General features: G+C 42.8%; 52 protein-coding genes and 1 pseudogene (1 of these 53 cut by a window edge). 39 read left to right on the top strand and 14 right to left on the bottom strand.

Features of this window, described 5'->3' with window-relative positions; genetic code table 11:
* Positions 1-188 (bottom strand): annotated as a pseudogene (locus HMPREF0106_RS25625) (hypothetical protein); the annotation flags it as partial.
* Between the two features lie 576 nt (positions 189-764).
* Between HMPREF0106_RS25625 and HMPREF0106_RS21195 the strand changes: the two are divergent.
* The 11 genes from HMPREF0106_RS21195 to tsf all read left to right on the top strand — a co-directional run bounded on the left by HMPREF0106_RS21195 (position 765) and on the right by tsf (position 17,591).
* The gene (locus HMPREF0106_RS21195; RefSeq protein WP_009038976.1) at positions 765-3,368 is read left to right on the top strand and encodes a DUF4962 domain-containing protein; all 2,604 of its coding nucleotides are present in this window, start codon (positions 765-767) and stop codon (positions 3,366-3,368) included.
* A 26-nt stretch (positions 3,369-3,394) separates the two neighbouring features.
* Positions 3,395-4,132: a DUF3575 domain-containing protein gene (locus HMPREF0106_RS21190; protein WP_009038977.1), complete on the top strand. Its 738-nt coding sequence runs from the start codon at positions 3,395-3,397 to the stop codon at positions 4,130-4,132.
* 37 nt (positions 4,133-4,169) lie between these two features.
* Positions 4,170-5,183 carry a DUF6562 domain-containing protein gene (locus HMPREF0106_RS21185; protein WP_008641870.1) on the top strand — a complete coding sequence of 338 codons (1,014 nt, stop codon included), beginning with the start codon at positions 4,170-4,172 and terminating at the stop codon, positions 5,181-5,183.
* A gap of 48 nt (positions 5,184-5,231) precedes the next feature.
* Positions 5,232-6,785, top strand: a complete 1,554-nt coding sequence (locus HMPREF0106_RS21180) for a hypothetical protein (protein ID WP_009038978.1) — start codon at positions 5,232-5,234, stop codon at positions 6,783-6,785.
* A gap of 129 nt (positions 6,786-6,914) precedes the next feature.
* On the top strand, positions 6,915-9,461 hold the full coding sequence (locus tag HMPREF0106_RS21175; RefSeq protein WP_009038979.1) for a DUF4962 domain-containing protein: 2,547 nt from the start codon (positions 6,915-6,917) through the stop codon (positions 9,459-9,461).
* 40 nt (positions 9,462-9,501) lie between these two features.
* The gene (locus tag HMPREF0106_RS21170; protein ID WP_032850998.1) at positions 9,502-12,744 is read left to right on the top strand and encodes a SusC/RagA family TonB-linked outer membrane protein; all 3,243 of its coding nucleotides are present in this window, start codon (positions 9,502-9,504) and stop codon (positions 12,742-12,744) included.
* Between the two features lie 21 nt (positions 12,745-12,765).
* The gene (locus tag HMPREF0106_RS21165; protein ID WP_009038981.1) at positions 12,766-14,460 is read left to right on the top strand and encodes a RagB/SusD family nutrient uptake outer membrane protein; all 1,695 of its coding nucleotides are present in this window, start codon (positions 12,766-12,768) and stop codon (positions 14,458-14,460) included.
* A 203-nt stretch (positions 14,461-14,663) separates the two neighbouring features.
* Complete coding sequence (gene rplM / locus HMPREF0106_RS21160) at positions 14,664-15,125, top strand: 50S ribosomal protein L13 (RefSeq protein ID WP_004297202.1); 462 nt, start codon at positions 14,664-14,666, stop codon at positions 15,123-15,125.
* A 6-nt stretch (positions 15,126-15,131) separates the two neighbouring features.
* On the top strand, positions 15,132-15,518 hold the full coding sequence (gene rpsI / locus HMPREF0106_RS21155; RefSeq protein ID WP_004297203.1) for a 30S ribosomal protein S9: 387 nt from the start codon (positions 15,132-15,134) through the stop codon (positions 15,516-15,518).
* Between the two features lie 121 nt (positions 15,519-15,639).
* Positions 15,640-16,476, top strand: coding sequence for a 30S ribosomal protein S2 (gene rpsB, locus HMPREF0106_RS21150; protein ID WP_004297204.1), 837 nt, complete (start codon positions 15,640-15,642; stop codon positions 16,474-16,476).
* A gap of 122 nt (positions 16,477-16,598) precedes the next feature.
* The gene (gene tsf, locus HMPREF0106_RS21145) at positions 16,599-17,591 is read left to right on the top strand and encodes a translation elongation factor Ts (protein WP_004297205.1); all 993 of its coding nucleotides are present in this window, start codon (positions 16,599-16,601) and stop codon (positions 17,589-17,591) included.
* Positions 17,592-17,795: 204 nt separating this feature from the next.
* On the opposite strand, the gene HMPREF0106_RS21140 is transcribed toward tsf, so the two are convergent.
* Entirely contained in the window at positions 17,796-18,305 is a 510-nt protein-coding gene (locus HMPREF0106_RS21140; protein ID WP_009038982.1) for a TlpA family protein disulfide reductase, read from the bottom strand.
* Between the two features lie 36 nt (positions 18,306-18,341).
* Positions 18,342-18,692, bottom strand: a complete 351-nt coding sequence (locus HMPREF0106_RS21135; RefSeq protein WP_008020449.1) for a translation initiation factor — start codon at positions 18,690-18,692, stop codon at positions 18,342-18,344.
* A gap of 165 nt (positions 18,693-18,857) precedes the next feature.
* Between HMPREF0106_RS21135 and HMPREF0106_RS21130 the strand changes: the two genes are divergently transcribed.
* Genes HMPREF0106_RS21130 through HMPREF0106_RS21115 form a run of 4 tightly spaced genes read left to right on the top strand, consistent with a single transcriptional unit; the run spans position 18,858 to position 21,669 of the window.
* The gene (locus tag HMPREF0106_RS21130) at positions 18,858-19,508 is read left to right on the top strand and encodes a redox-sensing transcriptional repressor Rex (RefSeq protein ID WP_004297208.1); all 651 of its coding nucleotides are present in this window, start codon (positions 18,858-18,860) and stop codon (positions 19,506-19,508) included.
* Positions 19,508-20,122, top strand: coding sequence for a fumarylacetoacetate hydrolase family protein (locus HMPREF0106_RS21125; RefSeq protein ID WP_009038984.1), 615 nt, complete (start codon positions 19,508-19,510; stop codon positions 20,120-20,122). Before HMPREF0106_RS21130 ends, HMPREF0106_RS21125 begins: the two co-directional genes overlap by 1 nt.
* Before the next feature lie 38 nt (positions 20,123-20,160).
* On the top strand, positions 20,161-20,643 hold the full coding sequence (gene ispF / locus HMPREF0106_RS21120; protein ID WP_004308656.1) for a 2-C-methyl-D-erythritol 2,4-cyclodiphosphate synthase: 483 nt from the start codon (positions 20,161-20,163) through the stop codon (positions 20,641-20,643).
* An 18-nt stretch (positions 20,644-20,661) separates the two neighbouring features.
* Entirely contained in the window at positions 20,662-21,669 is a 1,008-nt protein-coding gene (locus HMPREF0106_RS21115) for a metallophosphoesterase family protein (RefSeq protein ID WP_009038985.1), read from the top strand.
* On the opposite strand, the gene HMPREF0106_RS21110 is transcribed toward HMPREF0106_RS21115, so the two are convergent.
* Positions 21,659-22,522 (bottom strand): hypothetical protein, encoded by an 864-nt coding sequence (locus tag HMPREF0106_RS21110; RefSeq protein WP_004314722.1) that lies wholly within the window; start codon positions 22,520-22,522, stop codon positions 21,659-21,661. The two genes, HMPREF0106_RS21115 and HMPREF0106_RS21110, sit on opposite strands and share 11 nt — an antisense overlap.
* A gap of 110 nt (positions 22,523-22,632) precedes the next feature.
* Here HMPREF0106_RS21110 and mnmA point away from each other — a divergent pair, with 110 nt between their 5' ends.
* The 8 genes from mnmA to HMPREF0106_RS21070 all read left to right on the top strand — a co-directional run bounded on the left by mnmA (position 22,633) and on the right by HMPREF0106_RS21070 (position 30,419).
* On the top strand, positions 22,633-23,718 hold the full coding sequence (gene mnmA, locus HMPREF0106_RS21105; protein ID WP_009038986.1) for a tRNA 2-thiouridine(34) synthase MnmA: 1,086 nt from the start codon (positions 22,633-22,635) through the stop codon (positions 23,716-23,718).
* 24 nt (positions 23,719-23,742) lie between these two features.
* Positions 23,743-25,098, top strand: a complete 1,356-nt coding sequence (locus HMPREF0106_RS21100) for a S8 family peptidase (protein ID WP_009038987.1) — start codon at positions 23,743-23,745, stop codon at positions 25,096-25,098.
* A 12-nt stretch (positions 25,099-25,110) separates the two neighbouring features.
* Positions 25,111-26,343 (top strand): exodeoxyribonuclease VII large subunit, encoded by a 1,233-nt coding sequence (gene xseA / locus HMPREF0106_RS21095; RefSeq protein WP_032850999.1) that lies wholly within the window; start codon positions 25,111-25,113, stop codon positions 26,341-26,343.
* Between the two features lie 60 nt (positions 26,344-26,403).
* On the top strand, positions 26,404-26,613 hold the full coding sequence (xseB, locus tag HMPREF0106_RS21090) for an exodeoxyribonuclease VII small subunit (RefSeq protein WP_004314727.1): 210 nt from the start codon (positions 26,404-26,406) through the stop codon (positions 26,611-26,613).
* Between the two features lie 39 nt (positions 26,614-26,652).
* Positions 26,653-27,684, top strand: coding sequence for a branched-chain amino acid aminotransferase (locus tag HMPREF0106_RS21085; RefSeq protein ID WP_255344217.1), 1,032 nt, complete (start codon positions 26,653-26,655; stop codon positions 27,682-27,684).
* Positions 27,685-27,729: 45 nt separating this feature from the next.
* Positions 27,730-28,353, top strand: coding sequence for a DUF975 family protein (locus HMPREF0106_RS21080; protein WP_009038989.1), 624 nt, complete (start codon positions 27,730-27,732; stop codon positions 28,351-28,353).
* 112 nt (positions 28,354-28,465) lie between these two features.
* Positions 28,466-29,224: a tRNA (guanosine(46)-N7)-methyltransferase TrmB gene (gene trmB / locus HMPREF0106_RS21075; protein WP_004309382.1), complete on the top strand. Its 759-nt coding sequence runs from the start codon at positions 28,466-28,468 to the stop codon at positions 29,222-29,224.
* 94 nt (positions 29,225-29,318) lie between these two features.
* The gene (locus tag HMPREF0106_RS21070) at positions 29,319-30,419 is read left to right on the top strand and encodes an Mrp/NBP35 family ATP-binding protein (RefSeq protein ID WP_004309381.1); all 1,101 of its coding nucleotides are present in this window, start codon (positions 29,319-29,321) and stop codon (positions 30,417-30,419) included.
* 331 nt (positions 30,420-30,750) lie between these two features.
* Here the strand turns inward: HMPREF0106_RS21070 and HMPREF0106_RS21065 are convergent, their stop codons facing one another.
* The 3 genes from HMPREF0106_RS21065 to HMPREF0106_RS21055 all read right to left on the bottom strand — a co-directional run bounded on the left by HMPREF0106_RS21065 (position 30,751) and on the right by HMPREF0106_RS21055 (position 35,058).
* Positions 30,751-32,664, bottom strand: coding sequence for a TlpA family protein disulfide reductase (locus HMPREF0106_RS21065; protein ID WP_004307827.1), 1,914 nt, complete (start codon positions 32,662-32,664; stop codon positions 30,751-30,753).
* A gap of 192 nt (positions 32,665-32,856) precedes the next feature.
* The gene (locus tag HMPREF0106_RS21060) at positions 32,857-34,674 is read right to left on the bottom strand and encodes a M56 family metallopeptidase (RefSeq protein ID WP_009038990.1); all 1,818 of its coding nucleotides are present in this window, start codon (positions 34,672-34,674) and stop codon (positions 32,857-32,859) included.
* 18 nt (positions 34,675-34,692) lie between these two features.
* Positions 34,693-35,058: a BlaI/MecI/CopY family transcriptional regulator gene (locus HMPREF0106_RS21055; RefSeq protein WP_004305524.1), complete on the bottom strand. Its 366-nt coding sequence runs from the start codon at positions 35,056-35,058 to the stop codon at positions 34,693-34,695.
* Positions 35,059-35,456: 398 nt separating this feature from the next.
* Between HMPREF0106_RS21055 and HMPREF0106_RS21050 the strand changes: the two genes are divergently transcribed.
* Positions 35,457-36,026: a porin family protein gene (locus HMPREF0106_RS21050; RefSeq protein WP_004314733.1), complete on the top strand. Its 570-nt coding sequence runs from the start codon at positions 35,457-35,459 to the stop codon at positions 36,024-36,026.
* A gap of 146 nt (positions 36,027-36,172) precedes the next feature.
* On the opposite strand, the gene HMPREF0106_RS21045 is transcribed toward HMPREF0106_RS21050, so the two are convergent.
* The 5 genes from HMPREF0106_RS21045 to mdh all read right to left on the bottom strand — a co-directional run bounded on the left by HMPREF0106_RS21045 (position 36,173) and on the right by mdh (position 42,390).
* Entirely contained in the window at positions 36,173-37,432 is a 1,260-nt protein-coding gene (locus HMPREF0106_RS21045) for an ABC transporter permease (RefSeq protein ID WP_004297229.1), read from the bottom strand.
* Positions 37,433-38,614, bottom strand: coding sequence for an ABC transporter permease (locus tag HMPREF0106_RS21040; RefSeq protein WP_004307832.1), 1,182 nt, complete (start codon positions 38,612-38,614; stop codon positions 37,433-37,435).
* Positions 38,615-38,616: 2 nt separating this feature from the next.
* Complete coding sequence (locus HMPREF0106_RS21035) at positions 38,617-39,609, bottom strand: HlyD family secretion protein (RefSeq protein ID WP_008020477.1); 993 nt, start codon at positions 39,607-39,609, stop codon at positions 38,617-38,619.
* Positions 39,610-39,715: 106 nt separating this feature from the next.
* Positions 39,716-41,179 (bottom strand): TolC family protein, encoded by a 1,464-nt coding sequence (locus HMPREF0106_RS21030; RefSeq protein ID WP_008020478.1) that lies wholly within the window; start codon positions 41,177-41,179, stop codon positions 39,716-39,718.
* Positions 41,180-41,448: 269 nt separating this feature from the next.
* On the bottom strand, positions 41,449-42,390 hold the full coding sequence (gene mdh / locus HMPREF0106_RS21025) for a malate dehydrogenase (protein WP_004297234.1): 942 nt from the start codon (positions 42,388-42,390) through the stop codon (positions 41,449-41,451).
* A gap of 885 nt (positions 42,391-43,275) precedes the next feature.
* On the opposite strand from mdh, the gene HMPREF0106_RS21020 reads away from it, so the two are divergent.
* Complete coding sequence (locus HMPREF0106_RS21020; protein WP_008020481.1) at positions 43,276-44,148, top strand: hypothetical protein; 873 nt, start codon at positions 43,276-43,278, stop codon at positions 44,146-44,148.
* An 8-nt stretch (positions 44,149-44,156) separates the two neighbouring features.
* Here the strand turns inward: HMPREF0106_RS21020 and HMPREF0106_RS21015 are convergent, their stop codons facing one another.
* Entirely contained in the window at positions 44,157-45,065 is a 909-nt protein-coding gene (locus HMPREF0106_RS21015) for an NAD kinase (RefSeq protein ID WP_009038992.1), read from the bottom strand.
* A 112-nt stretch (positions 45,066-45,177) separates the two neighbouring features.
* Here HMPREF0106_RS21015 and HMPREF0106_RS21010 point away from each other — a divergent pair, with 112 nt between their 5' ends.
* From HMPREF0106_RS21010 to folE, 14 genes are all read left to right on the top strand, one after another.
* A complete protein-coding gene (locus HMPREF0106_RS21010) occupies positions 45,178-45,894 on the top strand; it encodes a pyridoxine 5'-phosphate synthase (RefSeq protein WP_004307837.1) in 717 nt (238 codons plus the stop codon).
* On the top strand, positions 45,891-46,610 hold the full coding sequence (locus HMPREF0106_RS21005; RefSeq protein ID WP_008020483.1) for a MotA/TolQ/ExbB proton channel family protein: 720 nt from the start codon (positions 45,891-45,893) through the stop codon (positions 46,608-46,610). Before HMPREF0106_RS21010 ends, HMPREF0106_RS21005 begins: the two co-directional genes overlap by 4 nt.
* A gap of 46 nt (positions 46,611-46,656) precedes the next feature.
* Positions 46,657-47,073 (top strand): ExbD/TolR family protein, encoded by a 417-nt coding sequence (locus HMPREF0106_RS21000; protein ID WP_004305499.1) that lies wholly within the window; start codon positions 46,657-46,659, stop codon positions 47,071-47,073.
* Between the two features lie 6 nt (positions 47,074-47,079).
* Positions 47,080-47,952, top strand: a complete 873-nt coding sequence (locus tag HMPREF0106_RS20995) for a cell envelope integrity protein TolA (protein WP_008020484.1) — start codon at positions 47,080-47,082, stop codon at positions 47,950-47,952.
* Positions 47,953-47,979: 27 nt separating this feature from the next.
* On the top strand, positions 47,980-48,531 hold the full coding sequence (locus HMPREF0106_RS20990) for a DJ-1 family glyoxalase III (protein WP_008020485.1): 552 nt from the start codon (positions 47,980-47,982) through the stop codon (positions 48,529-48,531).
* Between the two features lie 7 nt (positions 48,532-48,538).
* Positions 48,539-49,198, top strand: coding sequence for a 2-C-methyl-D-erythritol 4-phosphate cytidylyltransferase (locus tag HMPREF0106_RS20985; RefSeq protein ID WP_008776715.1), 660 nt, complete (start codon positions 48,539-48,541; stop codon positions 49,196-49,198).
* Positions 49,199-51,295, top strand: a complete 2,097-nt coding sequence (gene recG, locus HMPREF0106_RS20980; protein ID WP_009038993.1) for an ATP-dependent DNA helicase RecG — start codon at positions 49,199-49,201, stop codon at positions 51,293-51,295.
* A 223-nt stretch (positions 51,296-51,518) separates the two neighbouring features.
* Entirely contained in the window at positions 51,519-51,983 is a 465-nt protein-coding gene (ndk, locus tag HMPREF0106_RS20975) for a nucleoside-diphosphate kinase (protein ID WP_004307843.1), read from the top strand.
* A gap of 19 nt (positions 51,984-52,002) precedes the next feature.
* On the top strand, positions 52,003-52,872 hold the full coding sequence (locus HMPREF0106_RS20970; protein WP_004307844.1) for a peptidoglycan DD-metalloendopeptidase family protein: 870 nt from the start codon (positions 52,003-52,005) through the stop codon (positions 52,870-52,872).
* A gap of 122 nt (positions 52,873-52,994) precedes the next feature.
* On the top strand, positions 52,995-53,537 hold the full coding sequence (locus HMPREF0106_RS20965; protein WP_004307845.1) for a DUF1599 domain-containing protein: 543 nt from the start codon (positions 52,995-52,997) through the stop codon (positions 53,535-53,537).
* Positions 53,527-54,885, top strand: coding sequence for a BT_3928 family protein (locus tag HMPREF0106_RS20960; protein WP_004307846.1), 1,359 nt, complete (start codon positions 53,527-53,529; stop codon positions 54,883-54,885). The genes HMPREF0106_RS20965 and HMPREF0106_RS20960 overlap by 11 nt, the downstream gene beginning before the upstream one ends.
* A gap of 106 nt (positions 54,886-54,991) precedes the next feature.
* Positions 54,992-55,750, top strand: a complete 759-nt coding sequence (gene tpiA, locus HMPREF0106_RS20955; protein ID WP_004307847.1) for a triose-phosphate isomerase — start codon at positions 54,992-54,994, stop codon at positions 55,748-55,750.
* 110 nt (positions 55,751-55,860) lie between these two features.
* The gene (locus tag HMPREF0106_RS20950; RefSeq protein WP_004307848.1) at positions 55,861-56,310 is read left to right on the top strand and encodes an SPOR domain-containing protein; all 450 of its coding nucleotides are present in this window, start codon (positions 55,861-55,863) and stop codon (positions 56,308-56,310) included.
* Positions 56,311-56,317: 7 nt separating this feature from the next.
* Positions 56,318-56,908 carry a GTP cyclohydrolase I FolE gene (gene folE, locus HMPREF0106_RS20945; protein WP_004324710.1) on the top strand — a complete coding sequence of 197 codons (591 nt, stop codon included), beginning with the start codon at positions 56,318-56,320 and terminating at the stop codon, positions 56,906-56,908.
* Between the two features lie 110 nt (positions 56,909-57,018).
* On the opposite strand, the gene dnaG is transcribed toward folE, so the two are convergent.
* Positions 57,019-57,671, bottom strand: partial view of a DNA primase gene (dnaG, locus tag HMPREF0106_RS20940; RefSeq protein WP_032851002.1) — the 3' end only. 1,426 nt of this gene lie beyond the right edge of the window; the window shows 653 of its 2,079 coding nt (coding positions 1,427-2,079); its start codon lies off the right edge, out of view; it ends in the stop codon at positions 57,019-57,021.

Consider the following 57,671-nt stretch of genomic DNA (forward strand, 5'->3'; position numbering starts at 1 on the left):
GGAGTCAGCTGCATACCGGAAGGGGAAGTGGGGTTAGTTAATTGACACTTGTAATGACGATACCAGCCAAGGAATTTATAATAATCAACGCCAAAACGATGGCAATACTCCAAAAGAGAGACTTGGCAACCACTGTCGGATGACTGATAAGCAGAAAGAATCTCTAAAAAACAATCAGTAGAGTCCATAAGAATAAAATTTTAAGTTCTGTGCAAAGGTAAAACTGACTGATAGGATAAACAAGAGCCATACAATGAGTGCTTACTGCCCTCCTGGAGAATTGGCTTATGCAAGGCTTATACTGTGTTGCAGATACTTTGATCTGCAACCTATCTGCAACAGTATCTGCAACGATACAACTGTTTGTCAACTAGTGTATTACACGCGTTTGGTTGCAGGTGGCAGATGTTTTTATATTTTTTCAACTTTATGGTAGGAGGATTACGCATCAAAATTAGGGTCACCACCGTAAGTCATAAACCAAATTCACCTTTGTGTCCTCCGCGTCCTCTGTGGTGAAAACCTAAACAAGAACTAATAACCTTCATTTTTCTATCAATTCCAGTCATTCCGTTTTGGGGGCTATTTTACCCTTTTACCCTCTTTGTAGCCTCCTGTAACGCTTGTTTTGGACGAATTTTAAGTTGAAATGAACGAAAACAAAGTCCTGTTAGACAGTATCAGAGAAGGAAGAAATGAATTGAAAGTTCCGTTTCGGACGGTTTATCTACATTTGCCTACAGAAAAACCAATCATTTGATATCATGAAAAAAGTATTATTGATTTCATTCGTAATCTTGTCTGTGGCTGCACAGATGACACATGCGCAAAAACAAGCAGTCATCAAGTTGACGGAAACAACGTTGATGCATGAAATGCGTGCCACTCCTTATCCTCTTGATAAAGCGGTGGTAAATGACCGTGCGGTTTCTTTCCAATGGCCGCTCCGTTCGGACATGAACTCGCAGGACAGTCCGTTGGATGGATTCGAACACAAAGTAAAGAAGGTAGATAAAACGAAGATTACCTATCGGTTACGTTATTCGCAGGATGCCGGATTGAAGTCCGGAGTTGTTCAGGTGGAAACTCGTTGGCCGTTCTATAATCCGGAACAACCGCTTGCGCCGGGGGTATGGTACTGGCAGTTCGGTTATGTAGAAAACGGACAAGTGACTTGGGGAAGCACACAGCAAGTCACCGTAGAAGATCGTCCGTGCAAATTCTGTCCGCCTTCATTGAAAACTGTGTTGGCAAAACTACCTGCCGACCATCCGCGTGTGTGGATCATGAAGAACGAATGGAAGGACTTTATAAATCACAGCAAACAAAAGGCAGAAAGACAATGGTATCTTGAGCGTGCAGATCAGGTACTTCAGACTCCAATGAAATCAGTGAAAGATATTAATGTCTCGCAGGTGAAGAATCTGAAGAACGAGATGCAGATAAATTCATACCTCACTCGTGAAAGCCGTCGCATCATCGATGCGGAAGAAGGCAATACCGAAGCATTGATACGGGCCTGGTTGCTGACGCAGGATACTAAATATGCTGACGAAGCCATCAAACGGGTATTTATCATGGCCGACTGGGATAAAGATAAGAATGTGAAAGGAGATTTTAATGCTTCTAGCTTATTGTCTCTCTGCTCTATGGCTTATGATTCTTTCTACGACCGGTTGAATACATCACAAAAGAAAGCATTACTGGAAGCCATCAAAAATAAAGGTGGTGAAATGTATGAGAACTTTAATAACCGGATGGAGAACCACATCGCCGACAATCATGTGTGGCAGATGACACTTCGCATCCTTACAATGGCGGCATTCAGTGTATATGGCGATCTGCCCGAAGCCGATACATGGGTGGATTACTGTTATAACGTATGGTTGGCACGTTTCCCCGGATTGAACAAAGACGGTGGCTGGCACAATGGCGATTCTTACTTTACGGTCAACACCCGTACATTAGTAGAAGTGCCTTACTATTATAGCAAACTGACCGGTTACGACTTCTTTTCCGATCCTTGGTATCAGGGAAATATCATGTATACCATCTTCCAGCAACCTCCTTTTTCCAAATCCGGAGGAAACGGAAGTTCGCATCAGAATGTGGGACGTCCCAACAGCATCCGTATAGGCTATTTGGATGCGCTGGCACGCCTTACCGGAAACACGTATGCCGCTGATTTCGTACGCCGCACATTGAAAGTGGAACCGGATTATATGAAGAAAGCCTTATTGAGTAAGCCCGGTGATCTTGCCTGGTTCCGCCTGCAATGTGATAAACTTCTGCCGGAAGGTGAAGGATTGACAGCACTCCCTGCAGGATACGTCTTCCCCGCAACAGGACTTGCCTCTTTCCAGACGAACTGGGACAGAGTAGGTGGAAATGCGATGTGGAGTTTCCGGTCAAGCCCTTATGGTTCTACCTCTCATGCACTTGCCAATCAGAATGCTTTCAATACGTTCTATGGTGGAAAACCATTATTTTACAGTAGCGGACACCACATTGAGTTTACCGACGTACATAGTATGTTGTGCCATCGTGCCACGCGTGCTCACAATACGATTCTGGTGAACGGTATGGGACAACGTATCGGTACGGAAGGATATGGATGGATTCCCCGTTATTATGCCAGCGAGAAGATCGGGTATGTGCTGGGTGATGCTTCCAATGCTTACGGAAAAGTGATTTCACCGCTTTGGCTGACACGCGGCGAACAGTCGGAGGTGCATTATACGCCCGAAAATGGCTGGGATGAGAACCATGTGAAAACTTTCCGCCGTCATATTGTCAATTTGGGAAAGACAGGACTCATCTTTATCTATGACGAACTCGTGGCAGACGAACCTGTAAACTGGAGTTTTTTGCTGCATACCACAGAAAATCCCATGACAGTGGATCAATCGAATCATCGCTTCGTGCATATTCAAGCCACGAACCGCGGAGGAGCATCAGACGCTTATCTTTTCTCCACCGGAACATTGCAGACAGATACGACGAGCCGTTTTTTCTATCCGGCAGTCAACTGGCTACGTGCTGATGACAAAGGGGTGTTCAAGAAGTATCCTAATCACTGGCATTTCACCGCTACATCGGAAAAGGCACAAGTATATCGTTTTGCCACTGTCATCAATACACATGCACTGAAATATCCTGCCAAAGATCCCGAAATCTTGTCCGACGGACGTATCAAAGTGGGCGGATGGCTGATCAGTGTTAACCTGAAATCCGACGGTGCTCCTTCATTCTTTATCCGCAGCACTCAAGAGAAGGTGAATATCACTTATAAAGGTGAAGCTACTGTCATCAATGAGGATGGGTACGAAACGGTAATGAGGGATACAGTGCCCGAACTGGAAATCTGATCAATGAACATGAAAGATACGAATATATGAGACACTCTACTTTTAATATGAGAACTATATGTCTGTTGGCTGCATTATCGGGCATAACCGTCTTGTCGGCACAGACTCCCGGTAAGCCCCGTGTACAGACTTCGGCAGCTCCGGAGGAAACTACGGTCTACAAGCCCGGCGGGAAAAAGCAGGAAACAGCAGTTGCGACTTCTTCAAAAAAGGAGGAGGATAAACGCCAATCCGGCAAAGAGAATACAGGAAAGAAAGCGACTGCCTTTGATGGTCAACGCTATCTGGCATTGAAAACGAATGTAATATATGATGCTTGTGCTTTGCTGAACCTTGCCGTGGAAATGCAGGTGCATAAAAAGATCACGGTAGAGTTGCCGTTGACTTGCAGTTTGTGGGACTTGGGGGATAAGCACGGCGTGCGTACGGTAGCATTGCAACCTGAAGCCCGCTGGTGGATAGGAAATGAAACAGGACGGGGACACTTTGTCGGACTACACGCCCACGTGGCATGGTTTAACGTAAAGTGGAACGATGACCGTTATCAAGATACTGATCGTCCGCTGTTGGGAGCCGGAATAAGCTACGGTTACAAACTCCCTCTTTCCAAACACTGGGGAGCGGAATTTAATCTGGGAGTGGGATATGCCAACATGAAGTATAACACCTATTATAATGTAGACAACGGCGCACAGCTGGATACGCGTGTCCGTCATTACTGGGGGATAACCCGTGTGGGAGCATCGTTGGTCTACCGCTTCTAACCTTAGATAGGAACATACATATAAATAAGATAACAATATGAGAAGAAATTTATATATACTGGCACAGTGCACTTTCTTGTTGTTCATCACCTTGCTGGTGAATGGATGCAGCCTGCACGAAGAACCGGAAATGACTCCCGAAGGAGAACTGGGAGTGGACCCGACAGCTGTAACACTCAACCTTAATCTGGCAATGAATCTAAGTTTGGCAGAAAGAGCACCGGTGACCATCACCCGTGCGTCGGAAACCAACTATCTGCGTCGTTTCATCGTAGAAGCCTATCTGGATAGACAGGTGGCGGCACGGCAAACGGTATATGAAGAGGATTTTAACCGTGCCAGTCTGTCTGTTAGTATGAAGCTGCACGCCCGTAATTACCGCATCCTGGTGTGGGCCGATTATGTGAATGCGGAGACACCGGAACAGGGACTTATCTACGATGCCAAGAATCTGGCTTTTATCCTTCCTGCCGGAAAGTATATAGGGAATAGCCGATATAAAGATGTTTTTGCAGCTTCTGCTGTGGCAGACCTGACTTCTTTCCGCAATCATTGGGGAGCTGAAACAAGTCTTGACGTTGAACTGTATCGCCCCGTAGCACGCTATGAACTGGTGGCTAAAGATGTAGCGACGTTTCTCAATAAACTGTCCACAGGCGGACTGAAAGGTGAAAGTTTTACCGCTCGTGTGAAGTACAGTGATTATTTGCCTACCGGCTACAATTTGTGGGATGATGTACCCAAGAACTCGCTCATGTACATGGAATATAAAGTGGCCTTTGAACGCCCTGCCGATGGTACGAAAGAACTGATACTGGGATTCGACTATGTGTTGACCGATGCCGGAGAAACCGTTTCCATTCCTGTAGAGCTCGAAATCTTGAATGAGAAGAATGAAGTGCTGGCACGTACTGCTGCTTTCCGTATTCCTTGTGAACGGGGCAAAAACACAACGGTACGCGGTAACTTCCTGACTTCCGATGCCAATGGAGGAATAGGGATCGATCCCGATTATGACGGTGATCTGGAGGTAGACCTTGGAGAATTATAAAATAGACAAATCAATTAAGAATTGCTTAACCATAAAACAATTAAGATCATGAAAAAGAACTTATTTTATTCGCTAATGGCTTTGTTCGTAGTGCTTTTTGCATCCTGTGGACAAGAAGAAATCGTTTCGGACAACGGAACAGAAATCAATGCTCCTGTTACTATCTCTGTACAGGCTCCTGTAAATAACGTCTTTAGCCGTGCGGTTACCATTCCTGACGGTTATACGATGCAATGTATCATGCAATTACTGAATGCTGATGGCAATAAGATAGGCGATCAGGTAACTAAACCGGTTACAGACGGTAAGGTATCTTTCACTATTTCTGTAGATGAACAAAAAGAAGTGTCGAAAGCATTGTTTTGGGCTGAATATGTACCGGAAAGCGGTGCCGCTAATAAAGTATATAACACTGCTGATTTGAGAGTAGTAGGATATAATACTGCATCATTCGATCTGACTAATGATGCGTTGATGGCAGCCAGCGACGCTTTCTGCGGAAAATTGGAAACGATTGGTAATGCCAGTGTGACATTGAAGCGGCCGTTTGCTAATGTGAGCGTAAAACCGAAGAATCCGGAAGTAGCTGCGGCAGCTAATAAACTGGAAATAAAATATAACGCTTTGAGCGGATATGATATTTTAGAGGGTAAATGTTCTGCTACGACTCCTGTGACTTATACAAATGCAAATTTTGCTTCTGCGGATGGCAATTGGTTCGCTAATTTCTTTTTTGCTCCTTCAAATGTAGGTAAATTTACAGAAGAAATAACCATGGCATTGAGTGGCGGATATAGTAAAGAGATTAAAATACCGGCAAATACATTACCTTTGGACGCTAATATGCAGATTATGGCTAAATTTGAAATCGGAGATGGCAACTTTGACATTGAAGTAGGAGTGGATCCGGATTATGAAGCATTGGAAATGAAAGTTGGTAGCTATATCAATGCTGAAGGTAAAGTGGTACGTGATGCAGCAGATGCTGTCGGTATTGTTTTCAAAATGGAGGCTATCGGTAGTGATGTGCCGGCTAATTATCCTGTAGCACTTCAGGGCAAGACAATTGCCGGATATGCGGTAGCGATTGAGAATGTAGCGACTGGTCGTCAGGTTCTTAATAATGCCGCAATGAGCTCTTTAGTTACAACAGATGCAACTGTAACTAATGGAACACAGGCTACAGATGCTTTACTTACAGGTATTGGAGAAGTTGCATTTATGACAACTTATAATAGCTGGGTGAATGAACATCCGCTTGATGGTGAAAGTTTGAGTTCATGGTATATTCCTACAGTGGATCAATTAGGTGAATTCATGGGAATGTTATTTAAAATAGGAGAGGTAGAGCCCACTGGTGGACAAGCTTTCAGAGAAATGCCGGAATTTGCATTTGAAAATGGTGTAATGTTTGACCGGGATCCTATTGAGTCCGTATATTATGCCTCTTGTACGGTTAATGGAAGTAAAGATATTTCCGGTGTAATCATTAATGTGGATAAAACAACTAAGCAGGTGCTGGATGCAAAAGCAAGTAGTCTGAAAGTTACTGGTAGTTCGCAGAAAGCTCTTTGCCGCCCAATGATTACAATCTTTAAATAGTCACTGAATAATCGACCTTACTCAATAGAAGTTCAAGGAAAGTGGGAACCCCCGTCCCGCTTTACCTTCTTCTTACATTGAAACTTTTGAAAATAGCCCTCTAATCTTATACCTAGAAAAGAAAATAATATGCACACCACATTTCGCCTATCGGTTTTTCTTTTGTTCATGGTACAGTTGTTCTGTAGCTGTACATCTGACTCGCTGCCCGAACCGGACAGTACGCAGCCAGAGATGCCTGCCGGAATTCCCGATGCCTATCAGGATAAGATACGGACGCAACCTTATCCCAAAGCAGATAATGAATTGTATCTGAATCCTGCTCCTCTTATTGTTCCTCAAGCCATGAAGACGGGCGAAAGACTGCAATTTTCCCTTTCACGTACTGAAGATTTCAGCAGTTCCGAAACGCTACTTTCCGAACCGCAGGAATGGTGTATGTATAATCTTCATCGTCGTTTGGAGGTCGGCACATGGTATTGGCGCTTTCGTTCCACCAATCTTAATGGAACTACGCCCGGTGAATGGAGTGCTATCTATCGTTTCGAATTAAAGAATGATACACCGGAATTTGTAACACCTCCTTTTCAGACATTCTTAGCAAATGCTCCCCGTCTGCATCCTCGTATTTACTGTTTTTTAGACGACCGTATCGGAGAGGCTCGTAACCGTGTCACTTCACACCCTGAATATGCAGAACTACAAAGTCGTGCTTCACAGGCATTGAAAGCCGAATACACCGGAATGACTGATTTATATAGCCGTGCAGAAGAGCTCCGGCAACATGCCACTTATCTTTATCAGGCTTATCACCTGACCCAAAAAGAAATTTATGCCGAAAAGTTGCGTCAGCTTCTCGAAGCGTTGATTGCCGCTCCCCCAGCTGATGGACAACTTTTTGCATCCAACTTTACTGCCAGCAACATCGCATGGTGTCTTGTTGCAGCCTACGATCTGCTTTATAATAACTTGTCTGCTTCCGATCGTACTGCTGCCGAAGAACTGATGATGCGTGTGGCACGTTACTATTACAAGGTAAATTGCGGTTTTCAGGAAAACCATCTCTTTGATAATCATTTTTGGCAGCAGAATATGCGTGTCCTCTTTCAAGTGGCTTTGTCGCTTTACGACAAACCGGCCTATTCTTCCGAAGTGCTGCCCATGATGGAGTATTATTATGAATTGTGGACAGCCCGTGCTCCTGCTTCCGGTTTCAATCGCGACGGTATATGGCACAATGGTATCGGTTATTTCAGTGCCAATATATTGACTTTGGCGTATATGCCGTCTCTTCTTTCATTTATCAGTCGGTACGATTTTCTATCACATCCGTGGTATCAGAATGCCGGACGTTCGTTGGTTTATACTTGCCCGCCGGGATCGAAAAGCAACGGCTTTGGTGACAGTAGTGAAAAGGGGAGTGAACCCAACCGTCTGATTGCCGCCTTTGCTGACTATCTGGCATGTGAAACGGGTAATTCCTATGCCGGATGGTATGCCGGAGAATGTCAGGACCTGTTGCGTCGGGATTATGAATTGCGTCTTTACCGGATGTGCACCGAGCAGGATTACAATACAGCTTTTCCTGCCGAGGCTGATAAAATGGTATGGTATAAAGACGCTGGTGAAGTAGCCATGCACAGTGCCCCGGAAGATACGGGAAAGGATCTTGCGCTCTCGTTCCGTTCCAGTACATTCGGGTCCGGCAGTCACACTACTGCCAGCCAGAATGCTTTTAACCTGTTGTATAAGGGTGTCGATGTGTATCGCAGTACGGGCTATTATCAGAATTTCAGCGATGCTCATAATCTGATGTCCTATCGCCATACGCAGGCGCATAATTCACTATTGGTAAACGGTATCGGACAACCTTATTCTACCGAAGGTTATGGCAGTGTGATGCGTGCTATGGGCGGACAGCATATCAGTTACTGTTTGGGAGATGCTTCACATGCTTACAGAGGGATCAGCAATGACCCGATGTGGGTTGGCTACTTCAAGCAGGCAGGTATTGAGCAGACACCGGAAAATGGATTCGGTGCCACCCCGTTGACTAAATACCGCCGACATGTGTTGATGCTTCATCCTCATACGGTGATTGTGTATGATGAACTGGAAGCATCGGAGGCTGTCCGCTGGGAGTGGCTGTTGCATAGTCCTACGGAATTTAAGATGGATGCGACAAAGAAAACGTTGTCTACAAATAATAAAACCAAAGGATGGATGGCTGTGACGCAGCTTTTTGGAGGACATGTTTTTACGCTGTCCCAAACGGACCGTTTTGTAGTGCCGCCCGCCATCACCGGAGCGGAGTATCCCAACCAGTGGCATTTGACTGCACGGGTTGACGGTTGTTCTGCCACCCGTTTCCTGGCTATTATCCAGGTAGGAGATGAGGCTGTCCCTATTATCAACCGTGACGGTGATACCTTTAACGTAGGCGACTGGACGATCAAAGCGGTTTTGGATGCTTCCAAAGCACCCGAACTTGCAGTGAGTCATCGCACCGAACAGGCGGTATTTAGTTATGGAACAGACAATCCTGCGTTGAATGGCAATTTTTACTCTCGACAATATACGGGTTCCTCGTTGCTTTACGATGAGATAGACGGGGCTTATCGGGTGGTTGAAATGACCGACCGGAGTCCTATATCTACCCGGGTAGTAAATCAATGATAAACAATGAAACATAGTGAATATAAATAACAAACAGAATATGATGAAAAGTAGAATTATTTGCATTTTGTTGCTTCTTGTCGGTGCATCCGGCATTTATGCCCAGAGTTTGACCGTTACCGGTAAGGTGGTGGACAACGAAGGCTTGGAAGTGATTGGAGGAAATGTAACCGTGAAAGGAAAACAAAACACGGGTACCATTACCGATATCAATGGTAAATACACCATTACCGATATCAATGGTAAATACACCATTACCGTTAGTGATCCGCAGAAAGATGTCTTGGTTTTCTCTTTTATCGGATTGGAAAATATGGAAGTACCCGTGAAAGGAAGAAAACAGATTGATGTGACCATGAAGGCTGCGTCGGTATTGTTGGATGAGGTGGTAGCTATCGGTTATGCAACAGTAAAGCGTAAAGACCTGACCGGTTCCGTGGCTTCTGTGAGAAGCGACGATTTGCTCAAAGTTCCTTCGTCTGATGTAACCCAGGCTTTAGCGGGACGTATGGCGGGTGTGCAGATTATACAAACAGACGGTCAGCCCGGTGCTACGATGTCAGTGCGTGTTCGTGGCGGTATATCAATTACGCAAAGCAACGAACCGCTTTATATTATCGACGGATTTCCGACGGAAGATGGCATGGCCAGCCTTGATCCTGCCGATATTGAAAGTATCGACGTGTTGAAAGATGCTTCGGCAACAGCCATCTACGGCGCCCGGGGAGCGAATGGCGTAGTGGTAATCACCACCAAAAGCGGTGCGAAAAGTGAAGGGAAAGCGACTCTTACTTTCGATTCTTATGTAGGTGTGCGTACGCTTGCCAAGCGGTTGGATGTATTAAGTGTAGAGGAATTTGTGTTGGCGGATTATGAAAGAACATTAGGAGATGCTACTGATCCCGAGGAAAGTATGCGGTCATGGCAAAACCGTTATGGTGGTTTTGTCGATCTTCATGAAAACTATGGTAATCGTAAAGGTATCGACTGGCTGGACCGTACGATGGGACGCACTACCGTTACGCAAAATTACCGGGTAGGTGTCAACGGTGGCAATGATAAGTTGAACTACAATATGTCTTATGGTTACTTCAAGGATGAAGGTGCGATGGTATATAGCGGCAGCGACAAACATAACATTGCGCTTAGCGTGAAAAGCGAAGTGAATAAGCGGCTTTCCGTTACAGGACGTATCAACTTCGATTATCTGAAAGTGTATGGAGCAGGTGTTGCCGGAAACGGTACGAATGAAGGCGGAAGTAATGTAGATGCAAAGTTTAATAAAATGGTTCAGATTTTGCAATACCGTCCTACCATTGGTATACGTGGTAATGACTCGGATTTGTTGGCAGGAGAAGACCCTGTATTAAGCGATGCAGACGGAAACGTGATGCAGAATCCGTTGATTGCCGCCGCTGAAGAAAAAGATAATAAGGAAACACGTACTTTGCAAGCCAATGGCGGACTGACTTTCAAAATCATCAAAGGATTGACTTTCCGCAACAATACGGGTATGCGTTATCAGCTTTACCGCCGGGAGCTTTTCTATGGCGACCAATCTATTATGGGAAGACGCAGCGGTATTTACGGCTCTATCAGGAATACGGAGACCGGAAGTTTTCAGACCTCTAACGTCTTGACTTATGATAAACGTTTTCAGAAGAAGCATAAAGTGGTAGTACAATTGGGACAGGAATTTGTAAAACGCTGGACTCGTGTGCTCGAATCCGGTGTCAGTGGGTTGCCTACCGATGAGTTCATTTTGGGAGATATGAGTCTGGGTACTCCATCCGTTGCTTCGTCCGATGAAAACTATGATGATAATCTGCTCTCTTTCTTCGCTCGTCTCAACTATGACTTTACCGATAAGTATTTGTTTTCCGCAACTTTCCGTGCGGATGGCTCTTCTAAATTCGGTAAGAATAATAAATGGGGATATTTTCCTGCCGTATCAGCAGCATGGCGTGTGGGTGAAGAGGATTTTATAAAGAAACTGAATGTTTTCTCCGACTTGAAATTCCGTATCGGATACGGTTTGGCGGGTAACAACAGAATCGGTAGTTATAACAGCCTTGCTTTGATGTCTTCCATCATCACAGCTATGGGAGATCAGCTTACTCCCGGTTATGCTTCCAAGCAGATACCGAATCCCGATCTGAAGTGGGAAGCGAACAAGACTTTTAATATGGGGGTCGATTTAGGATTTCTGAATCAACGTATTACCATTTCACCCGAATTCTATATAAATAGGAGTAGTAACTTGCTGCTTAACGCCCAGTTGCCTTATTCTTCCGGTTATCAGAGTATGTTGATTAATGCCGGAGAAACGAAGAATGTAGGTGTGGAACTGACTGTGAATACTGTGAATTTCTCTACAAAGAAGTTTAGTTGGAACACTACACTGACGCTGTCGCACAATAAAAATTCAGTGAAAGCATTGACCGGTGAGGCGGTGCAACTCTATGAAGCCAGGTTCGGCTTTAACCAAAACACTCATCGTATTGCTGTCGGAGAACCATTAGGACAGTTCTATGGTTACATCACCGAAGGGCTGTATCAGGTAGATGATTTCAATTATGATGCTTCTACGCAGACCTATACATTGAAAGATGGAGTACCTTATCATGGTGATAAAGGCCGGATTCGTCCGGGTATGTGGAAGTTTAAGAACTTGACCGGAGACGATAATGTGATTGATGAAAATGATAAAACGGTCATTGGTAACGCTCAACCGAAATTCTACGGAGGATTGAATAACTCTTTTACTTACAAAGGATTTGATTTGAGTATATTCCTGACTTTCAGCTATGGCAACGAAGTGCTGAATGCGACCAAACTGGTTACCAGTAAGGTAGGTAGCTTGAACTACAACGCATTGGATGTGATGAATAGCTCTAATCGTTGGATGACCATCAATTCGGATGGACAGAAGGTGACAGATCCCGGAGAACTGGCTGCTCTGAATGCTGGTAAAACCGTAGCCGCTTATCATGATGCTCAACAAGGAGACAATTATATTCATTCATGGGCAGTGGAGGATGCTTCCTATTTGAAACTAAGTAATGTGACTTTGGGATATACATTCCCTAAAAACCTGATTGCAAGGGTAGGATTGAAGAACTTGCGTTTGTATGCCACCGGTAATAATCTCTTGACTTGGACTAAGTATTCAGGTTTCGATCCGGAAGTCTCTACGATGAAAAGCGGTTTGACACCGGGTGTTGACTTTGGGGCATATCCGCTTAGCCGTTCTTTTATTTTTGGTCTCAACGTAGCATTTTAATTCTTTAAATACATAGTAATCATGAAAAAGATACATCTATTATATGCCGTATTCGCCCTATTGGCAACAGGATTTTCCTCTTGTGAGGATTTGCTGACGGAAGAACCTAACTCAAAATATGACCGGGACCGCTATTTCGATTCGGAAGATAAAGCGGAAATGGCAGTGATGGGAATATATAGTTCATTGTCGGACTTTAATCATTATGGTTGGTACGAAATGGCTTCTCCTGCATCAGACGATACCTATTATACGGCCCGTACGCAGTCTGACAATCAGGTTCACGATATTGCACATTATCAGCTAAACTCCACGAATACGTGGATTGAAAGTATTTGGAAACTGAAATATGAGGGAATCGACCGGGCTAACCTCACCATTGACGGAATTTGTGGCATGACAGGATACGCAGAAAATACCCGTCTGAAAGCATTGGAAGCGGAAGCTCGCTTTCTGCGTGCTTTCCTCGCATTTGATTTGGTGAGATATTGGGGAGATGTGCCTTTCAAAACATCTTATTCATCATCCTACGAATCTGCTTTTGGTGAACGTGTGGACAGGGATGTGATTTATGACGAGATTATATCCGACCTTACTTTCGCTAAGAACAATCTGGATTGGGCAACAGCTTCTTCCAGTCCCGAACGGGTGACACAGGGAGCTGCCCGTGCATTGCTGATGCGTGTATATTTGCAGCGTGCAGGATACAGCCTTCAGTCGAATGGACAGTTGAAACGTCCGGAGGAAAGTAAGCGGATGGAATCTTTCGATGCAGTGATAAAAGAGTGGGAGGCTTTTGAAAAGAAAGGATACCATGATTTTTATGACGGTGGTTATGAGGCACTCTTTAAAAGCTACTCGCAAGGGGTACTGAATAATAAGGAGAGCCTTTGGGAGATTGCTTTCTATCATTCGCAAGGACGTCGTAACGGTGGAGCATGGGGAATTTATAATGGTCCGCAGGTGGCGGAACCTACCGGAGTTTCTGCATCTGAATCAAATCAGTATATGGGACGTGCCAACGGTTTCTTTATAGTAGTCCCCGAATGGCGTAACTTCTTCGAAGCGAGCGATAAACGTCGTGATGTCGCTATTTGCACCTATCGTTATACCTGGAATGGTACTAAAAAAGAGCATGTAAAAGAAGAAAGAAGTGCAGGTAGCTGGTATGTGGGAAAATGGCGCCGGGAATGGATGCCGAAAGAGTCATGGAACAAGAATATCAATTATGCGGATGTAAACTATTGTCCTTTGCGTTATGCTGATGTGGTATTGATGGCTGCCGAAGCGTATAATGAAACAGGAACGGACAGACAGAAAGCATGGGATTTGTTGAATAGCGTACGTACACGTGCTGAAGCGACTTCTATTACAGAAGCGAATTATGATGAAATGATGAGCGTACGGAAAAAGACACATAACCTGACTTTCATCGACGACTCTACACCGGAAGGAAAGTTTCGGACGGCTCTCTACTGGGAACGCGGCTTTGAACTGGCTTTTGAAGGACAGCGCAAATATGATCTGATACGTTGGGGAGTGTTGGGAAAGGCTCTGAAACTGTTTGGTGAGATCAGTTCCGTCAATCAGAAAGAGAACAAACCATATCCGGCTTACCGGAATTTTACGGAGGGTAAACATGAACTTTTCCCTATCCCTCTGAAAGAGATACAAAGTAATCCGAAACTCAATGGAATGAATAATAACGGGTATTGAGAAGACTCTCAATAGAATAGGCGACTGGAAAAATATACAAAAATAGTTTGCCAATTCAAAGAAAAGCCGTACTTTTGCAAGCCGATTATTATCACAAAATGATAAGAGATTAATTCATAGCAAGTTAGTATTCCTTTGTCCGGGGAAGACTAATGAGTGGTGAAGAAAATTTTTAGTAGTAACATTTAAAAAACAAAATTAGAGTGGATACTTTAAGTTACAAGACCATTTCTGCAAACAAAGCGACTGTAACCAAAGAATGGGTTATCGTTGACGCTACAGACCAGACTTTAGGTCGTCTGGGAGCAAAAGTTGCAAAATTGCTGAGAGGAAAGTACAAACCAAACTTTACTCCTCACGTAGACTGCGGTGATAACGTTATCATCATCAATGCAGACAAAGTAAAACTGACTGGTAACAAATGGAATGACAGAGTTTATTTGTCATATACAGGTTATCCTGGTGGTCAGAGAGAAATGACTCCTGCCCGTTTGATTACAAAACCGAACGGTGAAGAGAGATTACTGAAAAAAGTAGTGAAGGGCATGCTTCCTAAGAATATCCTGGGAGCTAAATTGCTGAATAACTTGTATGTTTACGCTGGTAGCGAACACAAACAAGCTGCTCAGAACCCGAAAATGATTGATATTAATTCATATAAATAAGATATAATGGAAGTAGTAAATGCATTAGGCAGACGTAAACGTGCTATTGCACGCATATTCGTAAGCGAAGGTACAGGAAAGATTACTATTAACAAGAGAGACCTTGCAGAGTACTTTCCATCAACTATTCTTCAGTATGTTGTAAAACAACCATTGAACAAGCTGGGTGCTGCTGAGAAGTATGACATCAAGGTGAACTTGTGTGGTGGTGGTTTCACTGGTCAGTCTCAGGCATTGCGTTTGGCAATCGCTCGTGCACTGGTTAAGATGAACGCTGAAGATAAAGCCGCTCTTCGTGCAGAAGGCTTCATGACTCGTGACCCTCGTTCTGTTGAACGTAAGAAACCGGGACAGCCGAAAGCTCGTAGAAGATTCCAGTTCAGCAAGCGTTAATGTGCTGCCTGATAGAGGAATATGTTTAGTATCTAAACTACTGGGACTCTGCTCATAGACTACCCAGCGGTTGGTTTAGAAAAAACAAAAAAGAAAGTAAACGATTTAAAGAAAAAACAAGATGTCAAGAACAAATTTTGATACATTATTGGAGGCTGGTTGCCACTTCGGACACCTTAAGAGAAAGTGGAACCCTGCAATGGCTCCTTATATTTTCATGGAACGCAATGGTATTCATATCATTGACCTCCACAAAACAGTTGCAAAAGTAGACGAAGCTGCTGAAGCTTTGAAACAGATTGCCAAATCTGGCAAGAAAGTTCTTTTTGTTGCTACTAAAAAACAAGCTAAACAAGTTGTAGCTGAGAAAGCTCAATCTGTTAATATGCCTTATGTAATCGAACGCTGGCCGGGTGGTATGTTGACTAACTTCCCGACTATCCGTAAGGCTGTGAAGAAAATGGCTACTATCGATAAATTGACTAACGATGGTACTTACTCTAACCTTTCTAAGAGAGAAGTTCTTCAGATTTCTCGTCAACGTGCAAAATTGGACAAGACTTTGGGATCTATCGCTGACCTGACTCGTCTGCCGTCTGCATTGTTCGTTATCGACGTAATGAAAGAAAACATCGCAGTTCGCGAAGCTAACCGTCTGGGGATCCCTGTATTTGGTATCGTTGATACTAACTCTGATCCTTCAAACGTAGATTTCGTAATTCCTGCTAACGATGACGCTACTAAATCTGTAGAAGTTATCTTGGATGCTTGCTGCGCTGCAATGATCGAAGGTTTGGAAGAAAGAAAAGCTGAAAAGATCGATATGGAAGCTGCTGGTGAAGCTCCTGCTAACAAAGGCAAGAAGAAATCAGTGAAAGCTAGACTCGACAAGTCTGACGAAGAAGCTATTAACGCAGCTAAAGCTGCTGCTTTCATCAAGGAAGACGAAGAGGCTTAATATATAAAATGTGCCAATTTGCTAATGTGCAAGAGTATATTTATACACTTGTATCTTGATTGGCAGATTGGCACATTTTTTTGTTTCGAAAATTATTATTCATTTAAATAAAGGAAATTATTATGGCTGTAAGTATGGCTGATATTACCAAGCTGCGTAAAATGACCGGAGCTGGTATGATGGATTGCAAAAACGCGTTGACTGAAGCTGAAGGCGATTTCGACAAGGCAATGGAAATTATCCGTAAGAAAGGACAAGCTGTTGCTGCTAAGCGTTCGGAACGTGAAGCTTCTGAAGGTTGCGTTTTGGCTAAAACTACCGGTGACCGTGCTGTTATCGTTGCTTTGAAGTGTGAAACTGACTTTGTGGCTCAGAATGCTGATTTCGTGAAACTGACTCAGGATATTCTTGATCTTGCTGTGGCTAATAAATGCGCTACTTTGGACGAAGTAAAAGCATTGCCGATGGGTAACGGTACTGTACAGGATGCAGTGACTGACCGTAGCGGTATCACAGGTGAGAAGATGGAACTGGATGGTTACATGACTGTAGAAGGTGTATGCACTGCTGTTTATAATCACATGAACAGAAATGGTCTTTGCACGATTGTTGCTTTCAACAAGGAAGTGAACGAGCAGTTGGCTAAGCAAATAGCTATGCAGATTGCTGCCATGAACCCGATTGCTATTGATGAAGATGGCGTTTCTGAAGAAGTAAAACAGAAAGAAATTGAAGTTGCTATTGAGAAGACAAAAGCAGAACAGGTACAGAAAGCTGTAGAAGCTGCTCTGAAGAAAGCTAACATCAACCCGGCTCATGTGGACAGCGAAGAACACATGGATAGCAACATGGCTAAAGGATGGATTACAGCTGAAGATGTAGCTAAAGCAAAAGAAATCATTGCTACTGTTTCTGCAGAGAAGGCTGCACACCTGCCTGAACAAATGATTCAGAACATTGCGAAAGGTCGTCTGGGCAAGTTCTTGAAAGAAGTTTGCTTATTGAACCAGGAAGATATCATGGACGGTAAGAAAACTGTAAGAGAAGTGTTGGCTGCTGCTGACCCTGAACTGAAGATTGTTGATTTCAAGCGTTTCACTTTGAAAGCTGAATAATCAATCAGATTCAAATTCTATGATGTGTCCTTAAAAACGGAACACGTTAACTTAATAGAGGTATTCATTAAGACTCTCTATTTGAAGATACAAGAAAGGCAACTAATTCATAACGAGTTAGTTGCCTTTTCTTTTGATTTGATCTTATCATTCCTTTCCTCAAGAAACTGCCATGTATAACATGAGGCACATTCTTGGGGAGGATTATTTCAATGCTTTGTCTATTTCCTTCATCAGCTTGTCCATTTCCTCTTTTTTATAACCGACAGTGGCGGATATCACTTTCCCGTCTTTGTTGATTAAGTAACTTCTGGGAATGTATTGACTGGCAAACTTACCTGTGACTTCCCGTTTCGGGTCCGGGTAGAGAGGAAATGTAAACCCTTTACGCTTGTTGTATTCCGTTAATTGATCGTCGGTATGTTCGCGCCCGATTACTAACATGCAGAAATCTTTGTTGTCCTTATATTTAGGCCAGAGTGTTTTTTGAACTTCAGCCAGTTCGCTTTGGCAAGGACCACACCAAGTAGCGAAAATATTGATTAATACAACTTTTCCTTTCAGGTCCTCGGAGTTTACAGTACCGTTCACTGTTGAATGAAGGGTGAAAGCAGGCATACTATCGCCTACCTTGACGATATCAGCATTGTTGTCTTGTGCAAATGACAACAGTGAGAATAACGCTGCTGCACAGAATAATGTTACTTTTCTCATATCTTTAAAATTTCTAGTTACAAAATGCTATTTAGTTTAACCTCCTATACCTTTTGTTTTAGAGTATCCTTCTTTAATGAGCAGCTCTATGATTTTGGTTTTGAAATCTCCTTGCACCATAATCTCTCCGTCTTTAGCCGATCCGCCTACTCCGCATTTGCTTTTCAGTAGCTTACCCAGCTCTTTCAAGTCGTTTTCCGTACCTATAAATCCGGTAATTAATGTGACCACTTTACCGCCCCGGTTCTTTTTGTCAATGGAAACTCGCAGGTTTTGTTTGTTTTTGTCGAGAGTAACTTGCTCTTCATCGTTATCCATTTCATAGCCGAAGTCCGGATTCGTGGAATACACTACGTTTAATCTATCTTTCCAATCATTATTTTTCATACTCGTCATTTTTAATCCTTTTCAAAAGTATTAAACTTATGGAAAAGAGCAAAATTTGAACCTCTTTTCATTGTTTTGTTTAATCTCTATTAAGGTTTTCTGTTATAGGGTTGTCAGTCTCAAAAAAGATTGTACTTTTGCAAAATACCAAATTTAGTAAGAAGTATGAGCACATCTATACGAAAAGAGGCGGATAAAGTGCCGGAGCCTACCTTGCGCAGACTTCCCTGGTATCTGTCCAACATAAAACTAATGAAAGAAAAAGGAGAACAGTACGTCTCTTCTACACAAATCTCTAAGGAAATAAATATTGATGCTTCTCAAATCGCCAAGGATTTATCCTACGTCAATATCTCCGGGCGCACGAGAGTAGGGTATAACATTGATGCGCTGATTGAAGTGTTGGAGAGTTTTCTTGGATTTACCAATATGCACAAAGCCTTCTTGTTTGGTGTAGGTAGCCTGGGGGCTGCTTTGCTTCGGGATTCAGGTTTGCATCATTTCGGGCTGGAGATTGTGGCAGCTTTTGATGTGAATCCGGAATTGGTGGGAAAAGACCTGAATGGTATTCCTATTTTTCACTCCGATGATTTTGAGGCAAAGATGAAAGAATACGATGTAAATATCGGTGTGTTGACCGTGCCTATTAATATTGCTCAGGAAATTACAGATAAGATGGTAGACGGAGGTATAAAAGCCGTATGGAACTTTACTCCTTTCCGAATCCGTGTACCCGAGAATATTGTGGTGCAGAATACGTCTTTATATGCTCATTTGGCTGTTATGTTTAACCGATTGAATTTTAACGAGAAATAATGAAGATTATTGCAGTAGGCATGAACTACGCCCAGCATAACAAAGAACTGGGACATACACAAGTAAATACGGAGCCGGTGATTTTTATGAAGCCTGATTCTGCTATTCTGAAAGATGGCAAACCGTTTTTCATCCCCGACTTTTCCAACGAGATACATTATGAAACGGAATTGGTAGTCCGTATCAACCGATTGGGGAAAAATATCGCTCCCCGTTTTGCTAACCGCTATTATGATGCTGTGACAGTCGGTATCGACTTTACAGCCCGTGACCTTCAACGAAAGTTCCGTGAACAGGGGAATCCCTGGGAGCTTTGTAAAGGTTTTGACTCATCGGCTGCTATTGGGACTTTTGTTCCGGTAGAGCATTATAAAGATATTCAAAATTTGAACTTCAATCTGTTGATCGACAGTAAAGAAGTACAGCGTGGCTGTACAGCAGATATGCTTTTCAAGATAGATGATATTATCGCTTATGTCAGTCAGTTTGTAACGTTGAAAATCGGTGATCTACTCTTTACGGGGACTCCTGTCGGTGTAGGTCCTGTTAGTATCGGACAGCGTTTGCAAGGTTATCTGGAAGAGGAAAAACTGCTGGATTTCTATATCCGTTGATCTTTTTTATTCATTAGTACTCATTTGTTATACAAAATATGAAGATAAGAGTAGGCTTTGGCTTCGACGTACATCAGCTGGTCGAAGGGCGTGAATTGTGGCTGGGTGGTATTCTTTTGGAACATACAAAAGGATTGTTGGGACATTCGGATGCTGATGTATTGTTGCATGCGGTTTGCGATGCTTTGTTAGGGGCGGCGAATATGCGTGATATCGGCTATCACTTTCCCGATACGGCTGGAGAATTTAAAAACATAGATAGCAAAATTCTGCTGAAGAAAACAGTGGAATTGATTGCTACCAAAGGATATAAAGTGGGGAATATCGATGCAACCATTTGTGCCGAACGCCCGAAGTTAAAGGCACATATTCCTTTGATGCAAGAGACGATGGCAACTGTTATGGGAATTGATGCGGATGATATTTCCATTAAGGCGACTACTACCGAGAAACTCGGTTTTACGGGTCGTGAAGAAGGTATATCAGCCTATGCTACCGTATTGATAGAGAAGATTTCTTAACCCCTAAAACAAATAAATATGATTCGGCTCTTAAAAATTTACTTAACACTTGTCTTTTTGTTGGTAACAACTTTTGGTATGGCTCAAAAGAGTGAACTGAAATTTAGTAAAGATGGTAAATTCAAAATTGTGCAATTTACCGATGTGCATTTTAAATACGGCAACCGGGCTTCTGATATCGCTTTGGAACGCATAAATCAGGTGCTTGATGATGAACGCCCGGATTTGGTGATTTTTACCGGCGATGTTGTTTATTCTGCTCCGGCAGATTCCGGAATGTTGCAGGTATTGGAACCGGTAGTTAAACGCAAACTGCCTTTCGTGGTCACTTTTGGTAATCATGACAATGAACAGGGAATGACACGGGAACAGTTATATGATATTATCCGTAAAGTTCCCGGAAATTTATTGCCTGACCGGGGAACAGTCTTATCGCCGGACTATGTATTAACCGTGAAATCGTCTTCTAATGTAAAGAAGGATGCAGCTTTGCTTTATTGCATGGATTCTCATTCCTATTCTCCTTTGAAAGATGTGAAGGGATATGCATGGCTTACATTCGATCAGATAAATTGGTATCGCCAGCAGAGTGCAGCTTATAAAGCGCAAAATGGTGGACAGCCTTTGCCGGCTCTTGCCTTTTTCCATATTCCTCTTCCTGAATACAATGAAGCTGCCCGTACCGAAAACGCGATTCTTCGCGGAACTCGTATGGAGGAAGCTTGTGCACCTAAATTGAATACGGGAATGTTTGCGGCAATGAAAGAAGCGGGTGATGTGATGGGTATGTTTGTAGGACACGATCATGATAATGATTATGCAGTGATGTGGAAAGGTATTCTTCTGGCTTATGGACGCTTCACCGGTGGAAATACGGAATATAATCATTTGCCTAACGGGGCCCGTATTATTGTATTAGATGAGGGTGCTCGTACATTTACGTCCTGGATTCGTCAGAAAGACGGAGTGGTGGATAAAATTTCTTATCCGGCAAGTTTTGTCAAGGACGATTGGACTAAACGTTGAGGCTTGCGAACTTCACATGGCTAAGGCGCGTGTACTTTGAACCATAGCTTTCGTATTGGCGTGATACTTTCGCCGATGCAATGTAGATAATATCTCCCAGTCGGTATTCATGTTCTATCCCTGATAGAGTGCATGAAACCGCACTGGGATTTTTTGATGGAATACTTATAATAACCAGGTTTCCACTGGCATCGGTTAAAGTTAGTATCTGCTTGACAAAAAACTGTGGGGTAGTGCCGTTCACTCTTGTTTTGTATGGATCGTCTTCCAGTCGTACGCGTGTGACTTTTAATTTTAAGTCAGTCAGTTTTTCCCCTAATTCTCCCAAATAGCGGCTTGATGAACGTTTCTCTCTCGACTTTCTGATCATGATATCCAAATGTATGGAATGATAAGCCTGTGCTATTTGGACGAAGCGTTCCTGTTTAGGTATTTTTGGGGTGAACTTGTAAGCTACCCAACTTAAATAGGCAGGATCTATCTTCAAAATTTCATGAAGAAAATGTCCCCGGTATTTTCCGAAGAAGATGAGGTCGTCACCGTTACTCTGCATTCTTTTTTCATTGTAATCCATGAGAATAAGACAACGCCTTGAATAGTAAAACATTGTACTGGCCATCCGGAGGGATTCGTTAATGTCCGGTGACAGGTCATGTATATAAAGAATGGATTGCTTTTCGGGCAGGGGAGAGTACAGCCAAAGGGAATAGTTTGGTTTCCCCGGTCGGGGCAACACCACCAAGTAGACTCCTGCCTCTTTAAAAGAGGCTCTGCCTCGGTTGTACTCATTCAATTTGGCATACAATAAGGCTTCTTCGTTTTCGGAAATGCCCGGTAATCTAGGGTTAGCCATAATTGTTCTCGCTTTTGGTATATTTCAAATATAAGGATTTTCTTTCAGAAAAGCAACTTTTCTCTTTGAAATCTCGTACATTTGTAACCATGTAAATTTTCAAAATTCGAATGGAAGAACGAAACAAGAGAGTATTGGTAGGTATGAGCGGTGGCATAGACAGCACCGCTACTTGCTTGATGCTGCAAGAACAAGGATATGAGATCGTAGGAGTTACCATGCGTGTGTGGGGAGATGAACCGCAGGATGCCAGGGAGTTAGCAGAACGGATGGGGATTGAACATTATGTGGCAGATGAGCGTATTCCTTTTAAAGAGACCATCGTAAAAAACTTCATAGACGAATATAAGCAGGGGCGTACACCGAATCCGTGTGTGATGTGCAATCCGTTGTTTAAGTTTCGTGTTTTGACGGAGTGGGCGGATAAGTTGAATTGTGCATGGGTAGCTACCGGACATTATTCGCGATTGGAAGAGAAAAACGGAAACATTTATATAGTAGCCGGAGACGATGATAAGAAAGATCAGTCGTATTTTCTCTGGAGATTGGGGCAGGATGTGCTGAAACGTTGCATTTTCCCGTTGGGAGATTATACGAAGGTAAAGGTCCGTGAGTATCTTGCGGAGAAAGGGTATGAGACAAAGTCGAAAGAAGGAGAAAGTATGGAAGTCTGCTTTATTAAAGGAGATTATCGTGATTTTCTTCGTGAACAGTGCCCTGAACTGGATAGTGAAATCGGATCGGGATGGTTTGTCAACTCTGAAGGAGTAAAACTGGGGAAACATAAAGGGGCACCTTATTATACGATTGGTCAACGAAAAGGACTGGAGATCGCTTTAGGAAAGCCTGCTTATGTGTTGAAAATCAATCCGCAGAAAAATACGGTGATGCTTGGAGATGCCGACCAATTGGAAACTGAATACATGTTGGCGGAGCAGGATAAGATTGTGGATGAACGGGAACTGTTCGGGTGTGAGAATCTGACAGTGCGGATTCGTTATCGCAGTCGTCCGATTCCCTGTCGGGTGAAAAGATTGGAAGACGGACGTTTGTTGGTCCGTTTCCTCGAAACGGCCTCGGCCATTGCTCCCGGACAATCTGCTGTGTTTTATGATGGAAGACGGGTGCTGGGAGGAGCTTTCATCGCTTCCCAAAGAGGAATCGGGCTGGTGATTATAGAAAATGAAGAATTATGATTGATTAAAATAGAAAGATAACTTATGAAGAAGTTTATAGTATTGATTCTCGCTCTAAATATGTATCTGGGGGTATCTGCCCAATTTACTCCGGGAGATACCTTAAAATACCGGATTAGTCTGAAAGACAAAGCGGCTACGGATTATTCTTTGCAGAAACCGGAAAAGTATTTGTCTAAGAAATCTATAGAACGGAGAAAGAAACAGGGATTGCCCATTGATTCTACCGATTTACCGGTTTGCAGGACGTATGTAGATGCCATACGAAAAACAGGTGTTCATGTACTTGTGACCGGGAAATGGGATAATTTCGTTACTGTTTCTTGTAATGACAGTACTTTAATCAGCAAAATAGCTCAACTGCCTTTTGTACGTTCTACAGAAAGGGTGTGGAAAGGTATCACGCAAAGAGCATTTCAAAGAGACTCATTGATAAATAAACCGTTGCGCACCGATAGCCTTTACGGTCCTGCAATCACGCAAGCGGCTATGAGCCGCGTCGATCTCCTGCATGATGCCGGCTTTAAGGGTCAGGGAATGACCATTGCCGTAATTGATGCCGGATTCCATAATGTGGATAAGATTGATGCCATGAAAAATATCCGTATTCTCGGTGTGCGTGATTTTGTGAATCCGGAGGCAGATATTTATGCAGAAAGCAGTCATGGAATGTCTGTATTGTCCTGTATGGCTATGAACCAGCCACATGTGATGATTGGCACTGCTCCTGAAGCTTCTTATTGGTTGCTGCGTAGTGAAGACGAATATTCGGAAAATTTGGTAGAGCAGGATTATTGGGCGGCAGCTATCGAGTTTGCCGATAGTGTAGGAGTGGATTTGGTGAATACATCGCTTGGTTACTACTCATTTGATGATCCTGCGAAGAATTATAGATACCGTGACTTGAATGGTCATTATGCATTGATGTCCCGGGAAGCAGCGAAAGCTGCCGATAAAGGAATGGTAGTTGTGTGCAGTGCCGGAAATTCGGGTGCAGGTTCGTGGAAGAAGATTACTCCTCCGGGAGATGCGGAGAATATCATAACTGTAGGAGCTGTAACAAAAAGAGGAGAACTGGCGCCGTTTTCTTCTGTGGGAAATACGGCTGACGGACGTGTGAAGCCGGACGTAGTGGCTGTCGGTTTAAATTCGGATGTGATGGGAACGGATGGAAATCTTCGTCGCGCCAATGGAACCTCTTTTGCTTCTCCGATTATGTGCGGTATGGTAGCTTGCTTGTGGCAGGCTTGCCCGAAGCTGACGGCAAAGCAGATTATTGATTTGGTACGTCAGTCAGGTGATAGAGCTGATTTCCCGGATAATATATATGGATATGGTATTCCCGATTTGTGGAAGGCATATCAATCAACTCAACGTTAACTGTTCTTTTTTATGGATTCTCTTTCCCTTTTAGAACTGAATTCACTTGTCCGCCGTAGTCTGGAGCAATGCCTGCCCGATGAATATTGGATACAGGCAGAGTTGAGCGATGTCCGTTCCAATACGACGGGGCATTGTTATCTGGAATTTGTGCAGAAAGATCCTCGTAGTAATAATCTCGTAGCCAAAGCACGGGGGATGATTTGGAATAATATCTACCGCTTGCTGAAACCCTACTTTGAGGAAAGCACCGGACAACTGTTTACCTCCGGTATTAAAGTGCTGGTGAAAGTAACTGTTCAGTTTCATGAGTTATACGGTTACAGTCTGACGGTGCTTGATATTGATCCAGCTTACACGTTGGGAGATATGGCTCGCCGTCGTCGGGAAATATTATTGCAGTTGGAAGAGGAGGGAGTCTTGACGTTGAATAAAGAACTTGAAATGCCGGTTCTTCCCCAACGTGTTGCTGTCATTTCTTCGGCTACCGCAGCCGGATATGGAGATTTCTGCCATCAGTTACAGCACAATCCGGGCGGATTCTATTTTTATACAGAACTTTTTCCGGCTTTAATGCAAGGCAATCAGGTTGAAGAGTCTGTATTGGTGGCTTTAGACCGTATCAATGCCCGCATCAATGAATTTGACGTAGTGGTCATTATTCGTGGCGGTGGGGCTACTTCCGATTTATCCGGTTTTGATACTTATCTACTAGCAGCTGCATGTGCGCAATTTCCATTACCTATCATTACCGGTATTGGTCATGAACGCGATGATACAGTCCTTGACTCTGTAGCTCATACCCGGGTAAAGACTCCTACGGCTGCTGCCGAGCTTCTGATTCATCAGGTAACGGAAGTAGCAGAGCATCTGGAAGAATTATCTGTACGTCTTCAACAGGGAGCTTATATGCTTCTTGAGCAGGAACAACGAAGGTTGGAGGCGCTCCAAATCCGTATTCCCAATCTTGTTCACCGCAAACTTGCGGATGCTCGTTTTTCTTTGCTGGCAGCAAAGAAGGATTTGTCACAAGTGGCGAAAGCATTGTTGGCCCGTCAGTCTCACCGGTTGGAACTTTTACAACAGCGAATAGCAGACGCCTCTCCGGATAAACTCTTGAGCCGGGGATACAGTATTACAATCAAAGACGGGAAAGCGGTGACGGATGCATCTTCGCTGAAACCGGGAGATCGCTTGACAACCCGGTTGCTGAAAGGAGAAGTGCAATCTGTGGTGGAAAAGTAACTATCCGTCGACTGTGTATTTGTAAAAACATTCATTATTAACCATTAAATATCAATCATTGTGGCAGCAAAAAAAGAAACATATTCCCAAGCAATGGAACGTCTCGAAAAGATCGTTCGCCAGATAGATAATAACGAACTGGATATCGACATTTTGAGTGAGAAAATAAAAGAAGCCAATGAGATTATTGCTTTTTGCAAGGATAAACTGACAAAAGCCGACCGGGAAGTCGAAAAATTATTGCAAGAAAAGAGGCTATCTGAAGAATAAAAGTTATTTTTGCGTTTCAATGCAATAGAAAATAAACTAATACATAACAATATGAAAGAAATAGACTGGGCGAATCTGTCATTCGGATACATGAAGACAGATTACAATGTGAGAATCAACTTCCGTAATGGTGCATGGGGAGAATTAGAGGTTAGTAGTGACGAACACCTTAATTTGCACATGGCGGCAACCTGTTTACACTATGGTCAGGAAGCCTTTGAAGGGCTGAAAGCATTCCGTGGAAAGGATGGTAAAGTACGTATTTTCCGTTTGGAAGAAAACGCAGCCCGTCTGCAATCTACTTGCCAGGGAATTTTGATGGCAGAACTTCCGACAGAACGGTTTAAAGAAGCAATTTTGAAAGTCGTAAAACTGAATGAACGTTTTATCCCTCCTTATGAAACCGGTGCTTCTCTTTACATTCGTCCGCTGTTGATCGGAACAAGTGCCCAAGTAGGTGTACATCCTGCTGAAGAGTATATGTTTGTTGTGTTCGTAACTCCGGTAGGTCCATATTTCAAAGGTGGTTTCTCTACCAATCCGTACGTTATCATTCGTGAGTTCGATCGTGCCGCTCCTCATGGAACAGGTATTTATAAAGTAGGTGGCAACTATGCAGCCAGTCTTCGTGCTAACAAGAAAGCACACGATCTGGGGTATTCCTGCGAGTTCTATCTTGATGCGAAAGAAAAGAAATATATTGATGAATGTGGTGCTGCCAATTTCTTCGGTATTAAAGATAATACTTATATCACTCCGAAATCAACTTCTATTCTGCCTTCTATTACCAATAAAAGTTTGATGCAGTTGGCAGAAGACATGGGTATCAAGGTGGAACGCCGTCCGATACCGGAAGAAGAACTGGAAACATTTGAAGAAGCAGGTGCTTGTGGTACTGCCGCAGTAATCAGCCCGATTCAGCGTATCGATGATTTGGAAAACGGAAAATCATACGTTATCTCTAAAGATGGTAAGCCGGGACCTATCTGTACAAAATTGTACAATAAGCTGCGTGGAATTCAGTATGGCGACGAGCCGGATACACATGGCTGGGTGACGATTGTAGAATGACGATATATTATGAAATAACACATTTATCAATTAATATTATTCACTATGTTAAAACTAAACTCAGAACTGCGTGCTCAGGCGCGTGAGGCACTTCGAGGAAAGTGGCCTATGGCAGCCGTTGCTGCACTTATTTATTCAGTTATTGCCGGTGGATTATCTGCTATTCCTGTGATTGGCGGATTATGTTCATTGTTTGTCGGACTACCGGTTGCATACGGCTTTGCTATCGTGATGCTTGGTGTATTCAAAGGTAAAGAAATTGATTTCGGAGTGTTATTCGAAGGCTTCCAGGACTATGGACGTATTTTTGTAACGAAGTTGCTACAGGGTATCTATACCGCTTTGTGGATGTTGCTGTTGGTTGTACCAGGAATTATTAAGCACTATTCTTATGCAATGACCGACTATATCTTGAAAGAAGAACCCGAAATGAAAAACAATGCAGCTATTGAGAAAAGTATGGCTATGATGGAAAACAACAAGATGAAACTGTTCATGCTTGATTTGAGCTTTATCGGTTGGGCTATCCTTTCTCTCTTTACTTTCGGTATCGGATTCTTTTTCCTGCAACCTTATGTGCAGGTTGCTCATGCTGCTTTCTATGAAGATTTGAAAGCACAACAAGGTGGAAATGTAGAAGTAAACGTTGAAGTGAATGTTGAGATTTAATAACACGAATCATTCAATATTATAGAAGAATGGAGCATAGAGAAATCTGTGCTCCATTTCTTTTTGTCAGTTGCGTCAAAATCAGTACCTTTGCGGCCTAATCAGGATTGATATGGGAAAGAATAAATTAGAAAAGTTTGCCGATATGGCGAGTTATCCACACGTGTTCGAATATCCTTATTCGGCAGTAGATAACGTGCCTTTTGACATGAAGGGGAAATGGCATAAGGAGTTTTTTAAAAACGATCATCCGATTGTGCTCGAACTAGGCTGCGGACGTGGTGAGTACACCGTCGGCTTGGGTAAAATGTTTCCCGAAAAGAACTTTATAGCAGTTGATATAAAAGGTGCCCGTATGTGGACGGGAGCAACGGAATCATTACAGGCCGGAATGAAGAATGTCGCTTTCCTGCGTACCAATATTGAAATCATTGAACGTTTTTTTGCCGAAGGCGAAGTAAGTGAAATATGGCTTACCTTCTCTGATCCGCAAATGAAGAAAGCAACCAAGCGATTGACTTCCACCTATTTTATGGAACGGTACCGTAAATTCTTGCAGCCGAATGGCATTATCCACCTGAAAACGGACAGCAACTTCATGTTTACCTATACAAAATACATGATTGAAGCGAACCGTCTTCCCGTTGAGTTTATGACCGAAGATTTATATCATTCCGATTTGGTAGATGATATTCTCGGTATCAAGACTTATTATGAACAACAATGGCTCGATCGTGGTTTAGCTATTAAGTATATCAAATTCCGGCTTCCGCAGGAAGGTCAATTGCAAGAACCGGATGTAGAAATAGAACTTGATCCTTATCGTAGTTACAATCGTAGCAAACGTAGCGGATTAAGTACAAGTAAATAGTTTTGTGCAGTAACAATCGCCCTTAAAGTGAACTGACACTTAATCGAATGGTGATTTTAAATTGTAAATAGTAAATCGTCAAATAGTAAATAAAATGACTCTCTATCCTAAATTGATATTAGATGCATTGGCAACGGTGCGTTATCCCGGTACGGGAAAGAATCTGGTGGAAGCGGAGATGGTTGCCGATAATCTCCGTATTGATGGCATGACTGTCAGCTTCTCATTGATCTTTGAGAAACCGACTGATCCGTTTATGAAATCAATGTTGAAGGCTGCGGAAACAGCTATCCATACGTATGTCTCTCCTGATGTGCAGGTAACGATCACAGCGGAAAGTAAACAAGCTGCCCGTCCGGAAGTTGGCAAGCTCCTTCCGCAAGTGAAGAATATAGTCGGCATATCTTCCGGTAAAGGTGGAGTAGGCAAGTCTACGGTGTCTGCGAATCTGGCTGTTGCTTTGGCTAAATTAGGTTATAAAGTAGGTTTGCTTGATGCTGATATTTTTGGTCCTTCTATGCCGAAGATGTTTCAGGTGGAAGATGCACGCCCTTATGCTGAACGTATCGACGGTCGTGACATGATTATTCCGGTAGAAAAATATGGAGTGAAATTATTATCTATCGGCTTCTTTGTCGATCCGGATCAGGCAACTTTGTGGCGTGGTGGAATGGCTAGTAATGCGTTGAAACAGTTGATTGCTGATGCAGCTTGGGGAGAGTTGGATTATTTTCTGATAGACCTTCCTCCCGGAACCAGTGATATTCATTTGACAGTTGTTCAAACGCTGGCCATGACAGGGGCGATTGTTGTCAGCACTCCGCAGGCAGTGGCTTTGGCAGATGCCCGTAAGGGAATCAATATGTTTACCAATGATAAGGTAAATGTACCTATCCTTGGTTTGGTTGAAAATATGGCTTGGTTTACTCCTGCCGAACTTCCCGAAAATAAATACTATATCTTCGGAAAAGAAGGCGCAAAGAAACTGGCTGAAGAGATGAATGTTCCTTTGTTGGGACAGATACCTATCGTACAAAGCATTTGCGAAGGGGGAGATAATGGTACACCTGTTGCGTTGGATGAAGATTCCGTAACCGGACGTGCTTTCTTATCCCTGGCTGCCAGTGTCGTTCGCCAAGTAGATCGACGGAATGTAGAGATGGCGCCGACTCAAATCGTGGAAATGCATAAATAAGTGGAATCTGGAGTTGGATAGCTTTGCAGTAAGTTATCCATAGGATATAAAACGAGCCTCTGTAGTCTTTTCAAAGACTATGGAGGCTCGTTTATTTATTGATTTTTAGGATTACGTATTCTTGCAAAATAATCTTATATTATAATCCGCGTAATCCGTGCCTAAATATATTATATAAACTAATTATGATGACATACTTATATAGCAATTGTTGTTGGCGGATTTTCCTCTACAAGATAGTGACGCTATCCGATAGAAATAGTGACGGTATCATTATCATATACCGTCACTATCCTAAGCATATACCGTCACTATCTTTTTAACGTTCGAATTACTTATTCAAAGCTTTCATAAGCTCTTTTTTCATGGTGTCTACTCCGGGAAATCCAGTTTGTTTGAAGGTGATATTACCCTCCGGATCAACAACAAAATAAGTGGGAACTCCCCGGATATTGAAGCTGGACATCAGAAAACTCCATTGTTCATTTGTCACACGGAAATGCTCACCATGAATGTCGGTAATCATATTTTCCCAAGTGCCTTTGGGTGAAGTTTCGCCTGTGATGTAGAGGTAGATAATATCCTTGTCTTTTAATTCCTCTTTCATTGGAGTAATGGCTTTATTGGCTGTGCGACAAGGGCCACACCAAGTTGCCCAAAAATCGACTAACAACGTGTGTCCACGGAATTTAGAGATAATGGATGGGAATAAGTCCTCATTGGAGACTTGTCCCGTCTCGTTTACAGTGAAGCCTGTCTTTCTTTTGTTTAATTCTATTTTCTTTATTATTTCTTTGTTCGTTTGGGTAAGCATCTCTGCGTATGCCGGGGAAGAAAAAGTTTTTAGTTCGGCATTCTGCTCTGTTGTTAACGGGGTAAAATCCTTTATGGATTGATACAGCTTATTAAATTTAATGTTATCGAATAAGGGTCCCTGTCCCGTTCCCAGTGTCTCTTTAAGTACATCTAAAGAATTTGGCAGAAAACTTATCAAGTATATTGTTGATGCGTAATATTTACCGTATAGCGCTTTCAGAGTGTTGATAGAAGTGAACTCTTTCAATATGTCATAGTATCCTGTAGGAATATCAATGCGGGTATTGTAGAAATAGTCGTCGGTCTGTTCTTTATTCAGTTTATTAACAGTGATATATGCTGATTTTAGTTCTCTCTCCGTCATGGCGATTTTACCAGTCGCTGCCAGATCTACCTGAATATTTAATAGCTCTTTACACGCATTGCTGTATGGGGATTGTGCAATTTCTTTTCGAATGGATGGAAGACGCTCCAATACATAAGCCTTGTATTCATCTGCGCTTTTCCCGGCAATGTCGTTGTACATATCCATGTAATAAACGCTTTTCAATACAATATCTATATCTACGGAAGCTAATTCTTGTTGCAGACTAGCCAGATAACCATTAAAGTATACAGGTTCTCCATACGTTTTATCCTTTTTTTGCAGATGCGCCTGTCTACGGCATAGTTCCTTTGTATTGATGATGAGCGATGTCTCTTCGTTGGGAGCTATCAGACACTCGATCCAGCCAAAAGGAAGTTCTAATGCTACACTTGTAACGGACGCTACTTTGACCTCCGCCTGAAAAGTGCCGTCTTCTTTGATCTTTATGATATTCTGTTCGTTGTGGACATTCAATGCAGGACTTTCTATATGCATCTTCATTTGTTGCATCATCTCTTTTTGATAGTCCAGTATTTTTCCTTTAAGTGTAGCAGTCCCATAAACCAACTTTGGAGTAGGCAATATCGCTTTCTTATTTATTTTGTGTACGACTGCTTCTTTGGGAAGTTTTTGTTTATAGAATGTATCTTTGTCTAATTGTATTCCCCATATCTTATAGGCCCCGTCGAAGTCTCCTTCCGAGAAATCCAGACTGGTTACATTTTCAGGTATTGGGGGAAATAAGAGTTGAAACTCCGCTTCTCCCGATTCCGGCATCCAGAATTCCTTATCCAATGTGATTCCAACTCCCTTTCGGATGGGATAAAGCATTCCATTATTATCTTTCAGAAAACTGCCCGTTGCTATTTTAATCCAGTATTTCGGACGATAAAAAGCCTTTATATACACTGTTGTCACGGTATCACTCATGACAATTTTATCAATCTCAATACTATTGGAGCTCCATGCTAGAAAAGGAGGCCGCTCGATAACTCTGTCTTTGGCTTGTATGGTGCAGATTGTGCAGAATATTAAACCGATAATCCATGCGAATCTTTTCATGTGAATAATGTTTTATTACACGAACAAATATAAGGATCTTTTTATAACTATCCTTGCAAAAAGCTGAAAAAGAAATGACTTTTTACGGCACCGGGGAAAGATATGTCCGGCACCGGGGAGGAGAAGGTTCCCCCACCGATGAACGCCCCGTTCCTCACCGATGAGGAAAGGGAGCGGTATCGGGGAAGTTATTTATTGTAACCGGAACGTGATAGGGAGGGTATACTTAACAGGAACAGCCTGTCCTTTTTGCATTCCCGGTTCCCATTTAGGCATGTTTCCCACTACACGGATGGCTTCTGCATCCAGTGACGGAGATACGCTGCGTAATACTTTTACGTTTGACAAACTACCGTCTGTTCCGATAATCATTTGTATGATTACCCTGCCTTGTTCTTTGTTTTTTTGAGCAATGACAGGATATTTGATACTTCTAGCAAGATAACGCATCAACCCGGCTTGTCCCTCCGGGAATTTGGGCATTGTTTCTACTACAGTGAAAGCCTGATCTACGTTTTCTCCTTTCACACCTACTGCACCGGGAGTTGAATCTTCCTGTGGACCGTATCCCACTACAACTACTTCGTCCAGATCAGACTGCTTGATCTCTTCCGCTTTGGGGGTGGGGGGATCGGATAGTCTGAAAGCAACGGGAACTGTAAATCTTACATTTACTGCTTCCCCTCTTTGTTTTCCAGGTTGCCATTTAGGCATGGCAGCAATGACACGCATGGCTTCTTTGTCGAGATACGGATTGACACTTCGTTCTACTTTTGTGTCGGCTATACTTCCGTCCTTTTTAACAGTAAAGCTTACAATTACACGTCCTTGTGCACCGATTGCATGTGCTTCAGCCGGATATTTGACATTTTTCGACAAGTAATCCATCAATGCCTTCATCCCTCCCGGAAAATCCGGCATTTCTTCTACAACCTGAAAAACAACAGAATCCGGTACACTCTTGATTTGTGTTTCCGTTACTTCCTTTTCTTTTGTACCTTGCGGAAGAGTGATTTCTTGCATTTCTCTTGTAGAAAGTTCGGGAATATTTGTGGTTTCAGCTTGCATGGCAACTTCTTCTGTTATTTGTCCCATCATTTCTTTTGCAAATTTTTCAGTAGTACGTGCTACCATTTCGATGTTACTGACAATCATCAAGATGGCAGCCAAGGGAAGAAACATCAGATATTTTGTTCTTCCTATTTCTTTCGTTCTTCGTTTATTCATCATTTTAATACGATTTTTGAGTGGTAAAACATTGAAACTATTTGATAAATTTGCTGCAGCCTTGTGATGTGCCAGTCCCAATAAGTGGTACTGGTATGATTTGCTATCATGTCCCGTCTCTAATACACGATGGTCTGCCATGTATTCGAGGTTTCCTCTGACTTCCCGTTTCATTAACCAGATAAATGGGTTGAACCAGCAGAATATGCACATTATTTCGCTGAAAAGTACATCCACCGAGTGGTATTGACGGGCATGTGTCTCTTCATGCGTAATGATTTCACTGATTTCAGATTCCGTATGTGATTGCGGGTGTATGAATATCCAGTGGAAGAAAGAAAAAGGACCTGTTTCTTTTTTTAATAGATGTACGCGTACTCCTTGTATATTGCTTTTTGAGCATTGGAAATGCAATCGGATGATGCTACCCAGTTGTACGAAGAAACGTGCGGTAAGTAATAACATTCCGCTCCAATAAATAATTTTAGCGAACTGCATGATAACCTCTTGCCAATTTATGACAGTCTCTTGTGTAGGAGTCACAACTTGCTCCGGCAGCAGGATGGTTGCATAAAGATCTGCCATTGCCACCATCGGTTCGTGAGCTTTTATCCATCCCTGAATATTCAATAGGGGATAAAGCATGGAGATGGCAAAGAAACATAGCAAAGCCATCCTACGCCAATGGAAGAAGGTGTCTTTATGGAAAAACAACCGATAGAATGCATAGAACAGAGCTATCGCTACATTTATCTTTAGAAAATAAGCTAGTTCCGGAGTCATGGTGATGAATGTTTTCTATTAATTTTCTTTTCCTTTTTCAATGAGTTCGATAATATCTTTGAGATCATCGGTCGAAATTTTCTGGTCTTTGGCAAAGAAAGAAACCATTTCTTTGTAAGAGTTCTCAAAGTAGTTACGAACTACGCCACTCATAAAATGGCGTTTATATTCATTTTCGCGAATGGCAGGAGTATATTGGTAGGTATTACCCACACGTTTCGGTGTGACATATCCTTTCCGCTCGAGGTTCTTTACGATAGATGCTACTGTGGTATAAGGAGGTGCCGGTTGCGTATACTTTGCAACAATGTCTTTTACGAAACAGCATTGTAACTCCCAAATGTAGATCATTACTTCTTCTTCTTGTATAGTTAACTTTTCCATGGAGATGTTGTTTAATTACGAATACTTCGCAAATCTACGAATATTTCGTAAACAAGCAATAGCTAGTCGGTTAATAATTGTAAATGTATAAATCTTGCAAGAATATTTTAATTGCATTGTTATTCGGAAATTATTTAAGCATAAAAAAAGACCGGATGAACATTATTTTTTTCTATATAGTCACTCTTTAATAACCTTTATGCAAAAAATAGACTATCAAGGATTTTTTTATATAAAATAAATGAAATATATTTGCGGCTACAAAACATACGTTAAATACGGAAGGGTGTGTTTCAATACTTTAACCGGTTGCGAATAATTCCCCACACTTCAAACAGAACTATTAACTAACAATGCCAACCAAAGGGAAGAGGAAGGCAAACTAAAAAATGAATGATATGAAAAAAGGTTTGATTTTTGTGCTATTTGCACTTGTTTCTATCGTTTCTTATTCTCAGATTTCTTGGAATGCCAAAGTTGGTATGAACATGAGTAACTTTACTGGGGATATGGATACTGACATGAGGATTGGATTCAATGTAGGCGTTGGCATGGAATATCAGTTCTCTGATATGTGGTCTATTCAACCTTCGTTGATGTTCACTCAAAAAGGTGCTAAACAGGATGAAGTGAAAATGAATCCAATGTATTTGGAGATTCCGGTATTGGCTGCTGCAAGATTTGCAATTGCTGATAACCAGAATATTGTAGTGAAAGCTGGTCCTTATTTTGCATTTGGTATTGCTGGTAAGTGTAAAATTGGTGATGAAAAAATTGATTTCTTTGGTGACGGTGATGATCAATTTGGAGCAAAAAGATTTGATGCAGGTCTCGGTGTAGGCGTTGCTTATGAAATTAATAAATTCTTTATTGACTTATCAGGAGAATTTGGTTTGGCTAAATTGGCTGATGGTGACGGTGCACCGAAGAACATGAACTTCTCTATCGGTGTAGGTTACAAGTTCTAAACTTATTATACTCTCTTTATAATATCTCTAAAATCCCTCGTTCTATACTCTCTTGGAACGGGGGATTTTCATGTTCTTATTTGAAAAAACGGCATATCCCATTGAAAGGATACACCGTTAATTCTCTCTCTTGTAATTCTTACTCATTAATCACTTATCTGCTTGGATAAGTTTGCTTTCTCTTTTAATTCTTTGTATCTCTCTATTGCATGTTTGCGACTCATCAGTATTTGCCAGCGGTATACCCAACAGGTGGTCAGGAAATAAATGCCGGCTTGCAACCACAAAGCCTTATATTCAAAAGCTACTTCACTAAGAGTGGCTCCCATATTGTTGATTTTTACAAAGCCGTTAATTCCAAACGTTGAGGGGAAGATGTAGGATACATACTTCCAAAACGGAGGAATAGCTGCTCCCGGCCAGGAAATTCCTGAAATAAATAACAGGGGGACTGATGTGAATACAAAAATCAGCATACACGTCTCCCGATTGCGAATGGCAATAGAAGCTGTCATCGCAAAGAAGATACAAGCCGCAAGATAGGGGACAACGAATAATATTAATGAACTGGGTTGCCCAATTTGGTTGAGGCTAAACAATCTTGGAACGACATAAAGTACGTAGAAAGCTACCAATATATAAACTAGGAAATAACTCAATCCTTTTCCTAATACAATTCGTAACGTCCCGTTATAGTGACGATTAATAGGTACAAGATCCTTAAATCTGTTGTTCTCACGAGCAGTTCCTGCAGCGAGACCGATGCCGAGCAATAATGTCTGTTGGATAATCAATACCAATACAGCAGGAATCAGGAAAGCGGCGAACCCGGCAGTGGGGTTGAAGATGGAGATTTCTTCATATTCTATCGGATAAGCAGTGATTTCATCCTGACGGTCGGTCGTGTTTCCGCTACGTGCAATTTTGATATCCCTGTTCATATCCAGAGAAACGGCAGTGTTGGCAAGAAGCATCGATTTATAGTATAACAATCCGCTCATGTCGCAATAGATACTGACTTGTGTCTGTTTTCCTTTGGCAATATTGTCGCTGAAATCCGAAGGGATATAAATGATGCCGTATGCACGCCGGTTTTTCAGCATTTGTTTAGCTTCTTCCATATCGGCACAGTAGGAGACGATTTGAATATCGGGCGTAGCATCTACCTTGCGGAGATATTCGCGGCTAAGAGATGAATGTGAATCATCTACAACAACAGCAGGAACTTCACGCACTACTTCGTTATCATAGATGAAACTATATAGCAACGGATAACCTAACGGGACGAGTATAAAGAATATCAGTACCCCCTGGTCGCGGAAAGTTGTCTGAAACTCCCGTTTCCAGATATAAAACAGGTCATTGATGCCTTGAGCTATCTTATCTTTTAATTTTATATCTTTCATTTAGGGTATATATTTATAGTAAACCAATGCTTCCTTCAGGCGGTGAACCACGAAGAAGGGGAGCATCATGAATATTAATAGTGCCATATAGTTGGTCCATGAGTAAGCCATACTATATCCGTTGAGCGCCTGATCCACGTAAATAAGGAAATAGTGCCGCAACGGGAATAGATTGCTCAAAGCCTGTAAAACAGGATGCATAGCCATGACCGGGAATGAAAATCCGGAAATGGAGAACGATATGACTCCCCACAGGGAAGCAAAACTTAATCCGAGTCGTAGAGTCGGCAGGGTTCCTATCATGACAATACCACAACATTGGGATGCCAGTACAAGACAGAGCGTGGCAAATATCATCGGAAATATACCGCTGTTGCAAGGAAAATGCAGGAATCCATACAGGTATACATTATAGAATATACCCATAATGAAAAAGACTACAGTGTGGGGAAGCAACTTCCCGGCCAATGCAATATAAATGGAGTTGTTACTCATTCGTAACCATTCGCGAGCCGTACGATCTTTGATTTCTACACCGATTGAATAGACAGTTACCATAAATATTAATAGCATGAGTACTCCCGGTATCAGTGTATTGCATAAGTATACCGAATAGTTTAGCCACGGATTATTCAGTGGGTGTGTATCGATAACAATCGGTTGCAGATATGCCATAGCCTGATCCTCTGTTGCACCTTTGGCATATAACATGGTCCTTGCAGCGGCTCCTGAAGTGAGTTCTCCCATCATTTTCATGTCTCTGAACAATAGAGAACCTGCGATCAGATAGGAGTAATTGGTGTAGAAGGAGATTGTCGGTTGTCGTTGGCTCTGTGCCTCTGCCGATAAACCTTTGGGAAGGTAGAAGAATCCGTAGATTTTTCCTTCTTGCATGGCAATACGTGCATCTGTCACATTACTGTAATGAGCTACAACCCCTGTCTGTGAAAAAGCATCCAGGTTGCGGACAATATTGCGGGAGGTGGACGAATCATCCATGTCTACCACTCCTGCAGGAAGATCCTTGGGAAGTCCCGAATCCATTAAGGTGGTGAAGAATATATAGCAAAACAGTGGGGCAATGACCATACAGAAGAGGTAGAGCGGGCGTGAAATCAACCGCCGGCACTCTCTTTGCATGACCTGCCACAGGGCTATATATTTCTTTTTTCTCTCTCTCATGATTACTTGTCAATGATGACAGACATACCCGGACGGAGGTTTTCCACTTTCTCTATCGGAGAAGCTTTCACTTCGAATGTTTTCAGGTCGAACTGTCCGGTTGTTTTGGTTGCTTTCCAAGCGGCATAAGTCCCTAAGTCTTTCAGATAATATACTTTGAGTTTGATCTTTTTATTATCCAGAGCAGGAATGACTGCTTCGAATTCCGAACCCATCGTCAGGTTCTTGAGCAGATCCTCGCGTACGTTGAATGTTACCCACATATCGTTGAGTTCGGCGATATTCATGATGGGGGCACCAGTACCTACCAATTCGCCTACCTTCGGGAAAATCTCTGAAACTTCTCCGGCAGCCGGAGCTATGAGATAAGTCTCCTTTATGTACGATTCTACTTCGGCAACAGCACCTTTAGCCCGGTTTACCAAAGCTTCCGCGGCCATCTTGTCTTCACGTTCCGCTCCGTTCTTTGCCATGGTATATTGCGCTTTGGCTGCTTTCTCTGTAGCAATGCTTGCATCCCGTTGCGCAGTAACTTCATCCAATTTCTGTGCAGGCATTACTCCCTGCTCATAGAGATTCTTTATACGTTGATATGATTTTTCGGCAATGGTGACGCCTGCTTGGGCTTTTTGCCACATTTCGTATGCCGCCTGGATTTGTTCCTCACGTGCGCCTTTGATTGCTTTTGCGTTTTGTGCTTGTGCGGCAGCTTCGGCAGCACGTGCCTGTTCCATTTTTGCCACTACGTCAGGAGCTTCCAAAATGGCCAGCGTATCTCCGGCATTGACACTTTGTCCTTCTTTCACGCGAAATTCCAATATACGTCCCGGAACTTTGCTCGAAACGCGATACTCGGTAACTTCAGCCTGTCCCTGTATGATTTCAGGACCTTTGCGAAGCATGAAGAAGCCAACGACTGCAACGATTGCAATAACTCCCAGTAGAGTAAGGAATGCAAGCAGCATATTGCTGTTTTGTGATTTTATAGGTGCCATATGATTTATGAATTATGATTTATGATTTATGTTTTATGGATTGTGAGTTGGTTAGGGATTGGGTTGTTTCTGATTGGATTCTTTACTTTATTTTTCTGCTTTTTATTTATTTCAGTGTTCCCAGAGATTTCTTCAGATAGATTTCTGTTAACTTCACATCTATTTGTGCGTCAATCTTTTCTGAATGAGCGGACAGCCATGCCGTTTGTGCTTCAAGAACATTACTGGTGGCAATCACTCCCTCTTTAAAACCAAGCGTTGCATAGCGCAGATTCTCTTCCGCTTTTTCCATGTTTTTGGAAGACATAACCAGTTTCTTACCTGCTTCCTTTACCTTGAAAGCGGCTTGATTGACTTGCAACTCTATTTTTTCGCGTGCGTCCTGAAGCTGGTATTGTGCAATGCGGGCTTCGGCTTTTGCCGCTCTCGTTTTATAAATACCTTCTCCCCAGTGCCATATAGGTATCTGTACCATCACTCCCACATTCCACATGCCTTTGAATTTGTTTTCAAAGCTGTTGAAGACAGAAGGGTTGGTTACCATATAATTCCCCATCAATGCGATAGAAGGAAGATGTTCGGCACGGGTTACGTTTACTTTCTGTTTATAAATCTGTGTCGCTAATTCGAGACTACGTATTTCCGGACGATTCTCATAAGCGGTAGATAAATCGAAATGAGGGTCTGTTGTCAGTAATGGAATATCTTCCATATTTTCATCTGCTAGCGTGATGGGGGAGCTAAGATCAATACCGCATAGTTGGCACAGCAACATTCGGGCAAGGCTCAATCCATCTTCCACTTTGGTGAGTGTCATTTCTGCTTCATTCACCTTGACGCGTACAGACAAGCCATCCGCTTTGGTGGCTACTCCTTCATTAATCATTTTTTCCACATCACCGTCCAGCTGTTGCAAGAGCTTTAAATAACCTTCCGCCAACTTCTTCTTATTAACCAACGAAATAACTTGCCAATATGCCTGGTCTGTACTCATGATTACTTCCTGCATGCCACCGTGGTGTTGTTCTTGAGCTAACTCTTCGGCATACTTTGTTATTTTGTTGTACGCCCGGATTTTTCCACCCATATATAAAGGCTGTGTCAATGTAATAGCGCCTGCATAGACATTTCTGGTGTCTGTGCGGAGTGCATCCACTAAAGAGTTTCCTGCTTGGTCGAGAGCAGGCAGAGCCGCTCCTAGTTTTCCGCTTAAGGAAGCAATAAGTGGTTTTAATTCAGGATGTGCTGTTACAATCTCGGTTGCAGCCTGTTGGATAGGGCCTGCCAGATTAGTTCCTAATCCTGAAAGCGTAGCTTTCTGGTCATTGTTTAATAATGAAAACTCTTTCTGGTTTCTCATGTAAGCTCCGGTTGCCGAGAAGTTGGGCAAATAATTCGTAAATGCAGCTTTTCGTTGATAATGAGCAGCATTTATCTTCTCATTGCTTATCAACAAATCTTTGTTGTTGGCAAGAGCTAATGCGCGGCAACTATCCAGACTTAGAAAGTTCTGCGCTTTTCCTATGAAAGTGAGACTTAGCAGAATTGTCAGAAGAAATACTTTTTTCATCGCATCTTGCATATTAATAAGGTGATACTTCTATATTTAATAACCCGGTTCTCATGTAATTTGTTTATTGAAGTAGTCTGTTTTTTTGAACTTGTTTACTTAAACAATAATTGCATAAACAACGATGCAAATGTATGAGCTTTACTTGAAAGTGCAAAATGAATTAGCTTTTTTTAAAATATAGTGGGGTAGGATTCTGTAGAAAAGAAAGAAGGCTGCTCCTCGTAGTGAAGAACAGCCTTTCTTGATATATAAAGTAAGGGGATTAATTACAGAGCACCTACTTCTTTCAAAGCAGCGTTCGTTCCGTGAACAGCTTTTGCGCTAGCTGCGAACTTGGCTTTTTCGTCTTCGTTCAGGTTCAGTTCAACGATCTTTTCGATACCGTTCTTGCCAAGGATTACAGGAACGCCGATGCAAAGATCTGATTCACCATATTCACCTTCCAATAATACAGAACAAGGAACCATCTTCTTTTGGTCATGAAGGATAGATTCAACTACGAATGCTCCTGCTGCACCTGGTGCATACCATGCAGAAGTACCCAGCAATTTAGTCAGTGTAGCACCACCTACCATTGTAGCAGCGGCTACTTCTTCCAGTTTTTCGGCAGAGATGAAATTTGCTACAGGCATACCTTTGTAAGTAGCGAAACGAGTCAAAGGAATCATAGTAGTATCACCGTGACCACCGATAACCATACCTTCTACTTCGTTAGCGTTGCAACCGATAGCTTGAGACAAGAAATATTTGAAACGAGAGCTATCCAAAGCACCACCCATACCGATCACACGGTTTTTCGGCAAGCCCAAAGCTTTCAATGCCAAATAAGTCATTGTATCCATCGGGTTAGAGATAACAACGATGATAGCGTTAGGAGAATATTTCAACAGGTTTTCTGCTACCGATTTAACGATACCAGCGTTCACACCAATCAGCTCTTCACGAGTCATACCCGGTTTACGAGGAATACCTGAAGTAATCACAACAACGTCAGAGTTAGCGGTTTGAGCATAGTCGTTAGTGCAGCCTACCAATGTAGTGTCGAAACCCAGCAATTGAGCTGTCTGCATCATATCCATTGCTTTACCTTCTGAAACGCCTTCTTTAACGTCCAGCATTACTACTTCGTCTGCTACTTCATTAAAAGCAAGTACATTTGCACATGTAGCACCTACGTTACCTGCGCCTACTACGGTTACTTTTGACATAATACTATATATTTAAAAAGTTGATAATTTGTTTTATCTTTTAGCGCGACAAAATTACAACGATAATCCTGATTAAAGAAATTTTTCCGTAATAATTTTAGTTAAAGGTCTAAGTTCTCCGGAATGGATGGCTATCATGAAAAAAAAGTGGTCGAACAAGCCGTTGGCAAGCGTGGAAGAGAAGCGGAGAATAAACAACGAAAACGATACAAAAACGAGGGTGTTCGGAGAGGGGGGTACAAAGCGCTGAAACGCCCGCCAGTAAAGGGGAAAAACCCAATGAAAACCAGTAGAGTAGAGAAGAGTAAAGTAAAGAAGAGTAAGTAAAAGTATTATTTCTGTTATAAACAACAGCAATAATACTGGGCAGAGAAGATGGCTTTGGCTGCTGCCGTTGTCGGTTTGGATCACTTCGTCGGTGTCGTTTCTGTTCTCGTGTCCCTCATGAACTGTTCGTCCGGCAGATGACCGCCTTTTGTCTGGTAGGTTATTGATGCTCGCCCGGTGGGTAACGGACATTCACACGGTAGATAACATACGTTTGTACGTTAGGTGAATTCTATATTATTTCTCGGGCTACCGCTTCATTAAAAAATAATTTCAATACTTGTTTGCTAAAGTACCATTTGCTTCAAAACTAGTACGTAAACAAGGTAAAAGTCGCAAATAAGGATGCTTCGATCAGGTAATGTCAGTGGCCGCTTAGGATCATAAAGGAGAATCAGTCGGGGTACTTTGCGTCTGTCGGTTCGGCCTGGTTGACTGGTTAATAAATTAAAATTGCATAGATTAGTCGGGAGTTTTTCAAAAACTCTCACTTTTTATACTTGACTTCTGTTGCGAAATGATTACTTTTGCGCACGTTATCAATTCACAACTGAAACTATGAGTAAAAAAAGCCTTCTTATTGCGGCCGTGGCTATCTTGGTGATAGCTATTATTGGTATTACTTATTTATTGTTTACCGAAAAAAAAGCTAATCGGGAGTTAGTGCAGGAATTCCAATTGGATAAGGAAGATCTGGAAAACGAATATAGTCGTTTTGTGCAAGAATATGATGAATTGAAGTTTAAGGTTACTAATGACTCATTAGGAGTATTGTTAGAACAGGAACAGTTAAAGACCCAACGTCTATTAGAAGAACTTCGTACTGTGAAGAGTTCGAATGCAACAGAGATTCGTCGTTTAAAGAAAGAATTGGCTACTTTACGTAAAGTAATGGTTGGTTATATTAATCAGATTGATTCACTAAATAAACTGGCTGCACAGCAGAAACAGGTCATTGCAGAAGTAACACAAAAATATAATCAGGCTTCACAACAAATCAGTAACCTTTCCGAAGAAAAGAAAAATCTGGATAAGAAGGTGACGTTAGCCGCACAACTCGATGCAACTAATATTCGTATCGAACCACGCAATAAACGCGGTAAAGTGGCGAAGAAGGTGAAAGATGTGGTGAAATTGGCTATCAGTTTCACAATCGTGAAGAATATAACTGCTGAAAACGGTGAACGTACCATCTATATACGTATTACCAAACCCGATAATGATGTACTGACCAAGAGTGCATCCAATACTTTCCCTTATGAAAACCGTACACTGGTTTACTCCATCAAGAAATATATTGAATATAACGGAGAAGAACAGAACGTGAATGTATTCTGGGATGTAGAAGAATTCTTATATGCCGGAAACTATCGCGTTGATATCTTCGAAGGTGGTAATCTGATTGGTTCGCAGACGTTTACGTTAGATTAGTTTCCCATCTATCGTCTTCCATCCGCTCCCCACATCATTTTGCTGCGGAGTGTATCGAAAAAGATATGATTGAAGCGTTTGACTACTTTTATGCTATAATCTGCCCGGCGGATCTTGAGTTGAGTTGTTTCTTTGCAGGTTTCGCTTCGCCCGTCAATAGCAACGAGGAAATTATGGCTCCGGCTTTCCACATCCAATGTGATTTCCCAGTCGTCACGGATAACGATAGGACGGACGTTGAGGCTATGCGGAGCTACCGGAGTGATGGCAATAGTGTTGGAATGAGGGACGATGATCGGGCCTCCTACACTCAAAGAGTAGGCTGTGGAACCTGTTGGAGTGGCAATAACTAACCCGTCAGCTTGATAAGTATTCAGATACGCGCCATTAATAGCTGTCCGGATACTAATCATTGACGAACTGTCCCGTTTAAGAATTGCAATTTCATTGAGAGCATAAGGAGAATCCTGAAGACGTTTTTCGTCACAGATGAGTTGAAGCACGCTTCGTTCCTCCACACTATATCTTCCGGCTTGGATTTCATCGAACGTTTCTTCCATCTCCTCGGGAGAAATATCTGCCAGAAAGCCCAAACGGCCTGTATTAATTCCCAAAATAGGAATTCCTTTTCTCCCTACGCGGCGGGCAGCTTTCAGGAATGTTCCGTCGCCTCCGATACTGATTACCATATCAGCGTCAAAATCATTTCCGTCAAACAAGTGATCGGCATGAATGTCCATTTTGAGCTCTGTAGTCAGGAATTGATAAAAGTCCCTGCACATACAGATTTCTGCTTTCTGCCTTCTCAATAGTTGGAACAACCTTAGTGCATGAGAGGACTTTTTAGCCTGATAAGTATTTCCGAAAATGGCGAATTTCATAAGCAATATCATTAGTTCAGGATGCAAATTTGGCATTTTTTCTTGGATTTCTACTTTAAATAACCAAAAAAGAACCCATAATGCGTTTCGTATTATTAGGCAACTAATAATAATATTTGTATTTTTGCGGCAAATATAACGTAGAACTATGACTAAATTAAGTGTAAACATAAACAAGATTGCTACGCTAAGGAATGCTCGCGGAGGAAATGTTCCCGATGTAGTAAAGGTAGCGCTTGATTGTGAATCTTTTGGTGCAGACGGTATCACTGTTCATCCTCGTCCCGATGAACGCCACATTCGTCGTTCAGATGTATATGATTTGCGCCCTTTGCTGCGCACGGAATTTAATATCGAAGGTTATCCCGCTCCGGAGTTTATTGACCTGGTGTTGAAAGTTAAACCTCATCAAGTAACTTTGGTCCCCGACGATCCTTCACAAATTACTTCTAATTCCGGTTGGGACACCAAAGCAAATCTGGAATTCCTGACTGAAGTGCTCGATCAGTTTAACAGCGCCGGTATTCGTACTTCCGTTTTTGTGGCAGCCGATCCTGAAATGGTGGAATATGCGGCAAAAGCGGGAGCGGATCGTGTCGAACTGTATACCGAACCATACGCAACGAACTATCCGAAGAATCCGGAAGCTGCCATCGCTCCTTTTATCGAAGCCGCAAAGACTGCCCGTAAACTGGGTATCGGATTGAACGCCGGACACGACTTGAGTCTGGTTAATTTAAATTATTTCTATAAAAACATTCCTTGGGTGGATGAAGTCTCCATCGGACATGCGTTGATTAGCGATGCGTTGTATCTGGGACTCGAACGTACCATTCAGGAATATAAAAACTGTCTACGCTCATGAATGCAATGATCTTGTTAGCCCAAGGGGCTATGAATATGGCCGACTCGCTGGCTACTGCCAACCCCGTATTGACGGAGGTGAACGCTCCTGAAATGAACATGCTTGATATGGCTATCAAGGGTGGATGGATTATGATTGTGCTGGGTGTATTGTCGGTTGTCTGTTTTTATATCCTGTTTGAACGTAACTACATGATTCGTAAGGCAGGAAAAGAGGACCCGATGTTTATGGAGCGGATTAAAGACTATATTCATAGCGGTGAGATCAAAGCGGCTATTAACTATTGCCGTACGATAAACACCCCTTCGGCACGTATGATAGAAAAAGGGATCAGCCGTTTAGGACGTCCTATTAACGATGTACAGGTAGCTATTGAGAATGTAGGTAATATTGAAGTGGCAAAGCTGGAAAAAGGATTGACTGTAATGGCAACTATTTCCGGAGGTGCTCCGATGCTTGGATTCCTCGGTACGGTGACCGGTATGGTACGTGCATTCTACGAAATGGCGAATGCCGGAAGCGGAAACATTGATATCACTTTACTTTCCGGTGGTATCTATGAAGCTATGATTACTACGGTCGGTGGTCTGATTGTCGGTATCATTGCTATGTTTGCCTACAATTATCTGGTGATGCTGGTAGACCGTGTGGTAAATAAAATGGAATCTCGTACAATGGAGTTCATGGACTTGCTGAACGAGCCGGCTGGAAAGTGAATCGATATGCCAACCTATTAATCACTAACCCTTAATCACTAACAAAGTGGGATTAAAAAGAAGAAATAGAGTATCGCCCAATTTCAGCATGGCTTCCATGACGGACGTCATCTTCCTGTTGCTGATATTCTTTATGATAACCTCTACGGTGGTGTCGCCCAATGCCATCAAAGTCCTGTTGCCGCAAGGCAAGCAGCAGACTTCGGCCAAACCGCTGACAAGAGTGGTTATCGATAAAGACTTGAATTTCTATGCCGCTTTCGGCAATGAAAAAGAGCAGCCGGTGGCGCTGAACGATCTGACTTCATTCTTGCAGAGTTGCGCAGAGAAGGAGCCGGAAATGTACGTGGCATTGTATGCAGATGAATCGGTACCTTACCGTGAGATCGTAAGGGTATTGAACATTGCAAACGAGAATCATTTTAAGATGGTGTTGGCTACACGCCCGCCTGAAAATAAATAAGAAACAATGGACAGAAGAAAAAAGGGTGAATACATAGGAGCGCTGGGTGCACTGTTGGTGCATGTGGCAGTGATTGCTCTTTTGATTCTGGTGAGCTTTACTGTCCCTCAACCGGATGAAGATGCAGGCGGAGTGCCTGTAATGATGGGAAATGTAGACGCAGCGAGTGGCTTCGATGATCCCTCTCTGGTAGACGTGGATATCATGGATGAAGATGCGGCAGCACCCGCGGAAACAGCACCGGAACTTCCTTCGGAACAGGATTTATTGACGCAGACTGAAGAGGAAACAGTAACTCTGAAACCTAAGACGGAAGAACCGAAAAAAGAAACGGTGAAACCTAAAGAGGTGGTCAAGCCGAAAGAACCGGTGAAGAAGCCGGAGAAAACGGAAGCCGAAAAAGCTGCGGAAGCGAAACGGCTGGCAGAAGAAAAAGCGGAACGTGAACGTAAGGCTGCCGAAGAAGCTGCCAGAAAGAGGGTGTCCGGTGCGTTTGGAAAGGGAGCGCAAATGACAGGAAATAAAGGAACAGCGGCTAGTGGTACGGGAACCGAAGGTAGCAAGGAGGGAAACTCTTCTACCGGAGCGAAGACCGGAACCGGAGGTTATGGAACATTTGACCTTGGCGGACGTTCTTTAGGTACGGGCAGTTTGCCGAAGCCTGTATATAATGTGCAGGAAGAAGGACGTGTAGTGGTGAATATCACCGTGAATCCTGCAGGGCAAGTGATATCGACCAGTATTAGCCCTCAAACGAATACGGTAAATTCCACTTTGCGTAAGGCAGCGGAGGACGCAGCGAAGAAAGCCCGTTTTAATACGATAGATGGGGTGAATAACCAGACAGGGACAATCACCTATTATTTTAACTTGAGATAGTATCATTAACCAAATATATAAAGGATTATGGGAACTGTATACGCTTTTTTTGCAGATGGTTTTGAAGAAATTGAAGCCTTTACTGCTATTGACACGTTGAGACGTGCCGGACTTAATGTAGAAATCGTATCCGTTACACCGGATGAAATTGTAGTGGGAGCACATGACGTATCCGTCCTTTGCGATATCAACTTCGAGAATTGCGATTTTTTCGATGCTGAACTGCTGTTGTTGCCGGGAGGAATGCCGGGAGCTGCCACACTTGACAAGCACGAAGGGTTGCGTAAATTGATTCTTGATTTTGCCGCAAAAGGTAAACCTATTGCGGCCATTTGTGCTGCTCCGATGGTATTGGGTAAACTGGGACTGCTGAAAGGAAAGAAAGCTACCTGTTATCCGAGTTTTGAACAATATCTGGATGGTGCAGAATGTGTAAATGAACCCGTCGTACGTGATGGAAACATCATTACCGGTATGGGACCGGGTGCTGCCATGGAATTTGCTTTGACAATCGTTGACCTGTTGGTAGGTAAAGAAAAAGTAGACGAACTGGTAGAAGCGATGTGTGTTAAACGCTAAACCGTCCATGAAGAAATATGTAATCATTGTCGCCGGTGGAAAGGGCTTGCGAATGGGAAGTGACCTCCCGAAACAATTCCTTCCCATGGGTGATAAACCTGTGTTGATGCATACCCTGAAAGTATTCAGGAGATATGACGAAACACTTCAAATCATAGTAGTGCTTCCACGGGAACAGCAGGACTTTTGGAAGCAACTTTGCCAAAAACACAGCTTTGCGGTGGAACATACCCTTGCCGATGGAGGCGAAACACGTTTTCACTCTGTAAAGAACGGTCTGGCACTGGTGCAGGAGCCGGGACTGGTAGGGGTGCATGATGGAGTACGTCCGTTTGTGTCGGTAGAAGTGATTCGCCGTTGTTATGACTTGGCAAAAGTGCAGAAAGCAGTGATTCCTGTGGTGGATGTGGTAGAGACACTTCGCCATCTGACAGATGCCGGAAGTGAAACGGTCAGCCGGAATGATTACAAGCTGGTGCAAACACCGCAGGTTTTCGATGTAGAGTTGTTGAAACAAGCCTATGCACAAGAATTTACTCCCTTCTTTACAGATGACGCTTCCGTTGTTGAAGCAATGGGAATACCTGTATATCTGGCGGAAGGTAACCGTGAAAATATAAAAATAACGACTCCTTTCGATTTAAAAGTAGGGAGTGCTCTTTTATAAATGTTCGATTTAGCCACACGCGACATAAAATTTATCTCCGGTGTAGGCCCTCAAAAAGCCGCTGTATTAAATAAGGAGTTGGAAATCTACTCCTTGCACGATTTAATTTATTATTTCCCTTATAAATATATTGACCGGAGCCGCATCTATTACATTCACGAAATAGATGGCAATATGCCGTATATCCAGTTGAAAGGAGAAATTCTCGGTTTCGAAACCATTGGCGAAGGACGTCAACGTCGTTTGACGGCGCACTTTTCGGATGGTACGGGAGTCGTGGATTTGGTGTGGTTTCAAGGCATTAAGTATATCTTAGGTAAGTATAAACTGCACGAGGAATATATCATCTTCGGCAAACCGACTGTTTTCAACGGACGTATCAATGTGGCACATCCCGATGTAGACAAGCCGGAAGATTTGAAACTTTCTTCGGTGGGACTGCAACCTTATTATAATACGACGGAGAAGATGAAGCGCAGTTTCCTCAACTCTCACGCGATTGAGAAGATGATGGCAACGGTGATTCAGCAAATACAGGAGCCTCTGCCTGAAACACTTTCTTCCAAATTGCTGGCGGAACATCATCTGATGCCTTTGACGGAAGCTCTCCGGAATATCCACTTCCCGACCAATCCCGATGTGCTTCGCAGGGCGCAATATCGCCTTAAGTTCGAAGAGCTGTTTTATGTTCAACTGAATATCCTCCGCTACGCCAAAGACAGACAAAAAAGATATCGTGGATATATCTTTGAGAAAGTGGGAGATGTGTTCAATACATTTTATACAAAGAATCTTCCTTTTCAACTGACAGGTGCACAGAAGCGGGTATTGAAGGAAATACGGAACGATGTCGGCAGTGGCAGGCAGATGAACCGCCTCTTGCAGGGAGATGTAGGAAGCGGGAAAACACTGGTTGCCTTGATGAGTATGCTGTTGGCGTTGGATAACGGTTATCAGGCTTGCATGATGGCACCCACCGAAATCTTGGCGAACCAGCATTATGAAACGATCAAAGAACTGCTCTTTGGCATGGATATCCGTGTCGAACTGCTGACAGGCTCTATTAAAGGCAAAAGGCGGGAAGCGATTCTGACCGGATTGCTGACCGGAGATGTGAAGATATTAATAGGAACGCATGCCGTTATTGAAGATACTGTCAATTTCTCTTCTTTAGGTTTCGTTGTTATCGACGAACAGCATCGCTTTGGCGTGGCACAACGCGCCCGCCTTTGGAGTAAGAATGTTCAACCTCCACATGTGCTCGTGATGACTGCTACCCCGATCCCACGCACTTTGGCAATGACATTGTATGGTGATTTGGACGTGTCTGTTATCGACGAGCTTCCACCCGGAAGAAAACCGATTACTACCATCCACCAATTTGATAACCGCCGGGAAAGTATGTACCGTTCGGTGCGCAAACAAATTGAAGAAGGACGCCAGGTCTATATTGTTTATCCGCTGATTAAAGAAAGCGAAAAGATTGATTTGAAGAATCTTGAAGAAGGATATCAACATATTCTGGAAGAGTTCCCCAAATGTACGGTTTGTAAAGTGCATGGCAAAATGAAACCAGCCGAGAAGGATGAGCAAATGCAGCTTTTTGTTTCGGGCAAAGCGCAGATCATGGTGGCTACTACCGTTATTGAAGTCGGAGTGAACGTTCCGAATGCTTCGGTGATGATTATTGAAAATGCAGAACGTTTCGGGCTTTCGCAGTTGCATCAGTTGCGTGGTCGGGTAGGACGTGGAGCGGAGCAGTCTTATTGTATTCTGGTGACGAATTATAAGTTGACGGAGGACACCCGGAAACGATTGGAAATCATGGTACGCACTAATGATGGTTTCGAAATAGCCGAGGCCGATTTGAAATTGCGTGGCCCCGGTGATCTTGAAGGTACGCAGCAAAGCGGCATCGCTTTCGATTTGAAGATTGCGGATATTGTACGCGACGGGCAACTGTTGCAATACGTTCGTGCCATAGCTGAAAGTATTGTGGAACAAGACCCTGCGGCACAGAATCCCGAGAATGAAATCTTGTGGCGGCAACTTAAAGCCTTGCGGAAAACGAATGTTAACTGGGCTGCCATAAGTTGAAAAACGGTTAAACATGCAGTTTATTTGCGTAAATGTGTTGCAAAACATATTTTGTCCCTATCCTCCCTATTTATAGGAGTTTAACGGAACAATTATTCCCTCTTTTTGCACTAAGCATCTGAAAAATAGTTAATAACTCCCTTGCCAATTCACAGGAAAATACTACCTTTGGGGGAATTTTTTTAGTAAATGTATTGTTTAACCATTTGCAAAGTCGAGTATTATGCTTGAAAAAACGCTGGTCATTTTAAAACCATGTACCCTTCAACGGGGATTGGTTGGTGAGATTACTCATCTCTTTGAACGTAAAGGATTACGGTTGGCCGGCATGAAGATGATGCAACTGACTGATGAATTGTTAAGCGAACATTATGCCCACCTTAGCGGCAAACCTTTCTTTCAGCGTGTGAAAGATTCGATGATGACAACTCCTGTCATTGTTTGTTGTTTCGAAGGTGTGGATGCTATTCAAACAGTCCGTACGTTGGCGGGACCAACTAATGGACGTTTAGCTGCCCCAGGCACCATTCGCGGGGATTATAGTATGAGCTTTCAAGAGAATATCGTTCATACATCCGATTCTCCGGAGACTGCAGCTATTGAATTAACGAGATTTTTTAAACCGGAAGAAATATTCGATTACAAGCAGGCTACATTTGATTACCTGTATGCAAACGACGAATATTAATTGAATTGACAAAGAAGGAATGAATTTTAGCATTATTAAAACAGGATTGGTCGCTGTTGCGGCTATGGTCAGTCTGAGCTCTTTCTCGCAAGACCTGATTGCCCGCCAAGCACCGATAGACAAGAAATTAAAATCAGTAGACTCTTTGGCCTTGCAGAAGCAAATCCGTGCCGAACAGTCCGAATATCCCGCCCTAAGTCTTTATCCAAACTGGAACAACCAGTATGTGCATGCTTACGGAAATGCTATTATCCCTGATACGTATACAATCGACCTGACAGGTTTCCATATGCCAACTCCAAGTACAAAAATTACTTCGCCTTTCGGTCCTCGTTGGAGAAGAATGCATAATGGGTTGGACTTGAAAGTGAATATAGGTGATACTATCGTAGCTGCTTTTGACGGTAAAGTACGTATCGTAAAATATGAGCGTAGAGGATATGGAAAATATGTCGTTATCCGTCATGATAATGGATTGGAAACAGTGTATGGTCATTTATCAAAACAATTGGTTGAAGAAAACCAATTAGTGAAAGCCGGAGAAGTAATCGGTTTGGGTGGTAACACCGGACGTTCTACTGGTTCGCATCTTCATTTCGAAACCCGCTTCCTGGGGATTGCAATTAATCCGATTTATATGTTCGACTTCCCGAAACAAGATATCGTTGCCGATACTTATACGTTCCGCAAAGCAAAAGGCGTGAAGCGTGCTGGTTCTCATGATACTCAAGTGGCTGACGGTACCATCCGTTATCACAAGGTGAAGAGTGGCGATACATTGTCCCGCATTGCTAAATTGCGTGGCGTATCAGTCAGTACACTTTGCAAACTGAACCGTATCAAACCGACTACTACTTTGCGTATCGGACAGGTTTTGCGTTGTTCGTAAAAAATATAGCTTATAAAACAGTAATACAATATCTTTAGAAGAGGGCACTTTAATATAATTTAGAGTGCCCTCTTTCTGTTTTTACTTAATTATTGTTACCTTTGCGCACTATTTGGAAGAAGATGAAAGATACCAAGCAACAATTTGAACATGTCATCGCTTTGTGCCGTGACTTATTTTCCAAGAAGCTGCACGATTACGGGCCTGCATGGCGTATCCTGCGTCCGGCTTCGGTGACTGACCAGATTTTTATTAAAGCCAATCGGATTCGTAGTATTGAAACCAAAGGAGTAACCCTGATTGACGAGGGAATCCGTGCCGAGTTTATTGCGATTGTCAATTATGGCATCATCGGACTTATCCAGTTGGAACTGGGGTATGCCGAGTCTGCCGACATCAGCAATGAAGAAGCGATGGCTTTGTACGATAAGTATGCAAAAGAGGCATTAGAACTGATGCTTGCCAAGAATCATGATTATGATGAAGCCTGGCGGAGCATGCGTGTCAGCTCTTACACAGACTTGATTCTGATGAAAATCTACCGTACCAAGCAGATTGAGAGCCTGGCCGGCAATACATTGGTGTCAGAAGGTATTGATGCCAATTATATGGATATGATTAATTACTCTGTTTTCGGACTGATTAAGATAGAATTTGAAGGATAAGAACTTACATATCATTCAGGAGGTAGTGGCGAATATGTGTCGTTTTCTTTTGGCGGCATCGTTCATCTTTTCCGGATTTGTAAAGGCAGTTGATCCGCTGGGTTTCCAGTATAAGATACAGGATTATCTGACTGCATTCGGAATGGCTTCCTGGTTCCCTTCATTCTTCCCTTTATTGGGAGGTATCGTTTTATCTGCCGTTGAGTTTTTTATAGGTATCTCTTTGTTCTTTGCAACAAGAAGAACATTGGCTACCTCATTGGCTTTGATGCTGATGATTTTCATGACGCCACTGACCTTGTATCTTGCCATCTTTGATCCGGTTTCGGACTGCGGTTGTTTTGGTGATGCCTGGGTATTGACGAATTGGGAAACATTTGGAAAGAATATCATTCTGCTGTTTGCGGCAATAATGGCTTTCCGTCACAGGAGGATGCTGATTCGTTTTATCAGTGTGAAGATGGAGTGGCTGGTTTCTCTTTATACGCTGTTTTTTGTGTTTACTTTATCGTTCTATTGCCTGGACCGTTTGCCTGTTTTAGACTTTCGTCCTTACAAGATCGGAAAGAATATCCTAGAAGGAATGACAATGCCCGAAGGAGCCAAACCAAGCGTATATGAAAGCATCTTTATCCTGGAGAAGAACGGAGAGCAGAAAAAATTTACGTTGGATAACTATCCGGATAGTACCTGGACATTTGTCGATACGCGTACCATCCTTAAGGAAAAAGGATATGAACCGGCTATTCACGATTTCTCTATGATAGATCTGAATACGGGGGAAGATATAACAGACGATGTATTGACGGATATAGGATATACTTTCCTGTTGGTTGCCCATCGGATTGAAGAGGCGGATGATAGTAACATTGATTTGATTAATGAAATATATGACTATTCGGTGGAGCATGGCTACAAATTTTATTGCCTCACTTCTTCACCGGAGGAACAGATAGAACTGTGGAAGGACAAGACAGGAGCCGAATATCCTTTCTGCCAAATGGATGATATAACATTGAAGACGATGGTTCGCTCCAACCCGGGGTTGATGTTGATTAAGAACGGAACCATTCTGAATAAATGGAGCGATGAGGATATACCGGATGAATACGTACTGACGGACAAGCTGGAGAATCTGCCGCTAGGAAAGCAGAAAGTGAGCAGTGACGCTCATACGGTAGGATATGTTTTTCTGTGGTTTGTTATTCCGTTGTTGTTAGTGCTTGGGGTGGATGTGTTGGTCGTTCGCCGCCGGGAACGGAAAACTGCGAAGCGGAAGCAACAAGAAGAAGAGATAAAAAGCAAAGAACCGGAAACAAAGAATCAAGGAATAGAAGAACAAGAATAAGAAAAAATGATAACGAGCGACCCTCTGTAACGAACACTAACCTGAATCGTTCAATCGTCAATCGTCCAATCGTAAATTTATTAACCCTTTAAAATAAAAAAACAAAATGAGAAAGAACATTGTTGCAGGAAACTGGAAAATGAACAAAACCCTTCAAGAGGGTATCGCTTTGGCTAAAGAACTGAACGAAGCATTGGCTAACGAAAAGCCTAACTGTGATGTAATCATCTGTACTCCGTTCATCCACCTGGCTTCTGTTACTCCGTTGGTAGACGCTGCTAAGATTGGTGTAGGTGCTGAAAACTGTGCAGACAAAGCATCAGGTGCTTATACAGGTGAAGTTTCTGCTGAAATGGTTGCTTCTACTGGTGCAAAATATGTAATTCTGGGACACTCTGAACGTCGTGCATACTACGGTGAAACAGTTGCTATCCTTGAAGAAAAAGTAAAATTGGCTTTGGCTAACGGTCTGACTCCGATTTTCTGTATCGGTGAAGTGTTGGAAGAACGCGAAGCTAACAAGCAAAACGAAGTAGTAGCTGCACAAATGGAATCTGTATTCTCTCTGTCGGCTGAAGACTTCTCTAAGATTGTATTGGCTTACGAACCGGTTTGGGCTATTGGTACAGGTAAAACTGCTTCTCCTGAACAAGCACAGGAAATCCATGCCTTCATCCGTTCTATCGTAGCTGACAAGTATGGCAAAGAAATCGCAGACAATACTTCTATCCTTTACGGTGGTAGCTGCAAACCTTCTAACGCTAAAGAACTGTTCGCTAACCCGGACGTTGATGGTGGTTTGATTGGTGGTGCTGCTCTGAAAGTATCTGATTTCAAAGGTATCATTGATGCTTTTAACGCATAATTAAAACTTCTTTCAGGCACGGATTTCACGGATTACACGGTATCGTTTAGTCCAAGAGATTTCAAAAACTGTGTAACCCGCGTAATCCGTGCCTAAATATTATTTATAGAATGAGAAAACTAGCTTTACTTACTTTGTTGTTGGTATTGGCAGTTGTCGGTGTACAGGCACAGGGCATTGTCAAAAGTCTGGAACGTAACGTTCCGGGACAAGGAAAGGTGACTATTCATCAAGATCCCCGTATTGAGGCTCTGATAGGGATGGAACGTCCTGCAACAGGTGAACAGAAAGTAATAAAGACTTCCGGATTCAGAATACAGGCGTATGCCGGTAATAATACTCGTCAGGCTAAGAATGATGCTTATCATGTAGCATCACGCGTTAAAGAGTATTTCCCTGAATTGACAGTATATACTTCGTTCAATCCACCTCGTTGGCTTTGTCGTGTAGGTGATTTCCGGAGCATTGAAGAGGCGGACGCAATGATGCGTCGGTTGAAGTCTACCGGTGTGTTCAAAGAGGTTTCTATTGTAAGAGACCAGATCAATATTCCTTTATAATTGTATCATGTTAGAAAAAGAAGAAATTGTTTCTCCGAATCTGGAGGAGTTGAAGAGTCATTATCGTAGTATTATAACTTTGTTGGGTGAAGATGCCGAACGGGAAGGGTTGCTGAAAACTCCGGAACGGGTGGCTAAAGCAATGTTAAGCTTGACGAAAGGGTATCACATGGATCCTCATGAAGTGCTTCGCTCTGCTAAATTTCAGGAAGAATACAGTCAGATGGTGATTGTGAAAGATATCGATTTCTTCTCCCTTTGCGAACATCACATGTTGCCGTTCTACGGGAAGGCACACGTGGCTTATATTCCTAACGGCTATATCACAGGGTTGAGCAAGATAGCCCGTGTAGTCGATATATTCTCTCATCGCCTGCAAGTGCAGGAACGCATGACACTGCAAATCAAAGAGTGTATTCAGGAAACACTGAATCCATTGGGTGTAATGGTGGTAGTGGAAGCCAAACACATGTGTATGCAGATGCGTGGTGTAGAAAAACAAAACTCTATTACTACTACTTCGGATTTTACCGGGGCTTTCAATCAGGCAAAGACTCGTGAAGAGTTTATGAATCTGATTCAACACGGGACTTTGTAGAGAAAACCTGGTAAGAAACGCTATTGGGTTTCGGTATCGGGGAAGACAGGCTTCGGTACCGATGAAGAGGGGGGGCACCGATGAAGACATCTCTCGGCACCGATGGGGAATCATCGCAGAACAACCCTGTCACCCAGTCGTTTTGCCATGATGCTTTGTACGGTCTTCAACTCATTAAAGCGTTTCATAAGCGAATCACATTTTTCATTATCATGGGCGAGAGCAGGATCTTGCAGGGCATAAAGCATGTGCTTCAATTCCTCCGTTACGATTGCATATTTGAAGTTAATCATTAACATCGGAACCATTTCATAGAGACGCTCTTCATCCGTTACGATCTTTTGGGATTTGGAGTGGTATTTACTAAGCTGATATCGCACATTAATCAAATCCACACTCAATTTACTGATTACCGGATCAGGATGTGCCAGGAAATAACGTTCAGCAATGAAATTGGAATCATGCATGTGTGCAGCAGCTTCCGATAACATTTGGCGGTGCAACGGATTATGAAAAGCTAACTCATCTTCTTTCAAATCATTAATCACATATTCTATAACGGTTACCGGAATCTCGTTTCCTTCTTCATCAGTCAGGTTACACATGATTTTTTCTCCATAACGAACTACTGCCTGTAATATCAGCCGTTCGAATTTGTAGAATTCTTGTCCTTCCTTTCCTTCCTGGGGGATAAAAGATGCATAGTTGTCTTCCTGCAGAGCGGGAGGAACCTCTGTATATCCGTTATCTATTTCAGGAGGCA

The organism is Bacteroides sp. D22, assembly GCF_000163675.1.
Lineage (GTDB): Bacteria > Bacteroidota > Bacteroidia > Bacteroidales > Bacteroidaceae > Bacteroides > Bacteroides xylanisolvens.

Bases quoted from the DNA above. Each gene is read 5' to 3' on its own strand.
- HMPREF0106_RS21035 (WP_008020477.1), bottom strand. From the start codon at position 39,609: ATGGCACCTATAAAATCACAAAACAGCAATATGCTGCTTGCATTCCTT.
- HMPREF0106_RS20995 (WP_008020484.1), top strand. From the start codon at position 47,080: ATGGACAGAAGAAAAAAGGGTGAATACATAGGAGCGCTGGGTGCACTG.
- HMPREF0106_RS21185 (WP_008641870.1), top strand. From the start codon at position 4,170: ATGAGAAGAAATTTATATATACTGGCACAGTGCACTTTCTTGTTGTTC.
- mnmA (WP_009038986.1), top strand. From the start codon at position 22,633: ATGGAAGAACGAAACAAGAGAGTATTGGTAGGTATGAGCGGTGGCATA.
- HMPREF0106_RS21005 (WP_008020483.1), top strand. From the start codon at position 45,891: ATGAATGCAATGATCTTGTTAGCCCAAGGGGCTATGAATATGGCCGAC.
- HMPREF0106_RS21055 (WP_004305524.1), bottom strand. From the start codon at position 35,058: ATGGAAAAGTTAACTATACAAGAAGAAGAAGTAATGATCTACATTTGG.
- trmB (WP_004309382.1), top strand. From the start codon at position 28,466: ATGGGAAAGAATAAATTAGAAAAGTTTGCCGATATGGCGAGTTATCCA.
- HMPREF0106_RS21165 (WP_009038981.1), top strand. From the start codon at position 12,766: ATGAAAAAGATACATCTATTATATGCCGTATTCGCCCTATTGGCAACA.
- HMPREF0106_RS20965 (WP_004307845.1), top strand. From the start codon at position 52,995: ATGAAAGATACCAAGCAACAATTTGAACATGTCATCGCTTTGTGCCGT.
- HMPREF0106_RS21110 (WP_004314722.1), bottom strand. From the start codon at position 22,522: ATGGCTAACCCTAGATTACCGGGCATTTCCGAAAACGAAGAAGCCTTA.
- tsf (WP_004297205.1), top strand. From the start codon at position 16,599: ATGGCTGTAAGTATGGCTGATATTACCAAGCTGCGTAAAATGACCGGA.
- HMPREF0106_RS21070 (WP_004309381.1), top strand. From the start codon at position 29,319: ATGACTCTCTATCCTAAATTGATATTAGATGCATTGGCAACGGTGCGT.
- HMPREF0106_RS21195 (WP_009038976.1), top strand. From the start codon at position 765: ATGAAAAAAGTATTATTGATTTCATTCGTAATCTTGTCTGTGGCTGCA.
- HMPREF0106_RS21190 (WP_009038977.1), top strand. From the start codon at position 3,395: ATGAGACACTCTACTTTTAATATGAGAACTATATGTCTGTTGGCTGCA.
- rpsI (WP_004297203.1), top strand. From the start codon at position 15,132: ATGGAAGTAGTAAATGCATTAGGCAGACGTAAACGTGCTATTGCACGC.
- rpsB (WP_004297204.1), top strand. From the start codon at position 15,640: ATGTCAAGAACAAATTTTGATACATTATTGGAGGCTGGTTGCCACTTC.
- HMPREF0106_RS21180 (WP_009038978.1), top strand. From the start codon at position 5,232: ATGAAAAAGAACTTATTTTATTCGCTAATGGCTTTGTTCGTAGTGCTT.
- HMPREF0106_RS21140 (WP_009038982.1), bottom strand. From the start codon at position 18,305: ATGAGAAAAGTAACATTATTCTGTGCAGCAGCGTTATTCTCACTGTTG.
- HMPREF0106_RS21050 (WP_004314733.1), top strand. From the start codon at position 35,457: ATGAAAAAAGGTTTGATTTTTGTGCTATTTGCACTTGTTTCTATCGTT.
- HMPREF0106_RS21020 (WP_008020481.1), top strand. From the start codon at position 43,276: ATGAGTAAAAAAAGCCTTCTTATTGCGGCCGTGGCTATCTTGGTGATA.
- xseA (WP_032850999.1), top strand. From the start codon at position 25,111: ATGGATTCTCTTTCCCTTTTAGAACTGAATTCACTTGTCCGCCGTAGT.
- HMPREF0106_RS21125 (WP_009038984.1), top strand. From the start codon at position 19,508: ATGAAGATTATTGCAGTAGGCATGAACTACGCCCAGCATAACAAAGAA.
- HMPREF0106_RS20970 (WP_004307844.1), top strand. From the start codon at position 52,003: ATGAATTTTAGCATTATTAAAACAGGATTGGTCGCTGTTGCGGCTATG.
- HMPREF0106_RS21115 (WP_009038985.1), top strand. From the start codon at position 20,662: ATGATTCGGCTCTTAAAAATTTACTTAACACTTGTCTTTTTGTTGGTA.
- HMPREF0106_RS21080 (WP_009038989.1), top strand. From the start codon at position 27,730: ATGTTAAAACTAAACTCAGAACTGCGTGCTCAGGCGCGTGAGGCACTT.
- HMPREF0106_RS21170 (WP_032850998.1), top strand. From the start codon at position 9,502: ATGATGAAAAGTAGAATTATTTGCATTTTGTTGCTTCTTGTCGGTGCA.
- HMPREF0106_RS21045 (WP_004297229.1), bottom strand. From the start codon at position 37,432: ATGAAAGATATAAAATTAAAAGATAAGATAGCTCAAGGCATCAATGAC.
- HMPREF0106_RS21040 (WP_004307832.1), bottom strand. From the start codon at position 38,614: ATGAGAGAGAGAAAAAAGAAATATATAGCCCTGTGGCAGGTCATGCAA.
- HMPREF0106_RS20950 (WP_004307848.1), top strand. From the start codon at position 55,861: ATGAGAAAACTAGCTTTACTTACTTTGTTGTTGGTATTGGCAGTTGTC.
- HMPREF0106_RS21060 (WP_009038990.1), bottom strand. From the start codon at position 34,674: ATGACTCCGGAACTAGCTTATTTTCTAAAGATAAATGTAGCGATAGCT.
- recG (WP_009038993.1), top strand. From the start codon at position 49,199: ATGTTCGATTTAGCCACACGCGACATAAAATTTATCTCCGGTGTAGGC.
- HMPREF0106_RS21135 (WP_008020449.1), bottom strand. From the start codon at position 18,692: ATGAAAAATAATGATTGGAAAGATAGATTAAACGTAGTGTATTCCACG.
- HMPREF0106_RS21030 (WP_008020478.1), bottom strand. From the start codon at position 41,179: ATGAAAAAAGTATTTCTTCTGACAATTCTGCTAAGTCTCACTTTCATA.
- folE (WP_004324710.1), top strand. From the start codon at position 56,318: ATGTTAGAAAAAGAAGAAATTGTTTCTCCGAATCTGGAGGAGTTGAAG.
- ispF (WP_004308656.1), top strand. From the start codon at position 20,161: ATGAAGATAAGAGTAGGCTTTGGCTTCGACGTACATCAGCTGGTCGAA.
- HMPREF0106_RS20990 (WP_008020485.1), top strand. From the start codon at position 47,980: ATGGGAACTGTATACGCTTTTTTTGCAGATGGTTTTGAAGAAATTGAA.
- mdh (WP_004297234.1), bottom strand. From the start codon at position 42,390: ATGTCAAAAGTAACCGTAGTAGGCGCAGGTAACGTAGGTGCTACATGT.
- HMPREF0106_RS21100 (WP_009038987.1), top strand. From the start codon at position 23,743: ATGAAGAAGTTTATAGTATTGATTCTCGCTCTAAATATGTATCTGGGG.
- ndk (WP_004307843.1), top strand. From the start codon at position 51,519: ATGCTTGAAAAAACGCTGGTCATTTTAAAACCATGTACCCTTCAACGG.
- tpiA (WP_004307847.1), top strand. From the start codon at position 54,992: ATGAGAAAGAACATTGTTGCAGGAAACTGGAAAATGAACAAAACCCTT.
- HMPREF0106_RS21065 (WP_004307827.1), bottom strand. From the start codon at position 32,664: ATGAAAAGATTCGCATGGATTATCGGTTTAATATTCTGCACAATCTGC.
- HMPREF0106_RS21010 (WP_004307837.1), top strand. From the start codon at position 45,178: ATGACTAAATTAAGTGTAAACATAAACAAGATTGCTACGCTAAGGAAT.
- HMPREF0106_RS21015 (WP_009038992.1), bottom strand. From the start codon at position 45,065: ATGCCAAATTTGCATCCTGAACTAATGATATTGCTTATGAAATTCGCC.
- HMPREF0106_RS20985 (WP_008776715.1), top strand. From the start codon at position 48,539: ATGAAGAAATATGTAATCATTGTCGCCGGTGGAAAGGGCTTGCGAATG.
- HMPREF0106_RS21130 (WP_004297208.1), top strand. From the start codon at position 18,858: ATGAGCACATCTATACGAAAAGAGGCGGATAAAGTGCCGGAGCCTACC.
- HMPREF0106_RS21175 (WP_009038979.1), top strand. From the start codon at position 6,915: ATGCACACCACATTTCGCCTATCGGTTTTTCTTTTGTTCATGGTACAG.